Origin of the sequence: Enterococcus sp. AZ067 (assembly GCF_051715005.1) — a bacterium.
GTDB lineage: Bacteria > Bacillota > Bacilli > Lactobacillales > Enterococcaceae > Enterococcus_D > Enterococcus_D casseliflavus.
Genome location: NZ_JBIOSY010000001.1, coordinates 3,126,372 through 3,184,042, shown reverse-complemented (window position 1 = coordinate 3,184,042; position 57,671 = coordinate 3,126,372). Strand labels below are relative to the sequence as shown.

General features: G+C 43.5%; 51 protein-coding genes and 1 other annotated feature (2 of these 52 cut by a window edge). Of the genes, 41 read left to right on the top strand and 10 right to left on the bottom strand.

Going from position 1 to position 57,671, the window contains the following annotated elements; translation table 11 throughout:
* A protein-coding gene (gene trhO, locus IGI82_RS15080; protein WP_005228186.1) for an oxygen-dependent tRNA uridine(34) hydroxylase TrhO crosses the window boundary here: on the top strand, positions 1-827 show its 3' portion. 136 nt of this gene lie to the left of the window's left edge; 827 of the gene's 963 nt are visible here — the last part of the coding sequence; its start codon lies beyond the left edge, outside the window; it ends in the stop codon at positions 825-827.
* 266 nt (positions 828-1,093) lie between these two features.
* Entirely contained in the window at positions 1,094-2,032 is a 939-nt protein-coding gene (locus IGI82_RS15075) for a 2-dehydropantoate 2-reductase (RefSeq protein ID WP_005228196.1), read from the top strand.
* 111 nt (positions 2,033-2,143) lie between these two features.
* On the opposite strand, the gene IGI82_RS15070 is transcribed toward IGI82_RS15075, so the two are convergent.
* A complete protein-coding gene (locus IGI82_RS15070; RefSeq protein ID WP_438842430.1) occupies positions 2,144-2,932 on the bottom strand; it encodes a PHP domain-containing protein in 789 nt (262 codons plus the stop codon).
* Positions 2,933-3,064: 132 nt separating this feature from the next.
* Here IGI82_RS15070 and IGI82_RS15065 point away from each other — a divergent pair, with 132 nt between their 5' ends.
* The 10 genes from IGI82_RS15065 to IGI82_RS15020 all read left to right on the top strand — a co-directional run bounded on the left by IGI82_RS15065 (position 3,065) and on the right by IGI82_RS15020 (position 13,808).
* The gene (locus IGI82_RS15065; RefSeq protein WP_005228201.1) at positions 3,065-3,931 is read left to right on the top strand and encodes an AraC family transcriptional regulator; all 867 of its coding nucleotides are present in this window, start codon (positions 3,065-3,067) and stop codon (positions 3,929-3,931) included.
* 234 nt (positions 3,932-4,165) lie between these two features.
* A complete protein-coding gene (locus tag IGI82_RS15060) occupies positions 4,166-5,239 on the top strand; it encodes a Gfo/Idh/MocA family protein (protein ID WP_005228203.1) in 1,074 nt (357 codons plus the stop codon).
* A gap of 30 nt (positions 5,240-5,269) precedes the next feature.
* On the top strand, positions 5,270-6,022 hold the full coding sequence (locus IGI82_RS15055) for a sugar phosphate isomerase/epimerase family protein (RefSeq protein ID WP_438842429.1): 753 nt from the start codon (positions 5,270-5,272) through the stop codon (positions 6,020-6,022).
* Positions 6,019-6,738: a ThuA domain-containing protein gene (locus IGI82_RS15050; RefSeq protein WP_438842428.1), complete on the top strand. Its 720-nt coding sequence runs from the start codon at positions 6,019-6,021 to the stop codon at positions 6,736-6,738. Before IGI82_RS15055 ends, IGI82_RS15050 begins: the two co-directional genes overlap by 4 nt.
* Positions 6,735-7,703: a sugar phosphate isomerase/epimerase family protein gene (locus tag IGI82_RS15045; RefSeq protein ID WP_005233928.1), complete on the top strand. Its 969-nt coding sequence runs from the start codon at positions 6,735-6,737 to the stop codon at positions 7,701-7,703. Before IGI82_RS15050 ends, IGI82_RS15045 begins: the two co-directional genes overlap by 4 nt.
* Positions 7,704-7,727: 24 nt before the next feature.
* Complete coding sequence (locus IGI82_RS15040; RefSeq protein WP_438842427.1) at positions 7,728-8,756, top strand: Gfo/Idh/MocA family protein; 1,029 nt, start codon at positions 7,728-7,730, stop codon at positions 8,754-8,756.
* Between the two features lie 512 nt (positions 8,757-9,268).
* On the top strand, positions 9,269-10,195 hold the full coding sequence (locus IGI82_RS15035; RefSeq protein WP_086337885.1) for an alpha/beta fold hydrolase: 927 nt from the start codon (positions 9,269-9,271) through the stop codon (positions 10,193-10,195).
* 125 nt (positions 10,196-10,320) lie between these two features.
* A complete protein-coding gene (gene serC, locus IGI82_RS15030) occupies positions 10,321-11,400 on the top strand; it encodes a 3-phosphoserine/phosphohydroxythreonine transaminase (RefSeq protein WP_438842426.1) in 1,080 nt (359 codons plus the stop codon).
* Positions 11,401-12,585: a phosphoglycerate dehydrogenase gene (locus IGI82_RS15025; RefSeq protein ID WP_016609459.1), complete on the top strand. Its 1,185-nt coding sequence runs from the start codon at positions 11,401-11,403 to the stop codon at positions 12,583-12,585.
* Positions 12,585-13,808 (top strand): DUF1015 domain-containing protein, encoded by a 1,224-nt coding sequence (locus IGI82_RS15020; protein ID WP_438842425.1) that lies wholly within the window; start codon positions 12,585-12,587, stop codon positions 13,806-13,808. The genes IGI82_RS15025 and IGI82_RS15020 overlap by 1 nt, the downstream gene beginning before the upstream one ends.
* A 42-nt stretch (positions 13,809-13,850) precedes the next feature.
* On the opposite strand, the gene IGI82_RS15015 is transcribed toward IGI82_RS15020, so the two are convergent.
* The gene (locus IGI82_RS15015) at positions 13,851-15,200 is read right to left on the bottom strand and encodes an Nramp family divalent metal transporter (RefSeq protein WP_034857503.1); all 1,350 of its coding nucleotides are present in this window, start codon (positions 15,198-15,200) and stop codon (positions 13,851-13,853) included.
* 156 nt (positions 15,201-15,356) lie between these two features.
* On the bottom strand, positions 15,357-17,699 hold the full coding sequence (locus tag IGI82_RS15010) for an ABC transporter ATP-binding protein/permease (RefSeq protein WP_438842424.1): 2,343 nt from the start codon (positions 17,697-17,699) through the stop codon (positions 15,357-15,359).
* A gap of 138 nt (positions 17,700-17,837) precedes the next feature.
* On the opposite strand from IGI82_RS15010, the gene IGI82_RS15005 reads away from it, so the two are divergent.
* The 8 genes from IGI82_RS15005 (at position 17,838) to IGI82_RS14970 (ending at position 28,373) form a co-directional block, all read left to right on the top strand.
* Positions 17,838-18,323, top strand: a complete 486-nt coding sequence (locus tag IGI82_RS15005; RefSeq protein ID WP_061053279.1) for a MarR family winged helix-turn-helix transcriptional regulator — start codon at positions 17,838-17,840, stop codon at positions 18,321-18,323.
* 160 nt (positions 18,324-18,483) lie between these two features.
* Complete coding sequence (locus tag IGI82_RS15000) at positions 18,484-20,271, top strand: glycoside hydrolase family 13 protein (RefSeq protein ID WP_115232782.1); 1,788 nt, start codon at positions 18,484-18,486, stop codon at positions 20,269-20,271.
* 304 nt (positions 20,272-20,575) lie between these two features.
* Positions 20,576-21,628 (top strand): aspartate-semialdehyde dehydrogenase, encoded by a 1,053-nt coding sequence (locus tag IGI82_RS14995; RefSeq protein ID WP_438842423.1) that lies wholly within the window; start codon positions 20,576-20,578, stop codon positions 21,626-21,628.
* Positions 21,629-21,750: 122 nt separating this feature from the next.
* On the top strand, positions 21,751-23,433 hold the full coding sequence (locus IGI82_RS14990; protein WP_005228243.1) for a ribonuclease J: 1,683 nt from the start codon (positions 21,751-21,753) through the stop codon (positions 23,431-23,433).
* A 241-nt stretch (positions 23,434-23,674) separates the two neighbouring features.
* A complete protein-coding gene (locus IGI82_RS14985; protein WP_438842422.1) occupies positions 23,675-25,114 on the top strand; it encodes an MFS transporter in 1,440 nt (479 codons plus the stop codon).
* Between the two features lie 198 nt (positions 25,115-25,312).
* Complete coding sequence (locus tag IGI82_RS14980; protein ID WP_438842421.1) at positions 25,313-25,996, top strand: metal-dependent hydrolase; 684 nt, start codon at positions 25,313-25,315, stop codon at positions 25,994-25,996.
* A gap of 37 nt (positions 25,997-26,033) precedes the next feature.
* A complete protein-coding gene (locus tag IGI82_RS14975) occupies positions 26,034-27,365 on the top strand; it encodes a DRTGG domain-containing protein (protein ID WP_005228249.1) in 1,332 nt (443 codons plus the stop codon).
* Between the two features lie 54 nt (positions 27,366-27,419).
* Positions 27,420-28,373, top strand: coding sequence for a DHH family phosphoesterase (locus IGI82_RS14970; protein ID WP_438842420.1), 954 nt, complete (start codon positions 27,420-27,422; stop codon positions 28,371-28,373).
* A 140-nt stretch (positions 28,374-28,513) separates the two neighbouring features.
* Here the strand turns inward: IGI82_RS14970 and dapD are convergent, their stop codons facing one another.
* Genes dapD through dapA form a run of 3 tightly spaced genes read right to left on the bottom strand, consistent with a single transcriptional unit; the run spans position 28,514 to position 30,890 of the window.
* Complete coding sequence (gene dapD, locus IGI82_RS14965) at positions 28,514-29,227, bottom strand: 2,3,4,5-tetrahydropyridine-2,6-dicarboxylate N-acetyltransferase (RefSeq protein ID WP_005228253.1); 714 nt, start codon at positions 29,225-29,227, stop codon at positions 28,514-28,516.
* 12 nt (positions 29,228-29,239) lie between these two features.
* Entirely contained in the window at positions 29,240-29,995 is a 756-nt protein-coding gene (gene dapB / locus IGI82_RS14960; RefSeq protein WP_005233953.1) for a 4-hydroxy-tetrahydrodipicolinate reductase, read from the bottom strand.
* Positions 29,996-30,008: 13 nt separating this feature from the next.
* The gene (gene dapA, locus IGI82_RS14955) at positions 30,009-30,890 is read right to left on the bottom strand and encodes a 4-hydroxy-tetrahydrodipicolinate synthase (protein ID WP_008380503.1); all 882 of its coding nucleotides are present in this window, start codon (positions 30,888-30,890) and stop codon (positions 30,009-30,011) included.
* A 222-nt stretch (positions 30,891-31,112) separates the two neighbouring features.
* Between dapA and IGI82_RS14950 the strand changes: the two genes are divergently transcribed.
* The 8 genes from IGI82_RS14950 (at position 31,113) to IGI82_RS14915 (ending at position 38,701) form a co-directional block, all read left to right on the top strand.
* On the top strand, positions 31,113-32,282 hold the full coding sequence (locus IGI82_RS14950; protein ID WP_142968544.1) for a M20 metallopeptidase family protein: 1,170 nt from the start codon (positions 31,113-31,115) through the stop codon (positions 32,280-32,282).
* 4 nt (positions 32,283-32,286) lie between these two features.
* A complete protein-coding gene (lysA, locus tag IGI82_RS14945) occupies positions 32,287-33,603 on the top strand; it encodes a diaminopimelate decarboxylase (protein ID WP_005228260.1) in 1,317 nt (438 codons plus the stop codon).
* Between the two features lie 23 nt (positions 33,604-33,626).
* Positions 33,627-34,460: a diaminopimelate epimerase gene (gene dapF / locus IGI82_RS14940; protein ID WP_438842419.1), complete on the top strand. Its 834-nt coding sequence runs from the start codon at positions 33,627-33,629 to the stop codon at positions 34,458-34,460.
* Positions 34,461-34,552: 92 nt separating this feature from the next.
* Positions 34,553-34,787, top strand: a binding site (T-box leader).
* A gap of 49 nt (positions 34,788-34,836) precedes the next feature.
* Positions 34,837-35,691: a MetQ/NlpA family ABC transporter substrate-binding protein gene (locus IGI82_RS14935; protein ID WP_438842418.1), complete on the top strand. Its 855-nt coding sequence runs from the start codon at positions 34,837-34,839 to the stop codon at positions 35,689-35,691.
* 14 nt (positions 35,692-35,705) lie between these two features.
* Entirely contained in the window at positions 35,706-36,731 is a 1,026-nt protein-coding gene (locus tag IGI82_RS14930; protein ID WP_060791469.1) for a methionine ABC transporter ATP-binding protein, read from the top strand.
* A complete protein-coding gene (locus IGI82_RS14925) occupies positions 36,724-37,383 on the top strand; it encodes a methionine ABC transporter permease (RefSeq protein ID WP_016609383.1) in 660 nt (219 codons plus the stop codon). The genes IGI82_RS14930 and IGI82_RS14925 overlap by 8 nt, the downstream gene beginning before the upstream one ends.
* 183 nt (positions 37,384-37,566) lie before the next feature.
* A complete protein-coding gene (locus IGI82_RS14920) occupies positions 37,567-37,899 on the top strand; it encodes a zinc ribbon domain-containing protein YjdM (RefSeq protein WP_005228268.1) in 333 nt (110 codons plus the stop codon).
* Positions 37,900-37,993: 94 nt separating this feature from the next.
* Positions 37,994-38,701 (top strand): zinc metallopeptidase, encoded by a 708-nt coding sequence (locus tag IGI82_RS14915; RefSeq protein WP_005228270.1) that lies wholly within the window; start codon positions 37,994-37,996, stop codon positions 38,699-38,701.
* Between the two features lie 56 nt (positions 38,702-38,757).
* Here IGI82_RS14915 and IGI82_RS14910 read toward each other — a convergent pair whose 3' ends face one another.
* Positions 38,758-39,447, bottom strand: a complete 690-nt coding sequence (locus tag IGI82_RS14910; protein ID WP_438842417.1) for a hypothetical protein — start codon at positions 39,445-39,447, stop codon at positions 38,758-38,760.
* Positions 39,437-39,922 (bottom strand): RNA polymerase sigma factor, encoded by a 486-nt coding sequence (locus tag IGI82_RS14905; protein ID WP_438842416.1) that lies wholly within the window; start codon positions 39,920-39,922, stop codon positions 39,437-39,439. Before IGI82_RS14905 ends, IGI82_RS14910 begins: the two co-directional genes overlap by 11 nt.
* Positions 39,923-40,642: 720 nt before the next feature.
* Between IGI82_RS14905 and IGI82_RS14900 the strand changes: the two genes are divergently transcribed.
* On the top strand, positions 40,643-42,250 hold the full coding sequence (locus tag IGI82_RS14900) for a CTP synthase (protein ID WP_005228290.1): 1,608 nt from the start codon (positions 40,643-40,645) through the stop codon (positions 42,248-42,250).
* Between the two features lie 263 nt (positions 42,251-42,513).
* Here IGI82_RS14900 and IGI82_RS14895 read toward each other — a convergent pair whose 3' ends face one another.
* Positions 42,514-42,969, bottom strand: a complete 456-nt coding sequence (locus IGI82_RS14895) for a YehR family lipoprotein (protein WP_005228292.1) — start codon at positions 42,967-42,969, stop codon at positions 42,514-42,516.
* 368 nt (positions 42,970-43,337) lie between these two features.
* Here IGI82_RS14895 and IGI82_RS14890 point away from each other — a divergent pair, with 368 nt between their 5' ends.
* The 5 genes from IGI82_RS14890 (at position 43,338) to IGI82_RS14870 (ending at position 48,420) form a co-directional block, all read left to right on the top strand.
* On the top strand, positions 43,338-44,207 hold the full coding sequence (locus tag IGI82_RS14890; protein ID WP_005228297.1) for a class II fructose-bisphosphate aldolase: 870 nt from the start codon (positions 43,338-43,340) through the stop codon (positions 44,205-44,207).
* A gap of 173 nt (positions 44,208-44,380) precedes the next feature.
* A complete protein-coding gene (locus tag IGI82_RS14885; protein WP_005228299.1) occupies positions 44,381-45,640 on the top strand; it encodes a UDP-N-acetylglucosamine 1-carboxyvinyltransferase in 1,260 nt (419 codons plus the stop codon).
* A 2-nt stretch (positions 45,641-45,642) separates the two neighbouring features.
* On the top strand, positions 45,643-46,938 hold the full coding sequence (rho, locus tag IGI82_RS14880) for a transcription termination factor Rho (protein ID WP_005228301.1): 1,296 nt from the start codon (positions 45,643-45,645) through the stop codon (positions 46,936-46,938).
* Between the two features lie 99 nt (positions 46,939-47,037).
* On the top strand, positions 47,038-47,301 hold the full coding sequence (locus tag IGI82_RS14875; RefSeq protein WP_005233979.1) for a type B 50S ribosomal protein L31: 264 nt from the start codon (positions 47,038-47,040) through the stop codon (positions 47,299-47,301).
* A gap of 492 nt (positions 47,302-47,793) precedes the next feature.
* On the top strand, positions 47,794-48,420 hold the full coding sequence (locus tag IGI82_RS14870; protein ID WP_438842415.1) for a restriction endonuclease: 627 nt from the start codon (positions 47,794-47,796) through the stop codon (positions 48,418-48,420).
* Between the two features lie 145 nt (positions 48,421-48,565).
* On the opposite strand, the gene IGI82_RS14865 is transcribed toward IGI82_RS14870, so the two are convergent.
* Complete coding sequence (locus IGI82_RS14865; RefSeq protein WP_438842414.1) at positions 48,566-49,465, bottom strand: LysR family transcriptional regulator; 900 nt, start codon at positions 49,463-49,465, stop codon at positions 48,566-48,568.
* A gap of 236 nt (positions 49,466-49,701) precedes the next feature.
* On the opposite strand from IGI82_RS14865, the gene IGI82_RS14860 reads away from it, so the two are divergent.
* The 7 genes from IGI82_RS14860 to IGI82_RS14830 all read left to right on the top strand — a co-directional run.
* Positions 49,702-50,553, top strand: a complete 852-nt coding sequence (locus IGI82_RS14860; RefSeq protein ID WP_005234024.1) for a sugar phosphate isomerase/epimerase family protein — start codon at positions 49,702-49,704, stop codon at positions 50,551-50,553.
* Between the two features lie 30 nt (positions 50,554-50,583).
* Positions 50,584-51,432 carry a shikimate dehydrogenase gene (aroE, locus tag IGI82_RS14855; protein ID WP_142968670.1) on the top strand — a complete coding sequence of 283 codons (849 nt, stop codon included), beginning with the start codon at positions 50,584-50,586 and terminating at the stop codon, positions 51,430-51,432.
* A gap of 87 nt (positions 51,433-51,519) precedes the next feature.
* The gene (locus tag IGI82_RS14850) at positions 51,520-52,803 is read left to right on the top strand and encodes an MFS transporter (RefSeq protein WP_438842413.1); all 1,284 of its coding nucleotides are present in this window, start codon (positions 51,520-51,522) and stop codon (positions 52,801-52,803) included.
* Positions 52,804-52,918: 115 nt separating this feature from the next.
* Entirely contained in the window at positions 52,919-54,247 is a 1,329-nt protein-coding gene (locus IGI82_RS14845) for a citrate transporter (protein WP_438842412.1), read from the top strand.
* 17 nt (positions 54,248-54,264) lie between these two features.
* Entirely contained in the window at positions 54,265-56,385 is a 2,121-nt protein-coding gene (locus IGI82_RS14840; RefSeq protein ID WP_115232767.1) for a hydantoinase/oxoprolinase family protein, read from the top strand.
* A gap of 12 nt (positions 56,386-56,397) precedes the next feature.
* Positions 56,398-57,066, top strand: coding sequence for a hypothetical protein (locus tag IGI82_RS14835; RefSeq protein ID WP_438842411.1), 669 nt, complete (start codon positions 56,398-56,400; stop codon positions 57,064-57,066).
* An 87-nt stretch (positions 57,067-57,153) separates the two neighbouring features.
* A protein-coding gene (locus IGI82_RS14830) for an SDR family NAD(P)-dependent oxidoreductase (protein WP_181409200.1) crosses the window boundary here: on the top strand, positions 57,154-57,671 show its 5' portion. Its footprint extends 322 nt past the window's final position; 518 of the gene's 840 nt are visible here — the first part of the coding sequence; it begins with the start codon at positions 57,154-57,156; the stop codon falls past the right edge of the window.

Sequence of the window (57,671 nt, the reverse complement as noted above, 5' to 3'; positions counted from 1 at the left end):
GCACACTTTCTGGAACGGTTGAAGCAACGGATCGCTATATGGAAAAAATGGAAGCTGATCCCCGTTTTAAAGGGATTTTTTATAAGATTGACGAAGTAGAAGAACATGCGTTTAAAAAGCTATTCGTTCGTCCGCGTAAAGAATTGGTTTCATTGAACCTTGAAGACGACATCGATCCATTAGAAATGACTGGAAAATATTTAGATCCTAAAGCGTTCAAAGAAGCGTTGTTAGATGAAGATACCGTGGTGATCGATGCCCGTAACGATTATGAATATGATTTAGGCCATTTCCGAGGAGCCGTTCGTCCCGATATCCGCAGCTTCCGTGAGTTGCCGCAATGGATCATCGATAATAAAGAAAAATTCATGGATAAAAAAGTCGTTACTTATTGTACTGGTGGTATCCGTTGTGAAAAATTCTCAGGCTGGCTGCTGCGAGAAGGCTTTGAAGATGTGGCCCAACTCCATGGCGGTATCTTTGCTTATGGGAATGACCCAGAAGTTCAAGGTGAGCTTTGGGATGGGAAAATGTACGTCTTTGATGAACGCATCAGTGTGGAAATCAATCATGTAGATAAAAAAGTCATCGGCCGCGACTGGTTTGATGGGACACCTTGCGAGCGCTATGTAAACTGTGCCAACCCAGAATGCAATCGCCAATTCTTAACTTCTGAGGAAAATCAGGCTGCCCATTTAGGTGCCTGCAGCTATGATTGTGCCATCCACGAACACAACCGATACGTGGAGCAACATGGGATCACAGAAACAGAAAAAGCTGAACGGTTAAAAAACTTTGCAACAAAAAATGAAACAGTCACTGCTTAAACCGACAACTGTTTCACAGGAAATGAATGATTAAAAAAGTCGCGCGTGAGTCCGAAAACTGGCTTAGCTCAGTCAGTTTTTACACCTTCCGTGCGGCTTTTTTGAATGGACAGAATTGGAAACGATTGTTTTTTAATTATCTGAAAAATCTAACTATTCCAATTATTCTTTTTTCTTTCCTATCGAGAAAAAACGCAAGGCTCTCGCATATTTCACGATTTTAGAGTAAACTATACCTAATTGTGGAAGAGGAAAGAGGAATTCAGATGAAAATTGTTATTGCTGGTGCAGGTGCTATGGGCAGCCGTTTTGCTATTATGCTAAAAAGAGGCGGAAATGACGTCACGTTGATCGACGGCTGGCCTGCGCATATCGAAGCGATCCGTGAACACGGATTACGAGCAAACTTAAACGGTGAAGAGATCGCAGTCCCTTTTTCGATCTATTCGCAAAATGAGATCCCAACGACTGTACAAGCAGACTTGATCCTGGTCTTTACTAAAGCGATGCAACTGGATCAAATGATGCAAACGATCAAACCGATGATCGGAGAGCAAACGAAAGTCTTATGCTTATTAAACGGGATCGGTCATGAGGACACGATTGAAAAATATGTCAGCACGGATAAAATCTTTTTAGGAAATACCATTTGGACGGCGGACTTGATTGGTCCTGGTAATGTTCGCTTGTTTGGGGATGGTTCTGTAGAACTGCAAAATATCGAACCGGGGAAAGAAGAAGATGCCCGTCAATTGGCGGCAGTCTTGGCTGATGCTGGGTTGAATGCGTCTTATTCTGAGAACATCCGTTACTCCATCTATCGCAAAGCCTGTGTCAACGGCACCCTAAATGGCTTGTGCTCGATTTTAAATGTGAATATTGCCCAATTCGGACAAACCTCAACGGCGCGTGCGATGGTCCAAACGATCGTGGAAGAATTTGCGGCAGTTGCTGCTCATGAATCTGTTGAACTGGATGTATCCGAAGTAGTCCACCATATTGAAGAAACCTATGATCCAGAAGGCATCGGAATGCACTATCCATCCATGTATCAAGATTTGATCAATAATCATCGCAAAACCGAGATCGATTATATCAATGGCGCAATCTCACGAAAAGGCCGCAAGTACCAAGTGCCAACGCCTTATTGCGACTTTTTGACTCAAATGATCCATGCTAAGGAAGATATTTTAGCAGCAGAATAACCTAAGTAAATCTATTCTAAAAATGCAAAAACGGCGTATCCTTTTAGGGTTCGCCGTTTTTTTGTCCATTTATTGCAAATGTGTTGTTGTAGAGTGCATTCAAAGGTGACGCTATTGAGCAGGCAGATCCGCCATAAACCGTTCGCTACCTTGAAAGACCGCTAATTGATTGACACCAAAGGAACGCAATAGATCGCTCATCGCTGCAAAATCTAACCGATAGTCACTGGCTTTATGGGCATCAGAGCCGAGGGTGAACAATTTACCACCGACACTTTGATACAGCGGGATAGCATATTGATAAAGGTGGGCATTTTGATAGGGGCCAAAGCTCTTCGCGTTGATTTCCATCGCTAAGTCACGGGCAACGATTTTTTTGAAGATCGTCGTTAACTCTGTTTCGAAATGGGCGGCCAATTCCTCAGCTGTAAATTGGAAACGACGCAAGCCATAATCAAAGTGGGTCACGATATGCCCGTCAGAAAACGAGTCCAACACTTGGGCCATTTGGTCAAAGTATTGTTTGGCGACTGCAAATTTGTCCTTGTTCAACACGGCATCGTCCATATAATCAAAGGTACCGTTTTGATGGATACTGATCAATTTCAAGTCATAAGGATGGCTTTCAAGATAGCGCAAGATTTCTTGTTCTTGACCAGGCACGACACCAATCTCGATGCCTTTTAAGAGTTTCGTCGCTGTGGTCTCTTGCAGCTTCTGGTGGGTATTTACTAGTAATTCATAGTCAGGAATATCATCACGGAATCCCGAATAGGGGTTCTTCAAATCGAAATGATCTGTCGCAACGAAGTAGGCAGGCTGGTAAGCAAGATAATTCTCAAACTGTTCATCTGAATCAAAAGACAAAAATGTATGCAGATGTTGATCATAATAATTCATAAACAAGACTCCTTTTCTTGAATACGATACCACAAAAAAGCAGAAGAAACTATGATTGGCTGAGAAAAGGTTTTCTCTTGGACAATTTTTCGCTTATAATAAATAAGAATAGAGCGAAGGAGTCGGTCAGCCATGAGTATGTACCTTGAAATTCCTGAATTTGAAAGTGAATTTCGTTTTCGAACGTTTCTAAATGATGGTTTGACCATCGTTTACCCCCATGTCCATAAAGAAATCGAGATCATTTACGCTAAGCGCGGCACGGTCAATATTGGTGTTGACGATACGATCATTGAGTTGGAGGAAGGGGATCTGTATCTTTTTTCCAGCGGGCAACCCCACTATTTTCTAGCATCGCCTGAGAGTGAACGCTATGTCTATCAATTTGATATGAAGCTTTTTGAAGAGCCGTTGCTTCGAGAAAATGAAGTATCCTTGATGACACTCTTTGAAGAAGGGGAGCCCCACAGCAAAAATTGGCCAACGAGTTTTACGGAAAAAATAACAGGTCTCTTGATCGAGTTGTATCAGTTGGAAGAGGAAAATGTTGTTGGGAAGCGTTATTTGACTCTCGGGCTGCTTTACCAGTTGATTGGGGAGTGCTATCAAGGTTTGCCTAAGCGCAAACAAGCCGTCAATCCGCTAAAACGAACGGCCGCACAATACAAAGAAACCTTGCAGCGTCTGAATGATGTCTTTGAGTACATCGAATCTCATTACCAAGAAGTCTTGACGATGGAGGACACCGCAAGACATGTAGGGTTTAGTCCCCATTATTTCACGCGTTTCTTTAAAACCAATACTGGCAAGACCTTCATGCAGTTTTTGACGGAATACCGCATCAATCAAGCCAAATTTATCTTGGCCAATGAAAAGATCCCCATGGCAGAAGTCGCTGAAAAAGCAGGTTTTGCCAGTGTCAAAACATTTCACCATGTCTTTAAGGAAGCCGTTGGTCAATCACCGTTGCAGTACCAGAAACAACTGAATCAAAATTGATAGAAACAGCCGAGGAGCCTTTGCTTGTCGACTGTTTTTTTGTCAATTTGGCACTTTTTTTTTCTCGATAGTGTTTTTTTAAGCGCTTTTCATAAATTGTGGAGTGGTTCTTTTTGTTAAAGTTTCATAAGATAATTTTCGGGAATTTTTTCAATGGAAACTGGGAAGAACTGCTTTCGATGTTTCGCTATAATGAGGAGGTAGAAAATAATAAGCGTTTTCAGGAGGAAAGATATGACAGTTAAAGTTGGAATCATTGGGTGCGGTGGGATCGCAAACGGCAAGCACATGCCTGCCTTGTCTCAAGTAGAAGAAGTAGAAATGGTTGCCTTTTGTGATCTGCTGGTTGAACGTGCAGTTGAAGCGAAATCAGCATTTGGGACCGAAGATGCCCAAGTATTCAGCGATTATCAAGAAATGTTGGCACAAGCTGATCTAGATGTGATCCATGTGTGTACACCAAACGCCTCACATGCTGAGTTGACGATTGCCGCACTAGAAGCGGATTGTCATGTCATGTGTGAAAAACCAATGGCAAAAACAGCGGCAGAAGCCAAAGCAATGATCGAAGCAGCTAACCGAACAGGGAAAAAACTCACGATCGGCTACCAAAACCGTTTTAGAAAAGATTCTCGTTATCTTCATGAAGTGTGCGCCGAAGGACAGTTAGGAAACATTTATTTTGGGAAAGCTCATGCGATTCGACGTCGGGCTGTGCCAACTTGGGGTGTTTTCCTTGATGAAGAAGCGCAAGGCGGCGGTCCGTTGATCGATATTGGTACCCACGCATTGGATCTGACCTTATGGATGATGAACAATTACAAACCAAAATTTGTTGTCGGAAAAGCGTATCATGAGTTGTCGCAAACCAAAAATGCCGCAAATGCTTGGGGTCCTTGGGATCCAGAGAAATTCTCAGTAGAAGATTCGGCCTTTGGTTTTGTGGTCATGGAAGATGGCGCAACGATTTTCTTAGAAGCTAGCTGGGCGCTCAACAGCTTGGATGTGAAAGAAGCCAAAACGACACTGATGGGCAGCAAAGCGGGTGCGGATATGAACAACGGTTTGACCATCAACGGAGAAGACCACAGCTTGCTGTATGAAAAAAATATCGAACTTGAAACAGGCGGCGTTGATTTTTATGAAGGAAACGGCGAAACGCCAGAAATTTTAGAAGCACAATCGTGGATCCATGCGATCATCAACGATACCGAACCAGTGGTCAAACCTGAAGAAGCAATGGTCGTGACGGAGATTTTAGAAGCGATCTACAAATCATCGCAAACCGGTGAGCCAGTCTACCTATAAGAACTGCTGGAAGAAAAGGAGCGAGCATAAATGACAAAACCGAAAATCGCTTTACAGCTTTGGAGTATTCAAGAGGACTGCAAGACAGATCTTTTTGAAGCGTTGAAAACAGTTAAACAAAACGGCTATGACGGTGTTGAATTTGCCGGTTATCATGGACACAGTGCTGCCCAGATCAAAGAAATGCTGGAGCAATTGGATTTGGCGGTCGCGGCTTCCCATATCCCGTTTGAAGCATTGCGAGATCGTTTTGAAGAAACCGTCGCTTTTGAAAAAACGATTGGCAATCAACGGATCGTCATTCCGTATGCCAGTTTTGATTCTTTGGAAAAATGGCAAGCCTTTGCTGCGGAGCTGACCCAGATCACCCAAAAGTTGCAAGCAGAAGGGCTGACTGGCTACTACCACAACCATGCCCATGAATTTACTGAAGTTGCTGGAGAATCTATGATCGATGAACTGATCAAAGACAATCCGCAACTGCGTTTGGAAGCCGACCTTTACTGGTTAGCCTTTGCAAACGTGGCTGTTTTACCTTGGCTAAAGGAACGCGAAACGAAGGTTGGCTTGGTTCATATCAAAGATATGCAAGAGCAGCCGCAGGAAAGCACCGAGATCGGCAATGGGATTTTACCAATCAAGTCGTATGTAGAAACAGCTAAAGCATTAGAACTACCATGGTTGATCGTCGAGCAGGAAGCGTTTCAAAAATTCGCTCCTTTAGAAGCCAGCGGGATTGATTATCTGCAATTAAAAAACATCGTAGAGGAGGTCTACCAATGATCCACGTTACGGTATGGAACGAGTTTCGTCATGAAAAAACGAATGAGATCGTCCAAAAAATGTATCCAGAAGGAATCCATGGTCAAATTGCCAAGTTTTTAGAAGAGGATGATTTCCAAGTGCGAACGGCGACCCTTGATGAACCAGAACACGGGTTGACGGAGCAAGTATTGGCTGACACGGATGTGTTGGTTTGGTGGGGCCATATGGCGCATGAAGAAGTCGATGATGCTATCGTTGCTCGTGTGCAGCAGCGTGTATGGGAAGGAATGGGAATGATCGTCTTGCATTCTGGCCACTTTTCGAAAATCTTTAAAACGTTGATGGGAACGTCGTGCGATTTAAAATGGCGAGTAGACGATCAGCATGCGCGGATCTGGAATGTCAATCCAAGCCACCCAATTGTTGAAGGAGTCGGCGAATGGATCGAACTAGAGCAAGAGGAAATGTATGGCGAGCACTTTGATATTCCAGCGCCGGATGAATTGATCTTTGTCAGCTGGTTCCCTGGTGGTGAAGTTTTCCGTAGCGGCTGTACATTCCGCCGTGGGAATGGCAAGATCTTCTATTTCCAGCCTGGTCATGAGACATTCCCAAGCTATTACAATCCCAAAGTGCAAAAAGTGATCCAAAATGCGGCTCGCTGGTGTGCACCAACAGAAAATCGTTACCCAACATATGGGCATTTTCAAGCAATTGAGGAGGAAAGAAAATGAAATTAGGTGTTTTTACCCCGTTATTCAATCAACTTAGCTTTGAAGAAATGATCGATGAAGTAGCGAAAAAAGGGCTGCAAACCGTCGAGATCGGTACCGGTGGTTCTCCAGGCAATGCCCACTTAGACATTGACCGTTTACTAGCAAGTGAAGCAGAGCGAAAAGAATACTTAGCGAAATTAGCTGATAAAGGATTGGAAATCTCAGCTTTGAGCTGTCACAACAACCCAATCTCTCCATTAAAAGCAGAAGCGCAAGAAGCCGATGAACTTTTGCGCAAAACCATCAAATTAGCCAGCTTAATGAATGTACCTGTTGTGAACGGATTTTCAGGCGTTTCAGGCGGAAATGCAACAGATACACAAGTCAACTGGCCAGTATTGCCATGGCCAACGGAATACGATGACAATTATAATTATCAATGGGAACAAAAACTGATTCCTTATTGGAAAGGCATCAACACGGAAGCGGAAGCGGCTGGTGTTAAAATTGGGATCGAACTTCATGGTGGCTTTTTGGCACATACCCCTTATACGATGTTGAAACTGCGGGATGCTGCGGGGAAAGCCATCGGCTGTAACTTGGATCCAAGTCATTTATGGTGGCAAGGGATCGACCCAGTGGCAGCGGTCAAAATCTTAGGGGAAGCCGATGCGATCCATCACTTCCATGCCAAAGATACGTATTTGGACCAAGACAATATCAACATGCATGGCTTGACGGACATGCAGCCATATAGCAATGTCAAAACCCGAGCTTGGACCTTCCGTTCAGTCGGTTGCGGCCACAGCTTACAAGTCTGGTCAGATATTATTTCTGCACTTAGAATTTATGGGTATGATTATGTCTTGAGTATTGAGCATGAAGATCCAATCATGTCCATAGATGAAGGACTGAATCGTGCCATCAGCAACTTGAAGACGATTATGATCCGTGAAGAAGCTTCATCCATGTGGTGGGCATAAGAAGAAAACCGAGGAGTGTCAGACATGAGTGCAATCAATTTTGCAGTAATCGGATATGGCGGCATGGGTGCGTACCATGTCCACAATATCTTACCAAATGAAAACGAACGAATCCACATCGTAGGAACTTACGATATCAATGAAGAACGTCAAGCGATCTCGCAAGAAAAAGGCCATAAGATCTTTAAAAGCTATGATGAAGTCTTAGCCGATGAGACGATCGAAGCAGTATTGATCGCCACACCTAATGACTTGCACAAAGAGTTATCGATCGCTGCGTTGAAAGCCGGCAAACATGTTGTTTGCGAGAAGCCTGTTGCGCTGAATACTGCGGAACTAGATGAGATCGTGGCGGTTGCCCAAGAAACTGGCAATACCTTTATGGTTCACCAAAACCGCCGTTGGGATCCTGATTTTCTACTTGTACGCGAACTGTACCGTAATGGACAGATCGGTGATTTGTTCCAATTAGAGTCACGGGTCCAAGGGGCAAACGGCATCCCAGGAGACTGGCGCCATGTGAAAAAACAAGGTGGGGGAATGCTTTTAGACTGGGGCGTTCACTTGCTGGATCAAATGTTATGGTTGATCGACAGCCCAGTGAAAGATGTCAAAGCGGATCTTAGCTTTGTGTTGGGGGAAGAAGTCGATGATGGGTTCTTCGCTTTGATTACCTTTGGAAATGGGGTCAAAGCAATCGTGGAAGTTGGAACCTCCAATTACACGCAATTGCCTCGCTGGTACATCAAAGGAACAGAAGGAACAGCCACCATCACCGATTGGGATTTAAATGGGGAAATGGTGCAAGCAACAGGTCGCGAAGATGTGGCAGCACCAAAACCAGTCCAAGCAGGCGTCGGCTTGACGAAAACGATGGCACCCCCATCGGAATTGGCAGCCAAAGAAATTCCTTTCCCGAAAGCCGAAGCGGATTTTGAACCTTTCTACAAGAATTTTTACAACGTTGTACGCAACGGTGCCGAACCTATCGTTAAAAACGAAGAAGTCCGAGCAGTGATGCAGTTGATCGAACGCATTTTTGCCACAGCGTAAGAGATAGAGGAAGCAGCTCTTTATCCATGTAACCGAACGAGTGCGAGAAGCAAAAACTGGGAGAGAATGATGTTCATTCTGTCCCAGTTTTTTTATTTCTTGACATCATAAGTGACCCATAATCATGTGAAGGGGAAACAATTTTCAAAAAGAAGCTTTGGTTAAGGTACTTGATGTTCAGTTAAAGAATACTGTTTTGAATGGTTTGGGTTAGTAGGATCACTCGAGGTACCTCGATCTATACGCTTATTGGTTAGATAAGCGAGGCGATAGCTAGGCAAGTTGTCGCTAACCCACACGCTTGGAGTTGCAACAAGCGCACAATAGTCACTCTTACCGCAAATAGGGGTGGCTATTGTGCTACATATGTTTGAACTCCTCACGTTTTGCGTGGTTTTTTATCCTTGAAAATTCCCAACTCCTACCGCCATAGCCTAAAATTCCATGTATAATAAAGAAAACGACCGTTTTATTTGGCGAAGGGAAAAGAAAAAGCAAAAGAGGTGCGAACTATGAGGATGAATCAAGAAAAGCTGACTTCATCAAATGGGAAGGATCAGCTTTTTGTCAAAACGTGGCTGCCAGAAGAACAGCCGAAAGCAGTCGTGCAAATCGTTCACGGAATGATCGAACACATTGAACGTTACCACGAGTTTGCGGAATGTTTGACTGCGCAAGGCTATGCGGTGGTCGGTCATGATCACTTAGGGCATGGGCAATCCGTGAAAGAAACACAGGCCTATGGGCATTTTGGTGAAAAAGAGGGCGCCAACTATTTAGTGGCAGATGTGGGAGTGGTCCATCAGTACGCAGCTGCTTGCTACCCAGACCGACCATACTTTATCTTAGGGCACAGTATGGGGTCGCTGGTGTTGCGGAATTATTTGTTTAGTCAGCCACATCCATTGTCAGGAGCGATCATCATGGGCACCACGATGGAAAAAGCCGTGCTGATGCAAGGAGGCAAACTCGTTACGAGCTTGTTGCGCCCGTTTGCCGCTCAGCAATGGCCTTATCACGTAATGGAACAGCTGGTTTTTGGCCAGCACAACCGGCGTTTTCGTCCCAATCGGACCGCTAAGGATTGGTTGACCAGTGATCCGCAACAAGTGGATCGCTACTTGAAGGACCCTTACACGCAATTTCATTTTTCCTTAGCGGCTTACAAGGATCTCTTTACATTGACGCAAGCTGCCAGTGATCCGGACCAACTTCGCAGGATTGATCCAGAATTGCCGCTGCTCTTGATTTCAGGTGCAGATGATCCTGTGGGGCACTATGGCAAAAGCGTCCGCCAATTGGCTCAGCAGCTGAAGCAAAATGCTGACGTGACGATGTATTTGCTTGAACAGGGCCGGCATGAGATTTTGAATGAGCGCAACCGCGAGATCGTTTACAATGAAATTTCTCGCTGGCTGTTTGAAAAAATGCCGAAATGACGAACGTTAAGAAATTGGTAGTCTTTTCTGAAAATTCAAAATTATTTTCTCTTTTAAGGCTTTTTTCATTTTCGGCTATCTGTTATAATGATTTTCACATCTAACATAAAGGAGAGATTTTTTGTATGACAGTTTATAACTTTTCAGCTGGTCCTGCCGTATTGCCCCGTCCCGTATTGGAGAAAGCACAATCCGAACTTTTGAATTACCGCGGAAGTGGGATGTCCGTTATGGAGCTGAGTCATCGGTCCTCCTTGTTTGAAGCGATCATTAAAGATGCAGAAGCACTTTTACGAAAATTGATGGGAATTCCTGAAAACTATCAGGTACTGTTTTTACAAGGCGGCGCGAGTCTCCAATTCAGTATGATCCCTTTAAATCTTGCGCAAAACAAAAAAGCCTTATACGTAAATACCGGTTCTTGGTCGAAGAAAGCTATTGAAGCAGCAAAAGCGCTTGGAAACGTGACGGTGGAAGTTGTTGCCTCTAGTGAGGATCAAAACTTTACCTATATTCCAGAAATTTCAGAAGATGCGATCGATCAAGAAGCGGCTTATTTGCATATCACCACGAACAATACCATTGAAGGGACGGCCTTTCAAACGATTCCGCTGGCTGGCAACGTGCCGATTGTAGCGGATATGTCCTCAAATATTTTAGCCAATGACTATCGCGTAGAAGACTTCGGTGTGATTTATGCTGGGGCCCAAAAGAATATTGGTCCTGCAGGGTTGACGGTAGTGATCATCCGAGAAGATTTACTCAATGATGATGCTGTCTTCGCTCCAATGCTGGATTATCGTCTACAGGCTAAAAATGACTCATTGTACAATACACCACCAACGTATGCTATCTATATTGCTAAATTGGTGTTTGAATGGTTGGAAGAATCAGGCGGCATTCCTGCAATTTTAGAACAAGACCGCCAAAAAGCGGCGCTTTTATACGAAACGATCGAAGCCTCTGCTCTTTACAGTAGTCCTGTGGCTGTTGACAGCCGCTCACTAACGAATATTCCTTTTGTGACAGGGGATAAAGCACTGGATCAGCGCTTCAATGAAGAAGTTCTCAAAGCTGGTTTTGAGAACTTGAAAGGGCATCGTTCCGTCGGAGGAATGCGAGCAAGCTTGTACAATGCCTTTCCATTAGCTGGCGTTCAAGCGTTAGTCGACTTTATGAAATCATTTGAAGCGGAGGTCAAATAAATGTTCCAAATCAAAACATTCAATGCGATCGCACCAGAAGGATTACAGCGTTTAGAAAAAGAAAAGTATGCCATCAACGAAAGCGACCAACCGCAAGGGATTTTGCTGCGCAGCCAGAAATTGCACGATTACGCTTTTCCTGAAAGTGTCTTAGGTATTGCCCGTGCAGGGGCTGGGACCAACAACATTCCCGTCAAAGCATGTACTGAAAAAGGGATCGTCGTCTTTAATACGCCAGGCGCCAATGCCAATGCGGTCAAAGAATTAGTGATCGCTAGTCTGCTCTTAAGTGTCCGTCCGATTTTACGAGGTGCCCAATGGGTCCAAACCTTGAGCGGTGATAATGTGGAAGAACAAGCAGAAGCGCAAAAAAGTCAATTTGCTGGAACAGAGTTAGAAGGCAAAAAGTTAGGAATCATCGGCCTTGGTTCTATTGGAGCGATGGTCGCCAACGATGCTTATCGTCTAGGGATGGAAGTAGTCGGTTATGATCCTTACGTGTCAGTGGATACTGCTTGGACGATCTCTCGTCGGGTCAAGCGTGCCAATGATATTGCGGAAGTCTTTTCAACCTGTGATTTTATTACGGTTCATGTGCCGCTAATGGAAAACACGCATCATCTCGTCGGGGAAGCCGAACTTGCGAAAATGAAACCAACAACGAAGCTATTCAACTTTTCTCGTAAAGAAATCGTCGATACAGATGCCGTTTTACGTGCGTTAAAAGCTGACCGTCTAGCGGGCTATACGACTGATTTTGCGGATGAACAATTGCTGCACAATGAAAAAGTCCTCGTCTTGCCGCATTTAGGTGCATCAACAGAAGAAGCCGAAGTCAACTGTGCCAAAATGGCAGCCCGAACATTGAAAAAATTCTTGGAATTTGGAACCATCAAGCGCTCAGTGAATTTTCCAACTGTTGAGATGGCTTTTCATTCGCCTTATCGTCTGACGATCATCAATCGCAATGTACCGAATATGTTAGGTCAGATTTCATCGATCATTGCGGAATCTGGAATCAATATCGACAATATGCTGAATCGTGGACGGGAAGACTTTGCTTACACCCTAGCCGATGTCGCTTCTGAAGATGAAGCCTTATTGAATCAATTAGCCGATAAACTGCGGGAGAACGAAAATATCGTTCGTGTACGGGTCATCAAGAATCAGGAGGTTGGGTATTAATGGTTCAAGTATTTCCGTTTAAAGCCATTCGTCCAGAAGCCTCATTGGCAGAAAAAGTGGCCGAGCTACCGTATGACGTGGTCAATTCACAAGAAGCCGCAGCGTTTGCGCAAGGCAATCCTTACAGCTATTTCCACATCGACCGTTCGGAGATTGACTTGCCAGGAATCGATCCTTATGATCCACAGGTGTATCAAAAAGCGGCAGAAAATCTTGCATCTTTTCAAGAAGCAGGCTGGTTGATTCAAGAAACGGCGCCCGCATATTATTTGTATGAATTGACGATGGCTGGTAGAAGCCAAACGGGGCTTGTCGCCTGTACCTCGATCGATGATTATGTCGCTGGGAAAATCAAGAAACACGAGTTTACCCGTCCAGAAAAAGAAATCGATCGGATCAATCATATTCTGACATGTGATGCCAATACAAGTCCGATTTTCTTGAGCTATCGCCAACCAGCAGCAGTCAAAGAAGCGATCGATGCGTGGCAAGCAGAGCATGCGCCAATCTATGATTTTGTCAGCTATCATGAGGTGCAACATCGTGTTTGGCTGATCGATGATCCAGCGCTAGTCGCCTCTTTTGCCCAGCAGTTTCAAGCTGTAGATGCCCTTTATATTGCGGATGGGCATCACCGCACAGAGTCAGCAGTCAAAGTCGGCTTGCAAAAGCGAGCCGATGGTCAAAACAGCCAAGAAAGCGACCGCTTTTTAGCGATCTTATTCCCAGAAAATGAATTGGCGATTTGGGAATACAATCGGGTTTTGCGGGTACCAGTGCCAGATACCTTTTTTGAGCAGGCAGCCCAGCATTTTACGATTCGAGAAACTACAAGGAAGAAACCAGCGCAACGTGGTTCGATTCATCTGTACCTAAACCATGCGTGGTGGGAGTTGACCATCAAACCGGAAGCTGTGCCGCAAGATGCGGTAGGACAGCTGGATGTGTCGCTTTTACAACAATACGTGCTGGCTGATATTTTCGCGATCCAAGATGTGCGGACAGACAAACGCATTGATTTTGTCGGCGGAATTCGTGGTCCAGAAGAATTGGAACGTTTGGTAGATAGCGGAGAATGGACATTGGCCTTTTCCATGTATCCAACGCAAATGGCCGATCTTTTGGCAGTCGCCGATGCGGGAGAAATTATGCCGCCAAAATCAACTTGGTTTGAACCAAAACTGTTGAGCGGTCTGTTTTTACATGATTTAGAAACGAATTAACCAAAAAAAGCTTACGAGCTAACCTCGTAAGCTTTTTTTCTATTAGAAGTTGCCGAGTGTTTCGATGATCAAGCGGACATTCAAGACCGTCAGTGCAATGGCACAGATCCAGCCTAAGGTAGAGACCCATAGCGGATTCTTGAAGCGTTCCCCCATGATTTTTTTTGAGCTGGTAAAAAGAACCAACGGAATCATCGAAACGGGTAAGGCGATGCTTAAAAAGACTTGCGAATAAATCAGCAGATCGTCCAAGGCTTGTTCGTTGCCGCCAAAGTAAATCGTACAAAGCAAGACGGGGATCACCGATAAGCCACGGGTGATCAGACGTCGCGCCCAAGTAGGGATCTTCATATGGATAAATCCTTCCATCACGACTTGCCCCGTCAGTGTCCCAGTGATCGTTGAATTTTGACCAGATGCCAAGAGCGCCACGGCAAACAGAACGCTCAAGACTGGACTGGCGACAGCACCAGCAATGGAGGAATCTTGCAAAGCATCAAACAGCGCGGAGAAGGTGCCGACTTCTTCACTATGACCAAAGAACAAGGCGCTTCCTAAGATCAAAAGCAGGCAATTGACCAAAAACGCAGCGGATAATTGGATATTGGAATCCCAAGTAGCAAACCGCACGGCCGTTGCCACTTCTTGGGTATCGCTGCGATCGATTTTTCGTGATTGGGAGATCGAAGAATGCAGATAGAGATTATGCGGCATCACAGTCGCACCAACGATCCCCAACGCCATTGTCAGCTGTCCATGGTTCAAGACTTGCTTTTGGGGAATAAAGCCTTGCAAGACAGCAGGCAAATTTGGTTGAGCAATAATGACTTCGTAACAAAAGACCAGCATAATGACCAAAATCAGTGTCATGACGATCGCTTCGATTTTTCGGAAACCCAATTTCATTAAAAAGAGCAGAAGCAGTACATCGAAAATCGTTAAGATGACCCCAACTAATAAAGGTAAGCCAAATAGTAGATTGAGAGCGATCGCTCCTCCGATCACTTCCGCGATATCCGTTGCCATGATAGCCAATTCGGTGACGATCCACAAAACAAAGCCTAAGCCTTTGCTGGTGTGTTTACGAGTTGCTTGCGCAAGGTCCATCTGGGTCACAATCCCTAGCTTGGCTGCCATGTATTGCAGCAGCATAGCAATCAAACTGGAAATCAAGATCACAGAAAGTAAGAGATAGCCATATTCAGCACCGCCTCCGATCGAGGTGATCCAGTTTCCTGGGTCCATATAGCCCACGGCTACCAATGCCCCAGGACCAGAGAACGCTAAGAGATTGCGCCAAAAGCTGCCGTTTTTTGGAATGGCAACTGTATTATTTATTTCTTCCAAGCTAGGACCGTTGGCCGCTTGGATCAATTTTTTTTCTTCATTCATCGTTTCACGTCCTATCTTTTTAGGTACACCTAAAAACAAATCTATTGTATTCCTCATTTATGAATTTTTCAAGAGAAACCTTTTGGAAGTCAGAAGGAAGGACAAAAAAACAGCAACCAAAGGAATGGCTGCTGTCTGTTGGGTTTTCTTAAAAAATTAGTCGGCGCGTAAAGCGATCGCTGCATCTTTTTTCGCTGCCATTCGAGCTGGAATGTGGCCGCCGATCATCGTTAGGACGGTGCTGACAGCAATCAAGATCAGGCCGTGGACCGGATTTAATTGAGCAACATTTTCGAGATCAGTCATACTATATAAGATTGCGTTGATCGGGAATGTGGCTAACCAAGCAATCAGGACACCTAAAGCTCCTGAAGCGATCCCTAAAATACAGGTTTCGGCATCAAAGACGCGGGTGATGTCTTTCTTGCGAGCACCTAATGCTTTTAAGACCCCAATTTCTTTCGTACGTTCAAGTACAGAGGTATAAGTGATGATACCGATCATGATCATGCTAGTTACCAAGGAGATCCCTGCAAAAGCGATCAAGACGTAAGTGATGGCATCCATCAAGCCACCAGTCAATTGAGTCATCGTACCCGCTAAATCGGAATAAACGATTTGGTCTTCTTTGTCTTTGCCTTTGTTGAAGTCATCCAAGTAATCAAGGATTTTTTCTTTGGCACTGAAATCATTCGGATAGATCATAATGCTGTTTGGTAAATCACTGCCGCCAAGATAAGCGATCAATGAATCTTTAGCACTTTCGTCAACGGGTTCATTCGTCATCACGTTGGTGTCGCTGTCTTTTTGGGCTTGGACGATCGCTGAGTCTTGGTTTTCTTTGATGACTTCTTGCGCGAGGGCATCACTGTAGGCAATGCCAGTTGACAGCAAGTTCATCGTAGAGTTTTGCTTGATACGTAAGATTCCGCTGATCGTTAATTCTTTGTTGTTACTGTTATCGAAAACGTCATTTAAATCTTGATTTGGAATGAAGTTTCCAGTTGGTAATTCGGTGTAAAAGGCATCATTAGACGCCAATGTGATTTTTGTTCCCACGATATCGTCGAAGGACACCTTGTCGCCATCTTCAATGTCAAAACCGAGATTGATCAATGCATTGACATTCGTTACGTTGTTTTCATCGACGATCAAAACGACATCTGTGCTAGCACTTGGGTAGCTGCCTTCTAAAAGGTCGTAGTTGTCTTTTAAGAAATTGCCGTTATCCTCTGATAACTGCTCGGGGAAAGTCGAAACCCCAATCCCGGTGGAGGCACTCATGGCAGACATCATGGCATTAGTCTGTTCATTGTCAGGTGATGCATTGGAGAAGCTGACTTGTTCCACAGTATCATCGATCTTACGGAAAAGGTTCAAGGAAGTGGAACGAGTGTAGCCGATATTGTTGCTTAATTCAGGATCAATGTCGTTGATGTAATCGAGAAACTCTTGATCGATTTTATTGATATGGGTTGCACGATCCGCATCACTTAATTTGGCAGTGACCTCTTTATCTGAAGGGAAATCTTCCGATTTCTCCCGCGTTCCCATGGCTGATGGATCTTGTTCAGTGGCTACTTGCGAGATCGTGATCGGAAAACGAGCTAATGTTTCTGACTGGGTATTGTCGATTTGTTTTTGGAATCCCGTTGACAGTGACAAAACAATGGCGATTCCGATGATCCCGATACTAGAAGCAAAGGCTGTCAAGAAGGTGCGCCCTTTTTTGGTGCGGATATTGTTAAACGACAAACGTAAGGCAGTCATGAAACTCATTTTTGTGTGCTTTAATTCGAATTGGTCTTTCTTTTGTCCTTCGACATGAGGGTTCGAATCTTTAATGATTCGTCCGTCTTTGAACTCAATGATCCGTCCAGCGTATTTGTGCGCCAATTCAGGATTATGAGTAACCATGATGACCAATTTTTCTTTTGATAGTTCTTGGATCAGTTCCATGATTTGGACACTGGTCTCTGAATCCAAGGCACCTGTTGGTTCATCACAAAGAAGGATATCAGGATCATTTGCTAAGGCACGAGCGATCGCTACCCGCTGCATTTGACCACCAGAAAGCTGATTTGGTTTTTTGTGCATATGCTCAGCTAAGCCCACACGCGTCAAAGCATCGGTTGCTTTGGCGCGTTTTTCTTCTTTTGACACACCGCTCAAGGTCATCCCAAGCTCGACGTTATCGATGATGCCTAAATGACTGATCAAATTGTAGCTTTGGAAGACAAAGCCGATCGAATTGTTCCGATACGCATCCCAGTCACGATCTTTAAAGGATTTCGTTGATTTGCCGTTGATGATCATATCACCAGAATCGTAATTATCTAAGCCGCCGATCACGTTCAACATGGTTGTTTTCCCAGAGCCGCTTGGCCCTAAAATGGCAACAAACTCTTGTTTACGAAAGGCGACGGTGACGCCGTCGAGGGCTTTCGTAGTACTGGAGCCAACTGTATAATACTTCTTGATATCTTTTAATTCTAACATGGGGTCACTCTTTTCTTGCCGTTTTCACGATTATTTTCATTATGTAACCACGCTATCATAATGGTTAACAAAAATCAACGATTATCATTGTTTAAATAAATAATTTATACTAAACTAAAGACAGAAAAGAGGGAGAGTATGGAAAAAGCGTTAGGAACATTCAATATGGCAGTGTTTGCGGAGATATTTTCGCTGATGGGAAACATATTGTTTGAAGAAATCGGTCTGGAAGATTTAAAATTGACCAAAATGGAAATCTTGGAACTCGTGGTGATCTCTAGTAATGAAGGAATTACGATGTCCGAGTTGGCCCAGCAAATCGGTACGTCAAAAGTCCAAATCAGTCGTTCGATCTCGGGGTTGGAAAAGGCTGGCTTTGTGGTACGCAAAACCAACGGCGTCAATCGTCGCAACGTCAATGTTTATTTGGAAGAAGCTGGGAAGCAGTTGTTTGTCCAAAAGAAAAAACAAGTGGAAGACCGCTTGAATGCCAAAACCGCTCAAATGGCTGCGGAAGATATCCAGCAGTTGAGTCAGTCGTTGACGGAGGCAGTGGGGATCTTGCGGAAATATGACATTTTACGGACTGGCAATCAATGTGAGAAGAAGACACCGTTTGATTAAAAAAGGGTGAAGCAATCGTTTGCTTTTTAATTGCTGAATTAATTTCATATTAACTTATATTATCGATTTATTAGATAAAGCAACCGATTGCGTTTTTCTCTTGTTTTGACTTCTGATTTGTGCGACAATGGGTATATCAAACAAGTCAAAGGAGTCTGCTATGAATACTACTGCCATCTATCATCGTCCCGAAAGTGAATTTGCGTATTTGTACGAGAAGGATAAAATGCATATCCGTTTGCGTACCGCCCGTCAAGACGTCCGCCATGTCCAGCTGCTTTGCGGTGATCCTTACACACTGTATAAAGAAGCTTGGTACCAACAAAGAATTGAAATGCAAAAAATTCTTTCCACGGACTTGCATGATTATTGGCAAGTATCGGTCGGAGCAGAATTCCGCCGTTTGTCTTACGGCTTTTCCATCGAAAGTTACGATGGGTTGCATGTCTTCTATGGAGACCACGGGGTCTATCCTTTTGAGCAGCAATATTTAGAAATGAACAACAATTATTTTCGGATGCCTTACTTCCAAGAAGCCGATCGTTTCAAAATTCCCGAGTGGGCAAAAGAAACCGTTTGGTATCAAATCTTCCCTGAACGCTTTGCAAATGGGGACCCATCAAATGATCCAGAAGGTGTATTGCCTTGGGGTTCAAAAAATCCCGATCGCCAAGACTTTTTCGGCGGGGATCTGCAAGGGGTCATCGATCATTTGGATTACCTCGTCGATCTAGGCATCAATGGAATCTACTTCTGTCCGATTTTTGAGGCCTATTCGAATCACAAGTATGATACCATCGATTATTTAGCCATCGATCCAGCGTTTGGAGATAACGATACCTTTAAACGCTTAGTGGAGGAATGCCACAAACGCGGTATCAAAGTCATGCTAGATGCTGTGTTCAATCATATGGGGGATACTTCGCATCAATGGCTAGATGTCATCAAAAACGGCAAAGATTCGCCCTTTGCTGATTGGTTCCACATCAATGAGTTTCCTGTCAACTACAAAGAAGGGGAAAACTTTGAAGATGCTTATGACATCACCTATGATGTGTTTGCCTTTACGCCGCATATGCCAAAACTCAATACAGAAAATCCCGACGTGCAAGATTATTTGTTGAAGATCGCTCGTTATTGGATCGAAGAGTTTGATATCGATGCTTGGCGCTTGGACGTTGCCAATGAAGTCAGTCACCACTTCTGGAAAAAATTCCGCCAAGTGTGTGATGATGCCAAAGATGATTTTTATATCCTTGGGGAAATTTGGCACTCTTCTCAACGGTGGTTACAAGGCGACGAGTTTCATGCAGTAATGAATTACGCCTTTACGGATGCAATCATTGAATATTTTGTCAAAGACGAGATCTCTATGACGAAAATGGTCTCGGAATTAAATAACCAGCTGATGTTGTATCGGGAGCAAACCAACCAAGTACAGTTCAATATCTTGGATTCTCATGATACCCCGCGTTTGTTAACTTTGGCTCGAGGAGACAAAGACTTGATGCGCCAAGTGATGGCCTTTACGTATCTGCAACAAGGCGTTCCTTGCCTGTATTACGGTGATGAGATCGGTTTGACCGGCGATATGGACCCGGATTGCCGCAAATGTATGATTTGGGAAGAAGAAAAGCAAGATCGTGATTTGCTGCATTTCACCCAGTCATTGATCAAACTACGCAAAGACAACCAAAAAGTCTTATCTGAAGGTTCCTTGAGTTGGAACTGGGTTTCGGAAGAAGATGGCCTGATCATTTTCGAACGAGAGTTGGGGGCACAGCGGATCATCGGTATTTTCAACACTGGCGAGGATCAACTTACACTCTCTCGTCCTGATTCAATTTTGATGGAACAGTTTGTCCAACTGGAAGATGAGACGATGATCATCGATAACAAAGGCTTTGCTATCGTGAAAGTAAATAACGAAGAATCGAATGAAGCATAAAAATGAGGCAAGAATTGCATATGCAATTCTTGCCTCATTCAATGTTTTGGGTATTTTTAATTTCCCCATGCACGTTGGAAAGAATCTTCCCCAAAATTCCTTCTGTCGGTATTATATCCTATAACACCTGAATGTGACAAATGATAACCCTTAAATATAGGTAGATTTTTTCTGCAAAGGGGAAAAAGATTGAAAATTTAGACAGTATTGCCATCTTTTTGCGCTTCTTTCCACGAAAGGTCTTTTCTTTTTTACAAGATATGATAAACTAGTAAAAATGTATTTTTATTCGAGGAGTGATTTGATGAGTACAGGGTATCACGTAGCAGTTGTCGGAGCTACCGGCGCAGTAGGAACAAAAATGATTGAGATGTTGGAGAAGACCACGTTGCCGATCAAAAAAATAACGTTGTTGGCATCCAAACGTTCTGCTGGGAAGACCCTTGTGTTCAAAAATGAACCACTCGTTATTCAAGAGCTGACCGCAGATTCCTTTGCAGGCGTCGATATTGCATTGTTCAGTGCCGGTGGCGGCATTTCAAAACAATTTGCTCCAGAAGCAGTCAAACACGGTGCAGTCGTGATCGACAATACCAGTCATTTTCGGATGGACCCGAATGTTCCTCTAGTCGTTCCTGAGGTGAATCCTCATGCGTTAGCGCAACATAAAGGAATCATTGCCAATCCGAATTGTTCAACGATTCAAATGATGGTGGCGTTAGAACCGATTCGTCAAAAAGTCGGTTTATCGAGGGTGCTGGTTTCAACGTATCAAGCAGTTTCAGGTGCTGGCGCACAAGCCTTGGCTGAATTGACTCGTGAATCTCAAGAATTATTAGCTGGCAAAGCCGCTGATGAACTAAACCCTGAGATTTTACCAGCAGGCAGCGATAAAAAGCACTACCCAATCGCGTTTAACGCCTTGCCACAAATCGATGTCTTTGCTGAAGACGATTATACTTACGAAGAGTGGAAAATGATCAATGAAACGAAGAAGATCATGGAAGATACGCAGATCAAAGTAGCAGCTACGTGTGTGCGGATCCCTGTGTTTAGCGGTCATTCGGAGTCGATTTATATCGAAACCAAAGACCATGCCAGTGTTGAGGAAGTCAGACAGTGGATCAGCGAAGCGCCAGGAGCTGTCTTGCAAGATGATCCGAGTCAACAAGTGTACCCGCAAGCTTTGACCAGTGTGGACAAAACGGAAACCTTTGTTGGTCGGATTCGCAAAGATTTGGATGTCGAAAACGGCTTGCATTTATGGGTCGTTTCTGATAATTTGCTGAAAGGTGCGGCATGGAACTCTGTTCAAATCGCCGAAAGCATGCATCAGCAAGGATTAGTTCATGTGTAAACCATAAGTTTTTCAGAAAAGTGTGGTGAATGCCACGCTTTTCTTTTTTTTGTTGTATAATAATAGGGACGGCTTATGCTTGGGAAATAATACAGTAAAAAAAAATTAAGAGGTGAATAAAAGTGGAAACGATAAAAATCATTCCTCTTGGCGGTGTACGCGAAAACGGAAAGAACATGTACATTGCTGAAGTTGGCGAGGATATATTTGTGCTGGATTGCGGTGTCCGTTATCCAGAAAATGAATTATTAGGGATCGATACAGTGATTCCAGACTTCACATATTTAGAAGAAAATGCCGACCGTGTGGCGGGTGTCTTCTTGACCCATGGGCATGCAGATGCGATTGGTGCATTGCCTTATTTCTTGGAGAATATCCAAGTACCGGTCTTTGGGACCGAGTTAACGATCGAACTAGCAAAATTGACCGTGAATAAAAATGAAGCTACCAAGCGCTTCAAAGATTTTCATGTGATCGATGAACATTCGGAGATCGACTTTGGTCATGCGACCATCAGCTTTTTCCGTACGACCCATTCTATCCCTGATTCTGTTGGGATCAGCGTCAAAACAGAAGCTGGCAATATCGTTTATACAGGAGATTTCAAGTTTGACCAAACAGCGATCCCTATGTATCAAACCGATTTTGGCCGCTTAGCGGAAATTGGAAAAGAAGGCGTCTTAGCATTGCTAAGCACGTCTTCAAATGCCGAAAATCCAACGCCGATCGCTTCTGAATTGACGATCCAAGATGAAGTTTACGACAATATCCGTTATTGGGAAGGTCGGATCATCGTCGCTAGTGTTGCCAGCAATTTGCAACGGGTGCAACAAGTATTAGATGCGGCGTTTCGTTCTGATCGCAAAGTCGTTTTGACCGGGCAAGATTTTGGTCGGATCATCAAAACGGCCATGAAGTTAGGGAAATTAAAATTACCTGCCGAAGACTTGCTGATCACCCAAAAAGAAATGAAAAAATACTCAGACGAACAGTTGCTGATTTTAGAAACAGGTCGTATGGGTGAACCAATCAAAGCGTTGCAAAAAATGGCCAACGGCTCTCACCGGACGCTGCGCATCAAAGAAGGAGATCTTGTTTATATCACAACAACGCCGACAACTGCAATGGAAACTGTGGTTGCGAAAACGGAAGATATCATCTATCGCGCTGGCGGTACCGTAAAACAGATCTCGGATAATTTCCGTGTTTCTGGTCATGCCAACCCGAATGATCTGCAGCTGATGTTGAATATGATGAAACCGAAGTATTTTATCCCTATTCAAGGCGAGTACCGCCAATTAGCCGCCCATGTGGACTTGGCGCAAGAAGTCGGGATTCCGATGAAAAATATCTTCATTACTGCACGTGGAGATGTGTTAGAGTACAAAAAAGGCGAAATGATCGCCGCAGGTGCGGTCCCAGCTGAAAACGTCATGATCGATGGAATCGGTGTCGGTGACATTGGGAATATCGTCCTGCGAGACCGCAAAGTCTTATCTGAAGACGGAATCTTCGTTGCGGTAGTGACGATCAATCGTCGCGAAAAGAAAATTATTTCTGCACCACAAATCACTTCTCGCGGGTTTGTCTATGTGAAAGCCAGCCGCGATCTGATTCGTGAAAGTGGCGAGATCGTGGAAGAAATCGTAGAAAAACACCTTCATGATGAAGAGTTTGAATGGAGCAAATTGAAACAAGATATCCGTGATCGTTTGAGTCGTTTCTTGTTTGAACAAACCAAACGCCGTCCAGTCATCTTGCCGGTCATCATGGAATCAAGCCAAAGAAATCGCAACCGTAAATAATTCGTTTTGACCTACTGACAAAAGCAGGTGAAAGAATAGCCGTTTGACGGCCGATTTCTTTTCACCGAAGCTTTTGTCTTTTTTTATGAAAGAAACAGGCGGCGGTTTTTTTACAAAATGCCCCTTGTTTTGGTCGTGATGAGCAGATAAGGATTGACGGCGAATGGATTTCGATCAATAATACAAAGTTGTCCCCCTAAGACTAGAGGAACAAAACAAGCAAAGAGAGGATGGTCGATTTGTGAATAGTTATCAAGAAAATCCCGTAGTACAACAGAGAAAGTGGTGGATTCTCATTGCTGTTTCGATGTTTACCTTTATGTCAACACTGGATGGGAGTATCGTAAATATCGCTTTGCCGACGATCTCGGCAGATATGGGTGTCCCTATGAATCAAGCGGAGTGGGTCGTATCCGTCTACTTGATGATCGTTTGTGCCTGCCTTTTGTTATTCGGTAAGGTAGGCGATAGTTGGGGTAAGATCAAAGTATTCCGCTTGGGGATGCTGATCTTTATTATCGGTTCGCTGTTATGCGGGTTTAATCATTCCTTAGCATTTCTGCTATTTGCCCGAGTCGTGCAAGCGATCGGAGCCAGCATGACGATGGCGACGAATACCGGAATCATTACTGAAGTCTTTCCTATGAGTGAACGAGGACGCGCCTTAGGGATGATTGGTGCCTTTGTTTCGTTAGGCTCCATCGCCGGTCCTGGATTGGGCGGAGTGATTTTGGCGCATTTTTCTTGGCCGTTTATTTTTTGGATCAATGTTCCAGTCGGTATTCTGACAATGATTGCTGGAGAAAAGGTGTTGCCAAAAGATATCACCATGAGTCATGATTCCATCGATAAAACCGGGTTTGTGCTGTTTTCAATTGCAATTATCAGCTTCTTCGGCGGCATTTTTCTTGGACAAGAGCGTGGCTTTCTAACGTGGCTGCCGCTGCTGTTGGTGGGGATCGCCTTAGTGGCATTCATCGTCTTTTTGCGAGTAGAAGCGCGTGTGAGCAAACCGCTGATTACCTTTGGGATCTTTCGTAATAAAATTTTCACCATGAGCCTGATCACGGCGTTGCTGATCTTTTCTGCAAACTTTTTTGTCAATGTCGTGATTCCCTTTTACTTGCAAAGTGCCCGAGGCTTAACGCCGAGTGTGGCAGGAATGCTGATGATGGTCTTTCCTTTGATGATGGTCATCGGTTCACCACTTAGCGGCTATTTGACGGACCGTGTAGGACCGGAGATCTTGGTCTTAGCTGGCTTAGCGTTGCTGTCCATCACTCAGCTGATGTATATGTTTATGAATCAGCATACGCCGATTTGGTACTATGTCGTCGCTACTGCCATCATGGGGTTAGGCAATTCGTTGTTCCAATCCCGCAACAATACGATGGTGATGAGCAGCGTCACCAAAGAAAATCTTGGGGTGGCAGGTAGTCTAAATTCCTTTGCCCGTAACTTGGGCATGGTCTTAGGGATATCCTTAGCAACGACGATTCTTTATGCCGCAATGAGTCAAGCCTATGGGAAGCATGTGACGACCTATATCGCAGGTCGGGCAGATATTTTTGCCTATGGCATGAAAATCACCTTCTTTGGGGCGTTCCTTCTTTGTATCACGGCGTTATTCTTAACAGTCTGGCGCATCTATAAACAAGGCGGACGTAAGAAAACGCTATGATCGCTTGAAGTCATCAGGTCGAACTGTTCTATTCCTTATTCAGAAAGGGTAGAACAGTTTTTTTATTTTTCTTGACAAGAACCAGAAAAAGGACGGATGTAATAAAGCTGCCAGAATTTGTGCTTTTGGATTTCTGGCGTTATCTGTTATAATGAAAAATATTAGACTGTATTACTTAGATGGAAAGGGGAATGTTGTATGAAACTTACGTATCACGGACACTCGGTGCTTGCTATCCAATTAGCGGATGGCCAAAAATTGTTGTTTGACCCTTTTATTACTGGAAATGCTCTGACTGATTTGGATGCAGACACAGTGGAAACCGATTGGCTTTTGATCACGCATGGTCATAGCGATCATATTGGGGACATGGTGCCGATCGCCAAAAGAAATGAAGCACCAGTGATTAGTGTCGTTGAAATTTGCCGCTATGCAGCCCGCAAAGGCGTTGCTGAGACGCATGGCATGAATATGGGAGGCTCTTTTGAGTTCCCGTTTGGCAAAATCTCAATGGTGGAAGCGAAACACAGCTCTGGTCTTGAAGAAGACGGAACGATGATCTATATGGGCAATCCAGTGGGGATCATTTTAGAAGCAGAAGGCAAAACCATCTACCACGCTGGCGATACTGCCCTCTTTAGCGATATGGCGATGATCGGTGAACGTTTCGACATCGATGTGGCGTTTTTACCGATCGGGGATAATTTTACGATGGGCGTTCAAGATGCTGTAACAGCAGCGGCGCTTTTAAACGCGAGCAAAGTAGTACCGATCCATTACAATACGTTTCCAATGATCAAGCAAGATCCGCAAACCTTCGTGAATTTATTGCCGGCAGGTGTGGGCCAGATCCTTGCAGTCGGTGAGACATTAGAAGTTTAAGCAACAGGAAGATTCGTAGTAGGAATAGGGGATAATTATGGCGACAAAACACGACTTGATTTTAGCGCATATCGAGAATCTGCCTGTAGGCGATCGCATCTCGGTGCGGGGAATCGCAAAAGACTTGAATGTCAGTGAAGGAACAGCCTATCGGGCGATCAAAGATGCGGAAAATATCGGCTTGGTTTCAACGATCCAACGTGTGGGAACCATTCGGATTGAACGGAAACTAAAGAAACACATTGAAAAACTAACTTTCGGCGAAGTCGTCCAAATCATTGAAGGCGATGTTTTGGGCGGCGCAGCCGGTTTAGACAAAGACTTGAACAAATTTGTTATCGGCGCCATGAAGGAATCGGCAATGGAACGCTACATCACGCCTGGTTCCTTAGTGATCGTCGGAAACCGTAACGAAGTCCACAAGTTGGCACTGGAAGATGGCGCAGCCGTCTTGATCACGGGGGGCTTTGAAACCTCAGAGGAAATCTGTCGCTTAGCAGACGAATTGGAGCTGCCGATTTTACAAACGACCTATGACACCTTTACCGTGGCAACGATGATCAACCGAGCCTTGAGCGACCAGCTGATCAAAAAGGACATCATGCTGGTGAGTGACATTTATATGCCATTGGAAAAAACCAAGTATCTGCACACCTTTGATACGGTCAAGGATTACAAACTGCTTTCGGAGTCTACCAATCACTCCCGCTATCCAGTTGTCAACAAGAATATGCGGGTCGTTGGGATCATCACAGCCAAAGATGTCCTAGAAAAGCCTGACACGCAGATCATCGAACGAATCATGACCCGGGAACCACGGGTCGTAAAAAAAGAGATGAGTGTGGCCTCTGCCAGCCATCAGATGATTTGGGATGGCTTAGAAGTGATGCCCGTCGTAGCAGATGACCTTTCTTTGATTGGGATCGTCACACGCCAAGACATCATGAAAGCGATGCAGATGGTCCAACGACAAACACAAATTTCAGATACGATTTCAGACCAAATCTCGGGACAGATGCAAGTCATCGAACAAGATTTTGAAGGGAACAAATTGCCGCAGCCGCATTTCAGCTTTGCGGTGACGCCTCAAATGGTCAATGAAGTCGGAACGATCTCTTTTGGTGTCTTGAGTGAAGTGATCGCGAATACGGCAAAACGTACCATGCAGTTGAATCAACGGCGCAATAGTTGGATCGAGCAAGTCAATCTGCATTACTTCCGTTTGATCCAATTAGAAAGCGAGATCATCATTCAACCGAAGATTCTAGAACTGGGGCGACGTTCGGCGAAAATCGATATCGAAGTATCGATCGAAAATTCCTTAGTGGCAAAAGCGATCGTGGTATGCCAAGTAATGGAACGCCCATAAATCATCGAAAACGGCACTTATGGAAAAATTTTAGAGAGAAAGTTGAGACCATTCATGAAGGTACAAGAAGAAATACTTGCAACAATCAAAGCATTCGACAGAATCATTATCCATCGGCACCAACGCCCTGATCCAGATGCATTAGGATCACAAGTGGGCTTGGCAGAAATTTTACGAGCTAGTTTTCCCGAAAAAGAAATCTATCAAGTCGGCGGACCTGTTGAAGGATTGGATTACTTGGCGCTGATGCAGACGATCCCTGATGATTTTTATAAAGGAGCGTTGGTGATCGTTACAGATACGGCCAATGCACCACGGGTCAGTGACCAACGCTATGATCAAGGGGCGAAATTGATCAAAATCGATCATCACCCTAATGATGAGCCTTACGGAGAGCTGGTCTGGGTCAATACGAATGCCAGCAGCTGTAGTGAGATGATCGTTTCGTTTTGGCAAATGTTTCAAAACGAGCTGACGATGACGCAAGAAGCGGCTCGTCTGCTGTATGCGGGCATCGTTGGTGATACTGGACGGTTTTTATATCCGGCAACGACAGCGACAACGCTGCGCTTAGCGGCTGAACTATTGGATTATGGCTTTGATGCACCGAAGATCAATCGGCAATTGGATCAAGTCTCTCGCAGTGTTGCTCGCCTTTCAGGGTATGTCTACGAAAACATCGAGATCGATGAGATTGGTGCTGGCAAAGTGATCCTACCACAAGAATTGCAGCAGCGTTTTGGCGTAGTGGATTCGGAAACCTCAGCAGTCGTTTCCTTACCAGGGAAAATCGACGAAGTGATGGCTTGGGCGATCTTTGTCGAACAACCAGAAGGCTATTATCGGGTGAGGATGCGTTCGAAAGGTCCAGTGATCAATCAGATCGCCAAACGCCATCATGGCGGCGGACATCCCCTTGCCAGTGGAGCAAACGCAAAAGACCTTGAAGAAGTTGCCGTGATCTATCAAGAGATCCAAGCAGCGATCAAAGAATTTCAAGCAGAATAAACACTTTTACAAGAACATTTACCAATAGAAAAAGGGCGTGCCAAAAACTTTCGGCACGCCCTTTTTTAGACAAAACGCAGCGCAGGCTCATCACTGAACCCGCACTGCGTTTTTTTGCTTATTTTTGAGAAAAGCGCGGCTTAGCCCCGTAGATCGTCTAAAAATTCGGTTTTGCTTTTCGTTTTCTCGTCTTTCATTTTGATGACTTTGGCTGGTGAGCCAGCAACGACTGCGCCAGCAGGGACATCTTCCGTCACCACAGAACCTGCAGCGACGACTGCACCTTCGCCGACACGGACGCCTTCAAGGACGACGGCATTTGCACCGATTAAAACATTGTCTTCAATGATGACTGGGCTTGCTGAAGGTGGCTCAAGAACGCCAGCCAAGACAGCACCAGCGCCAATATGGGCTTTTTTCCCAACGGTTGCTCGGGCGCCTAAAATCGCACCCATGTCGATCATGGTTTCTTCACCAACGACGGCACCAATGTTGATCACGGCCCCCATCATGATAACGGCATTTTTTTCAATGATGGCTTGGTCACGGATAAAGGCACCTGGTTCGATACGGGCATCGACTTTCGTCAAGTCCAATAAAGGGATCGCTGAGTTGCGGCGATCATTTTCCAGATAGTGATCGGTGATTTTGTCTTGGTGCGCGGTTAAAAACTCAGCCACTTTTTGACTGTCACCAACCACGAAATAGAAGGTGCCGTTACCAAACAATTGGATGCCATCTGCTTGGACGTTACTAAGATCTCCATTGATATAGACTTTTACAGGTGTTTGTTTATTTGCTTCTTTGATGTATTTTGCTAATTGATAAGGATCGGAAAATTGTAATTCTGTCATGAGAGACCACCTTTACTTGTCGATTAGATTTTGCATGGAATAAAAACCAGCTGGTTGGTCGGCTAAAAATTCCGCTGCTTTTAGCGCACCATTGGCGAAGATTTCGCGGGAGAGCGCTGTGTGTTTCAATTCAATGATTTCATCCTGCCCAGCGTAGATGACAATGTGTTCTCCAGGAATCGTTCCGCCGCGAACGGCATGGATGCCCATCTGCTTGCGGTCATTTACTAGATCACTGCCTTCACGCCCGTAGAGATACTCTTTTTTCGTTTCGCAGCTGTCATTGATACTATCTGCCAACAGCAAAGCTGTACCGCTTGGTGCATCGAGTTTTTGATTATGATGCTTTTCGATGATCTCAATGTCAAAGTCAGCTTCTAATGCGGGGGTGATACTTTGTAGTGCTTTGATCAGTACATTGATCCCCAACGACATATTGGCAGAATAGAAAACTGGGATCACTTTAGCAGCCAACGGCAGCATCATCTGCGTGTCTTCCGTCAAACCAGTTGTAGCAACCACGATAGGCAGCTGCTGTTCGACACAATAGTTCAATAAGGCAGGGACATTGCTATAATGAGAAAAATCAATCACCAAATCGATCGGCTGCGTGATTTTTTCTGGACGATCATAGATCGGAAAGGGACCATCTAATTGCTCGGTACGATCCAAGCCGGCGGCCACTTCTAACTGAGGGTGCTTTGCGATCAGGCTTTGCAACACTTTGCCCATACGACCGTTTGCACCGCTTAATAAAATCTGTTTCACCAAAAACTCCTCCTTACAGCAATCCGTAATTGGTCATTTCTTCTTCTAAATGAACGAGGGTCGCATCTTCTGGGACACCCAAAGGCAAACGATAATGCAATTCGCATTTGCCTAGCAAGGAGACCGCTGCTTTGATCGGCACAGGATTTACTTCACTGAAAATCGCATCGATCAACGGTTTTTGTCGCAATTGCTCTTTGATGGCGGCTTTTACATCACCATTTAAGAAATCAGCAACGAGTTGTGCCGTTTGTTTCGGAGCGATATTGCCGATCGTTGAAATCACGCCAGAGCCACCTAAAGCTAGAATTGGGGTTACTTGATCGTCATTTCCTGAGTAGATCGCAAAGTCATCATCCGCAAGACGAGCGATTTCTGCGATTTGCGAAATGTCGCCGCTGGCTTCTTTGATGCCTTTGATATTAGGGATTTTTTTCAGTTCTGCCACAGCTTCAGGTGTTAAATTTAAGCCGGTTCTTGAGCTGACGGAGTATAAGATCACTGGTAGCTCAACGCTTTGACAGATTGCTTCATAGTGAGCGACTAAACTTTTCTTTGTCGCTTTGTTGTAGTAGGGTGTTACAACCAATAATGCGTCAGCACCAACGCGCTGTGCTTCTTTTGAAAGATGGATCCCATGTTGGGTGTTGTTGGAGCCTGTTCCGCCGATGACGGGGATTCGACCAGCAACTTGTTTTACCACCGCTTCGATCACCGCGATATGTTCTTCATCGTCTAACGTGGATGCTTCACCGGTCGTACCGCATGCAATGATTGCATTCGTTCCTTGCTGCACATGCCACTCCGCTAACTCCTTCAGCTTATCGAAATCCACCGAACCATCTTGAAGCATAGGGGTGATCAACGCAACGCCAGAACCTTTGAATATTGTCAAACTACGACACATCCTTTCAACCAATTTATTTTTCGTAACTCTACGTATAAGTGTACCAAAACGAGGGGTAAATTTTTCAATAAAAATCGAAACATTTCGACAATTTATACTATAGATTATTCGAATTATATACTATAATATTAAACAATATCAATGAAAAACTGAATATTCGTTGGTTTTTATGGATATTTTTAAAAGGAATGAATAGAAAGGTGTTTTAACATGCAAGTATCGCAAGCAGTCAAAGAATTAACCGAAGACGTGGTTCGTTTTCGTCGTGAATTACATACAATCCCTGAATTAGGGTTAACTGAGTTCAAAACAAAGGAATACTTGCTGCGTCAGTTGCAATCCTTTGGGATCAAAGAAATCTATCCAGTGATTGAAACTGGCTTGATTGCGGTCTTTCGCAGCGATCGCCCAGGAAAGACACTGGCCTTTCGAACGGATATCGATGCACTGCCGATCAAAGAAGAGACCGGTGTTTCCTTTGTTTCCAAACATGAAGGGAAAATGCATGCCTGCGGTCATGACGGCCATATGGCAACGATGCTAGGGTTTGCTAAATATTTGGCAACACATCCTGAAGTGATTCGTGGAACGATCGTTTTGATTTTCCAACCAGCCGAGGAAAGCCCCGGTGGCGCTCAATTGATGATCGATGAAGGCATCTTACGAGATTTTGGCGTGGAAAAAATCGTGGGGCTGCATGTCTTCCCAGACTTTCCCGAAGGAATCATTGCGAGTCGGAAAGGTCCGATGATGGCCCGTAACGGCGAGATCAATCTAACGATCAACGGCACGAGTGCCCATGGTGCCCAGCCTCATCAAGGACATGATGCCATTTTAGCCGCGGCTGCGATTATTCAAGGATTGCATTCGATCATTTCACGCAATATCAGCCCGCTTTCTGCTGGGGTCATCACTTTTGGGAAGATCCATGGGGGAGATGCGGAAAATATCATTCCCGGCAAGGTCGTTTTAAAAGGAACGATGCGGGCGTTTGAAGATGAAGTCTATGAAACGATGACACGCAGAATCACCACCGTCGCACAAGAAATCGCCAAAGGATATGATTGCACGGCGGATGTCGAATTCGAGCATCTTTATCGTGTCGTGGACAATGATCCTGAGATGGTGGAAGTATTGGAAAAAGTGGTCGGGGAGAGCTACCGAGAAACACCGCCATATATGTTGGCAGAGGATTTTTCGATGTACCAAAAGGAAATCCCAGGTGTCTTTTTCTTTGTGGGTACCCGAAATGAAGAAAAAGGCTATGTCCACCCTTTACACAGCAGCAAAATGAATTTTGACGAAAAAAATCTATTGCAAGGCATCGAATGCTACGTTCGTTTGATCGAGGCATTGAACGAGCCGACAGACAAGGAGTAAAGCGATGGCAAAAGAAATCAAGAACAATCACTTATACATTGACGGTTGTGATACCGTTGAGCTGGCAAAAACCTTCGGAACCCCCCTTTACGTGTATTCCGTTTCGGAGATTCGCGAAGAATGCCAAAAGATTCAGGCGCAGTTTTTGACGCGCTACAGCAAGACACGGGCAGCCTATGCCGCTAAAGCTTTCTGCACCACAGCAATGCTGCAAGTGATCAAGTCAGAAGGACTCTCATTAGACGTGGTTAGCGGTGGAGAGCTGTATACAGCGATCCAAGCTGATTTTCCAGCAGAACACATCGAGTTTAATGGCAATAATAAATCGATTGAAGAATTAGCAGCCGCCCTTGATTATGGCGTAGGACGGATCATCGTTGATGGCATTCAAGAAGTCGGCTTGATCCGCGCGTTATGTCAAGAAAAGCAAGTCGTTGCTAAAATTTTGTTGCGCATCACACCTGAGGTTTCGGTCAGCACCCATCAATTTATCTCGACCGGACAAAAAGATTCGAAATTCGGGATTCCTTTAGATGAAGAAATCTTATTTCCGTTAGTGGAAGAAGTGATTCAAGCACCTGAATTGGATTTCTATGGCCTGCATTTTCATGTCGGCAGTCAATTGTCGGACAATCGCTCACATCTAGCGGCAGTTGATGCGGCTTTGGCCCTTGTCCAAACCATTCATGAACGCTTTGATTATTGGATCAAAGAACTAAATGTTGGCGGCGGCTTTGGCGTTCGATACACAGATGCTGATATTCGCCAACCCTACAGCTACTTTTTAGATCCTGTGATGGAAAAAATCGACGCCTTTTATGCGCAGCACCAGAGCGAACGTCCGACCATCGTTATTGAACCTGGGCGCAGTATCGTCGCAGAAGCAGGTATCAGTTTGCACACCATCGGCAGTATCAAGACATTGCCGGGAATCAGAACATACGCCAGCATTGACGGTGGCATGACAGACAATATTCGTCCTGGTCTTTATCAGGCAACTTACACTGGGATCTTAGCCAACCGCGCTTCCGAAGCTGCGACACAAAAGGTCACCATTTCTGGCAAAGCTTGTGAGAGCACGGACATCTTAGTAAAAGATCTTGCATTACCGCCCGTTGAAACTGGGGATCTGTTTGCTACGTTCGCAACAGGAGCTTATGGCTATTCGATGGCCAGCAGCTACAATAATTTACAGATTCCTGCAGTCGTCTTTGTGGAAAACGGCCAAGCGGAATTAGCCGTTAAACGCCAGTCCTACGAGCAAATGCTGCAAAATGAAGTGGTTCCTTCGTTTCTAAAAGAGGGAGCTTCCAGCAAGTAAAATTTTGAAAAGCAGGTGACAACATGACGATTCCTTATACAAAAATGCAAGGTGCAGGAAATGATTTTATCGTAATCGATAACCGCACATTGAAATTCTCCCATGAACAACTGTCGCAATTTGCTGCTCAGGTTTGCCATCGGAAATTTTCTGTTGGCGCGGATGCAGTCATGGCAGTGGATTTTCCCACAGGAACCGCTGATTTTCGGATGCGGTTTTACAATGCTGATGGGACCGAAGCAGAAATGTGCGGCAACGGCGCTCGCTGTATTGCCCGTTATGCCTTTGAGAAGGGAATTGCTGGCGAGCAGATGACCATCGAAACAGTTGCTGGCGATGTCCCCGCATGGCGCTTGTCGGCAAAACACTACAAAGTAACCTTGAATCCACCCACCGTGACTACATTTGATCAAGCGTACCCGAATCCAATGGTTTCTTTCGTGGACTATGTGGAATTGGGTGATCCAGGAATCCCTCATGCGGTGGTTCACTATCCTGGTCTGGCAGAAACTGAGTTGGAACAGCTGGCTGAACTTGCCAAAGAGATACGCTATTGGGAGGTTTTCCCCAAAGGGGCGAATGTCAATTTCTATGAAGAAGATGACAAGGGTGATCTGATCGTTCGCACGTATGAACGAGGGGTGGAAGGTTTTACCTATGCGTGCGGCACAGGTTCTGGTGCCACTGCGTATGTCGTGACCAAACGTCACCAGCAAGCGGCAGCGAATGTCTTGCTGCACGTGTTAGGTGGCGAGTTAACGGTAGAAGTTGATGTTGATCAGGGCGCATTAGAATTGATCGGCGATGCGGTTATGGTATCTGAAGGCTTGATTTTAGATGGGAATTTGACTGTGTAAACGCTGTGAAAATCATTGTAAAAAGATGGTGTTTTCGTGAAAAAAAGAATTGACATTCATTTGAGGCTATCGTATAGTTAAACACAACTTAAAAACACGCGATGATAAGAAGAGTAAGTCAGTTTCGATTGGATCAGAGAGCTCGGATTGGTGAGAAAGAGCACAGCCGTTTGACTGAAGATGGCCTTGGAGCGTTTGGACGTGAGCAAAAGCAAGCGTGCAGCGGGATTGCCCGTTACAGCAAAGCAGTTGATAAACTGATAAGGTTGGCAGCTTGTGCCAATGAATTAAAGGTGGTACCACGAACATGGTTGTTTCGTCCTTTCTCTATGATGGAGAAAGGACGTTTTTTTATTATAAAAAGGGGGAACTAAAAATGAAACAGTTGAAAAAGGGAATCGTTGGGTTAGTTGCTGCTGTCTTAATTACATTGGCAGCTTGTGGCAATACTAGCAGCACAGAGGATACACAGTCTGGTGAAAACAGTGTAGATGCAGTGGAAGAAAAAGTCGTTGGAGTGGCACCAGGACCATATGGGGATATGGTGACAGAGGTGATCTCTCCATTACTGGAAGAAAAAGGGTATCAACTAACGACCAAAGTGTTTAATGATTATATTCAGCCGAACAATGCCTTGGCGAATGGCCAAATCGATGCCAATTTGTTTCAGCATACGGCCTATCTAGAAAAATTTTCGGCAGATAACCAGTTATCTCTTACGGCATTACAAAAAGTGCCAACATTGGGAATGGGCATCTATTCGAAGCAACTGTCCAGCTTGGATGAGTTAGCAGACGGGGCGACTGTTTCGATTGCCAATGATGCCTCAAATTTAGCTCGGACCTTGCAACTGTTAGCTGCCAATGAGTTGATCACCATCGCAGACAATATCGACGAAACGAAGGCAACGGTGAATGATATCGAAGAAAATCCGAAGAATCTGACATTTAAAGAATTAGACGCAGCCCAATTGGCTCGTTCGTTAGATACAGTCGATTTAGCTTTAGTACCAGGAAACTTCGCTTGGGCGGCTTCTCTTGATCCTGCAGATGCTTTGGCGTTGGAGTCGTTGAAAGAAGAATATAAAAATGTCTTTGTGGTGTCCACCGAAGAAGAAGACAGTGATTTTGCTAAGGCAGTTACGGAAGTATTAGAAAGTGATGCATTTAAAGGAGCGATTGCCGAATCACCGTTCAGCAACTTTGATCAACCGAAATTTTGGACTGAGTAAGAAGGGCATATCTTATGGCAAAAATAGAAGTAAAACAAGTATCAGTGACATTCACTCATAAAAAACAAATCAAAAAAGCAGTGGATTCCGTTGATTTTTCCGTTCAAGCTGGAGAAGTATACGGGATCGTCGGATTGAGCGGGGCTGGGAAAAGTACCTTGGTTCGTACGTTGAATCTACTGCAGGTGCCCTCTAGCGGTCAAATTCTGATTGATGGTCAAGACATCACGCAAGCCAAAGGCAAACACTTGCGTGAAGTACGACAAAAAATCGGGATGATCTTTCAGCATTTCAATCTGATCCATAATCGAACCATCAAGGAAAATTTAGCCTTTGCTTTGCGCGCTGGTGATTATCCGAAAGATCAGCAAGAAGCGAGGATCAAGGAACTGTTGGAAATGGTGGATCTGCCTCACAAAATTCACGAGTATCCGAATAATTTGTCTGGGGGAGAAAAGCAACGGATCGGCATTGCACGAGCGATTGCCAACGAGCCTGAGATTTTATTGTGTGACGAAGCTACCAGTGCGTTAGATGTTGAAACGACCGAAGAAATTTTGAAGTTGTTGATCCGAATCAAGGAACAGACAGGCATCACCATCGTCTTTATCACTCATGAATTGGATGTTGCCCGTAAGTTTTTTGATCGGGTGGCAGTGATGGAAAAGGGGCGCATCGTTGAAGAACAAACGACCTATGGCTTGTTCAGTCAGCCTAAACAGCCTATTACGAAAAAACTGGTAGGCCGCTACTTGGATCTGACGCTTCCTGAAGAGATTCTAGCATCTTTCACGCAAGGCGACTTGCTGGAATTGCGCTACCAAGGTGAGTATACGTTAGAACCGCTGATTTCGACTGTAGCGAAAGCCTACGATGTGTCGATCAATATCATCCATGGGAAAATTGAGTATATCAAAAAAGATGTGATCGGTATTTTGTATATCTATTTGACGGGACCCGACGAAGAAGCAGCAAAAGCCCGAGAACACTTAGCTGCGAACGTCTTTTCTCTAAGAAAGATAGGTGAGAAAAATGGCTGAAACGATTGAGATTTTAAAAACAAACCTGCCTCAAGCACTATGGGAAACATTCTTTATGGTGGGGACCTCAGCAATTATAGGAGTAGTTTTCGGCTTATTGATTGGATTAGTCCTATTTTTAGTCGGCAGTAACCTTTTTCATAAAAATATTTTCTTGCATCATCTGGCGGATTTTGTCGTCAATGCAATCCGTTCGCTGCCATTTTTGATCTTATTGATTACGCTGATTCCGTTATCAGCGATGCTGATCGGTGATCCTTATACCCCAGCGGGTGGTGCGATTGCATTATCGATTGCCGCGATTCCTTTTTACGCCCGAATCGCTGAATCCGCATTTGCCGAAATCGACTATGGCGTCCTTGAAGCCAGCGTCGCTTCTGGAGCATCGACGAGACAGATCGTTCGCGAAGTGATTTTACCAGAAAGTCTGCCAGCTTTGATTCGCGGATTTGTGCTAACTTTGATCAGTCTTTTAGGCTACTCAGCGATGGTGGGAACAATTGGCGCAGGCGGCATTGGCGATTTAGCAATTCAGTATGGTTATTATCGCTATGAAACGGCGATTTTGATTGTGGTGATTCTCCTGCTGATTCTTCTGGTACAAATCATCCAGTGGGTCGGCGATGCTTGTGCGAATCATTTCTCAAAATAATACCCAACGCTTTGTAGTTCCTTTTCGAATACACTTGAGTTATCGCTTCTGTTATTACTCTACAGAAGCGATTTTTTTTACTTACAGGTCACTGATTTTTGGTTGCACCTCTAATGGTTTTTCGGTATGCTGATGGTGAGTTGTTTTTTTACAGCGAAAATTATATTTTAAAGGAGCAACACTATGACTCAAATTCCTAACTGTCCAAATTGCCAATCTGAATACGCTTATGAAGACCGCGGGCTGTTTGTTTGTCCTGAATGCGGAAACGAATGGCAAGAGCAACAAGCGGCGGAAGAAGCACCCGTATATAAAGATGCCAACGGCAATATTTTAGTCGATGGTGATACAGTAACGGTCATCAAAGACTTGAAAGTCAAAGGCGCATCTGGCGCCATCAAACAAGGAACGAAAGTGAAAAACATCAAATTAGTCGAAGGCGACCACAACATTGATTGCAAGATCGATGGCTTCGGCGCAATGAAACTAAAATCAGAATTTGTAAAAAAAGGTTAAAAACAAAATCTTCCAGTCATCTTCATAATTTTTTCACCACTTTAATGGTAAAATAAGGTCAAAGGTTAAAAGGGGGAATTTTATCGTGTATGGTATGGGCGGATACGGGTTCGGCTTTTTTTATGACCCGACTTTCATTCTTGTAATTATCGGTATGGTGATTTCACTAGCAGCGTCAGCGTACGTCAAAAGTACCTTTAACAAATATGACAAAGTCAGAAGTAAAAATAATATTACCGGCACAAAAGCGGCGCAGTACATCTTGCAAAGCCAAGGAATCAATAATGTGGGTGTGCAAGCGATCGCTGGTGATTTGACGGATAATTACAATTCTGGCAACAAAATGCTGAGTTTATCGCAATCCACTGCACAATCAACTTCGGTAGCAGCAATCGGTGTTGCGGCACATGAGTGTGGACACGCAGTCCAAGATGCCAAAGGTTATTTTCCTTTGCGTTTGCGTCATGCGATCGTACCGATCGCTAATATCGGAACCAGCATCTCGATCCCATTGATTTTGATTGGGGTCCTATTACGAGGATCGTTTCTGATCAACTTAGGCTTGTTGGCTTTCTCATTGGCGTTTATTTTCCAATTAGTGACCTTGCCAGTCGAGTTCGATGCCTCAAAACGGGCGATCCGTATTTTGGCAGATGGTGGCTTGTTAACAGAAGATGAAGTACCACAAGCAAGAAGAGTGCTCTTTGCCGCAGCGTTGACGTATGTCGCAGCTGCCGTAGCAACCTTATTGCAGCTCTTACGTTTGATTATTTTATTTGGTAATAACAACCGTCGGAATTAATCGACAGTGTGACAGAAAAAAGACCAGCTCAGGCATCCTGAACTGGTCTTTTTTCGTTATTCTACTATTAAGTAAATGTAATAGACGTTTTCAATGCTTTTTAAATTTTCTTCGGACAAGTTATTTTCCATCACATCATATAATTTTAAGTCGCCACCTTGTGCAATATAAATCAAAGGAATCTCAACATTTTTTTTGATTTCTAGGGGATCTTCTTCAATGTGGTAGATTGCTCCCCCGGGAAGATCTTTGTCTTCTCCAAGAGAAATATACTGATATTCCGTAAGATCTGTCGTTGTTTCTGATGCTCCGCCATTGGAAGATAAGTTTACGAGCAGCTTTTTTTCCCCTTTAGAAATGCCAATCGTTAAATAACCGTTATAATTGCTTTTGGTATCCGTCATTAAGGAAGCAATCAACTTGTGGGTTGTTTTCTCACCTTTGCGATAGTGATCAAAGTAAACCGTCATCGCTTGAGCTTGGGTATTAAATTTTAGCTGCGAACCAAAATCAAATAACAGTCTGGAAAGATCCATTTGATTTTCGACTTGAACTAGATGATTATCTGGAACACCCGCTATTTTTTCTCCTCGAAAAGGACCGTAATTGTAATAGTTTAAATAGAGCCCCCCTGGTAGACCAATCAATACGAACAAAGACAGTACAGCAATAACAATTGTCCTACGTGTGTTTTTTAGCCGAGCTTTTTTCACGATTTTTTTAAAATCTTGCTCTTCAATAGCCATGTTTCTTTTCCTCCATTCGTTTTTTCAGTTGTTTTCTTCCTCGATATAATGCTGTTTTGATACTATCTTCCGAGCGATTCAGTAAGAAGCTTATTTCTTTTAAGCTCAAATTTTCTGCATACTTCATGATCAAAAGGGTGGAGGTAGAAACGGGTAATTCTTGAAGTGCCTCATAAAGATCATCATCAGTTTCTTGCCAGTTGATACTAGAAGCAGTCACTGGCAAATACTGCCTGACGATTTCTCGCCGTCGCTTTGTTTGTTTATACAACGTAAAGTAACCATTGATACCCACACGAAACAGCCACGGACGAATCGCTTCTGCGGATAAGACCGAATCGATTTCAAGGATTTTAACAATTGCTTCTTGAGCAATATCTTCGGCATCCTGTTGTGAAGCGCCGAGGGACTGCAGGTAATGAACCAAGTCATTCGTTAACTGCAGTAAATAATGTTCGTAAGCATCCAAACGCATTTTTCCCCCTCCTTAACAATACAACAACTGAAAGTAAAAAAAGTGAACATCTTTCAACTAAAAAAATCGAAAAAAATCGAGAAAATGTTAAATTGATCGATTGAGTTGTGCTTATTTTCTCAAAGGAATCGGAAAAAAACAATCAGCTTTTGAAGGGAATTACATGCTTTTCAGAAGACAGTGACGATCTATAACAAAAAAATAGCAGGATAGCTGCCTCTATCCTGCAAAAGAAAAATTATACTAGCGTAGAAGGCAGGAATCGAACCTGCACCTCGTCTTTGCCAAAAATAACCAGAAATCCGTTCCGATCATTTTTACCAAAACGAGTAAAGCGCCAGACTTCATCTACACTTTGTATTATGCCAAAGAGAGTTCAACGATTTCGTAAGAAGCAATGAAAAATTTGCAAAAAGTTGTGCAGAAAACATGAAGGTTGTTTAAGAAAGAATAACCATAGAACTTAGTCGTGAAAAAGAAGGAACCAGCTGTATCGATAAGTAAAGCGCTTTGTCTGGAAACCTCGTTTTCTTTCTGAAAAAATCAGATAAAGTTTTCTTGACATTTGCTAGGTGAGAATGTATCATTCTGTTTGGGCACTCTTTACAAGAGTCAGAAAGTGATTTAGAATTTTCGCTCCCTATTCATTTATGGATAGGGAGCTTTTATTATTTTCTAAATGCTTTTCCTGTAAAATAGATTAAAGGAGTTTTTCAGTTTATGACAAAATATATTTTTGTAACCGGCGGTGTGGTTTCTTCTATTGGTAAAGGGATCGTAGCAGCATCATTAGGACGTCTGTTGAAAAATCGCGGCTTGAAAGTAACGATTCAAAAATTCGATCCGTACATCAACGTCGATCCAGGAACGATGAGCCCATACCAACATGGTGAAGTATTCGTAACCGATGATGGAGCAGAGACCGACTTAGACTTAGGTCACTATGAACGCTTTATTGATATCAATTTGAACAAATACTCAAATGTAACAACTGGAAAAATCTATTCAGAAGTTTTGCGGAAAGAGCGTAAAGGAGAATACTTAGGCGCAACTGTTCAAGTGATCCCGCATATCACCAATGAGATCAAAGAAAAAATCATGCGGGCAGCCAAAATGACTGATTCAGATGTGATCATTACAGAAGTCGGCGGTACAGTAGGGGATATTGAGTCATTGCCATTTCTAGAAGCTTTGCGTCAAATGAAAGCAGACGTAGGTTCAGACAATGTGATGTACATCCACACCACACTGATTCCTTATTTGAAAGCAGCGGGCGAAATGAAAACCAAACCGACCCAACACAGTGTGAAGGAACTGCGCGGCTTGGGGATTCAACCAAATATCTTGGTCGTTCGTACAGAACAACCCGTAGGACAATCAACGAAAAACAAATTGGCCCAATTCTGTGACGTGGCACCAGAAGCCGTGATCGAATCTCGTGACGTTGAGACCCTTTATTCGATCCCATTGGCACTGCAAGCGCAAGGCATGGATCAAATCGTGTGTGATCATTTGAAACTGACTGCACCAGCTGCTGACATGACTGAATGGCAAGCATTGGAAGAAAAGGTACTGAATTTGAAGAAAAAAGTACGCATCGCATTAGTTGGAAAATATGTGGAATTGCCAGATGCTTATCTATCAGTTGTTGAAGCCTTGAAACATTCTGGCTTTGCCTTTGATGCAGATATCGAGATCGATTGGATCAAAGCCCAAGAAATCACACGAGAAAACGTGGATTCTTACTTAGGTGAAGTAGACGGTATTCTCGTTCCTGGTGGATTCGGTGATCGCGGGATTGAAGGAAAAATCGAAGCGATCCGATATGCTCGGGAAAACGATGTACCATTCTTAGGGATTTGTCTAGGGATGCAAATGGCTTGTGTGGAATATGCCCGCAATGTCGTTGGCTTGGAAAATGCCAATTCCGCAGAAACCGATCCTGAAACAGCCAACAACATCATTGATTTGATGGCTGACCAAGAAAACATCGAAAACTTAGGTGGGACATTGCGCTTAGGCTTGTACCCATGTAAAGTGAAGAAAGGCACCAAAACAGCTGCAGCTTATGACGGAGAAGAGGTTGTTCAAGAACGTCACCGTCATCGTTATGAATTCAACAACAAATACCGTGAAATCTTTGAAGCAAACGGGATGGTTTTCTCAGGTGTATCACCAGACAATCGTTTGGTTGAGATCGTTGAGATCCCAGAAAACAAATTCTTCGTGGGTTGCCAATTCCACCCAGAATTGATTTCTCGTCCAACTCGCCCACAACGCTTGATCAAAGCCTTTGTTGGAGCTTCATTAGACAACCGCCAAGCATAATAATCGCTAGCGGCAAACCAAGGAATGAATGTGCGAAACTCCTCATCTCAAGATGGGGAGTTTTTTTGAGTTGCGCCATCCCAATAATCCGTAAAAGGTTGAAACTTGCGAGAGCGTTGGTAGAAGGTATCTGTTTCTGCACACAAAAAACTTCCGTCAAAACGACCGGAAGTTTCTGGCTGATGCATTATTTTTTTCGCTAACAGTTCAAATGAAATCCGCCAGCGGGAAACTCAGGTTGATTTGCTGGTGCCTAGAGAGGATTATTCTTTTAGCTTATACCCTTGGTCTAAGAGCATTTCCTCTGTACGTTCCATGCTGATCCCATTTTCAGTGTTTCCTTCGAAACTAACCCCAGGCAATTGTTTCGCTGAATCATAATCCAACTCATCATAATTGATGGTCAAGGATTCAGTCGCTTCACTATCTGTATAGTCGAGGGAATAGTCCAACCCTTTGACTTGCTGATACTTCTTAGCGATCGGATCAAGCACGGTTTGTGCTTCTTCTTTAGTCGTTACCCCGATCGCTGAATAAGGCATGACATTGTTCGCAGTCTGAGTTTTTACTTTATCGCCTTCATAAGTGAAGACCAGTTCCATCGAAACTCCATTTTGATCCATTGTGAATGTTTTGGTTTCTTCCTTGGCCCCCGAGCTACAGCTTGCCAAGAAAAGAACTCCGATGACTGCCAAAAATCCAATAAGCGCTTTTTTCATTTTATCCCTCCTTTTTTACATAATAATATAGCCGCTTTCACAAGGCTATTCTTATGCTCAAAAGAGAAGAGGAAAGGATTTGCTGGAAGATTATGATAAAATAACGAAAAAATATGTGAAATTTTTCTCGAATTTTCACATGCCGATTTGTTATCTAACGACCGCAGACAGAAGAGCAAAACCTTACAGAATCCTAGACTTTCAGAAAAGATGATGAAAATGCTGGATTTTTATATTTGTGCAATCTTTTTTTGAAAAGAGAAATTCCTCTTTTTAGTAGCAAATACCGCAAATCTTTGCTAAAATAGCATTGTCGGTTAAGCATTGCTTAACAAATAAAGTTTTTCAAAACTTAGGAGGAATTTTTTATGCCAGTAGTATCAGGAGCTGAATTCTTAAAAGCTGCTCGTCAAGGCGGATATGCAGTCGGCGGATTCAACACAAACAACTTAGAATGGACACAAGCGATTTTAAAAGCTGCTGAAGCGAAAAAAGCGCCAGTTCTAATCCAAACTTCAATGGGTGCTGCCAAATATATGGGCGGATACAAAGTTGCTAAAGACATCGTTACAAACTTGGTTGATTCAATGAACATCACTGTTCCCGTTGCAATCCACTTAGACCACGGTGATTATGATGCAGCAATGGAATGTATCGAAGTTGGTTACACTTCTGTTATGTTTGATGGCTCTCACTTACCATTTGAAGAAAACTTGAAATTGGCTAAAGAAGTTGTCGAAAAAGCACACGCAAAAGGCGTTTCTGTTGAGTGTGAAGTTGGTTCAATCGGCGGAGAAGAAGATGGAATCATCGGTTCTGGCGAATTAGCTGACATCGAAGAATGTAAACAAATGGTTGCAACTGGTATTGATTACCTAGCTTGCGGAATTGGTAACATTCACGGTCAATACCCTGAAAACTGGAAAGGCCTTGCTTTTGACCACTTACAAGCAATCGCTGATGCAGTAGGTTCTGATGTACCATTAGTATTACACGGTGGTTCTGGTATTCCTCAAGACCAAATCGAAAAAGCAATCTCAATGGGTGTTTCTAAAGTAAACGTAAATACTGAATTCCAATTATCATTTGCTAAAGCAACTCGTGAATACATCGAAGCTGGCAAAGATAAAGAAGGTAAAGGATTCGACCCTCGTAAATTATTAGCACCAGGTGTTGCTGCAATCGTTAAAGATGCAGAAGAACACATCGACTGGTTCGGTTCAGCTGGTAAAGCTTAATCTTAATCAAAGATCAAAACTCTTAGAATCACTGATTCTAAGAGTTTTTTTGCTTTCCAAGAAAATATTCTTGATGTGGGGATCAAAAATATCCTGCATCTTTTTTCTTTGAGTGATCTGTGCTAAAATTGGAATGATACACATAAATTAAAAAAGAGTATAGGTGGAATTCCATGAAAAAAATTGTCATCAACGGCAATCGTCCCTTAAAAGGTGAAGTCACCATTAGCGGCGCAAAAAACAGTGCAGTCGCATTGATCCCGGCAGCGATCTTAGCTGATTCACCGGTCATTTTAGAAGGAGTGCCTGACATCCAAGATGTGCACTCATTAATTGAGATTATCGAAATCATGGGTGTGAAGACCCATTTTGAAAACAATACGCTAGAGATCGATCCGACAAACATCGTTTCGATCCCGATGCCTAACGGAAAAATCAACAGTCTACGAGCTTCTTACTATTTCATGGGGGCCTTGTTGGCGAAGTTTGGTGAAGGCGTCGTTGGATTGCCTGGCGGCTGCTTCTTAGGCCCGCGACCAATCGATTTGCATATTAAAGGCTTCGAAGCACTTGGTGCAAAAGTCACCAACGAACATGGTGCCATGTATTTGCGTACCGAAGAAGAAGGCTTGACTGGCGAACGAATCTTCCTAGATATGGTCTCCATCGGAGCAACCATCAATGTGATGCTGGCAGCAGTAAAAGCCAAAGGCAAAACGATCATTGAAAATGCCGCACGAGAACCTGAGATCATTGATGTTGCGACCCTTTTAAATAATATGGGGGCGAAAATCAGAGGTGCAGGTACCAATGAAATTCGTATCGAAGGCGTGGAAGAATTGCACGGTTGTCGTCATTCCATCATTCCAGACCGGATCGAAGCAGGAACCTACCTTTCTTTAGCCGCAGCAGCGGGGGAAGGCATTACTGTCAAAAATGTGATTTATGAGCATTTAGAAAGCTACATTGCGAAATTGGAAGAAATTGGCGTACGAATGGATATCAGCGAAGATGAAATCTATGTGCATCCCTCAAAAGACTTGAAACCAGCGACTGTGAAAACCTATCCTTATCCAGGATTTGCCACAGACCTGCAACAGCCGATCACACCATTATTGCTAAAAGCAAACGGAACATCGGAGATTATGGACACGATTTACGCCAAACGGGTCAACCATATTCCTGAATTAGCACGAATGGGCGCACAAGCAACGACAGAAGGCAACATGATTTTTGTTAGCGGACCGAGCCAATTGCACGGAGCAGAAGTTGTCGCTTCTGATTTGCGAGCAGGAGCTTGTCTTGTCATTGCCGGATTGATGGCGACTGGCACGACCAGCGTCTTTAATGTCGAGTATATTTTGCGCGGCTATGATCATATCATCGAAAAACTAACGGCTCTTGGAGCTGATATTCAAATGATAGAGGAGTAATTATGAGCGATTATCTTACGATGGCAGAGTTGGAAAACAAAACCTTAAAAGAGATCTACACCTTTGCCAAAGAGTTTCGAATTCCTTATTACAGCCAGATGAATAAAAAAGAATTGTCATTGGCTGTGATACGGGCGCAGGCGGAAAAACAAGGCTTCTTTTATATGGAAGGAATCTTGGATATCGTAGGCCAAGAAGGCTACGGTTTTTTACGCCCAATCAACTACGGACCGAGTGCAGAAGATATCTATATTTCTTCGTCACAGATTCGTCGGTTTAGTTTGCGTAATGGTGATAAAGTCGCCGGTAAGGCGCGCCCGCCCAAGGAATCTGAGCGCTATTATGGATTGATGCACGTTGAGTCTGTTAATGGCAAAGATCCAGAAGATGCCAAAGAGCGTCCGCATTTTCCAGCGCTGACGCCGCTTTATCCGAATCGTCATTTAAAATTAGAAACAACGTCAGGACGCCTTTCTACGCGGATGATCGACATGCTGTCGCCAGTGGGTTTTGGACAACGGGGACTGATCGTTGCTCCGCCTAAAGCTGGGAAAACCAGTATCTTGAAAGAAATTGCCAATGGGATCACTGACAACTATCCTGAGGTGGAGTTGATCGTTCTTTTGATCGACGAGCGCCCAGAAGAAGTGACTGATCTGGAACGCAGTGTCAAAGGCGATGTTGTTTCTTCAACCTTTGACCTACAGCCTAGCAATCATACCCGTGTTTCTGAATTGGTACTAGAACGGGCGATGCGTTTGGTGGAAGACAAGCGTGATGTCGTGATTTTGATGGATAGTATCACTCGTTTGGCAAGAGCCTACAACTTAGTGGTACCTCCAAGCGGACGCACACTAAGCGGCGGGATCGATCCAGCTGCTTTGTACAAACCAAAGAAATTTTTTGGTGCTGCCCGTAATATTGAAGAAGGCGGCAGTTTGACGATTCTTGCCACAGCACTGGTGGATACCGGCAGCCGCATGGATGATGTCATCTATGAAGAGTTTAAAGGAACCGGCAATATGGAGCTGCAGCTTTCTCGCAGCTTAGCAGAACGTCGGATCTTCCCAGCGATCGACATCAAGAAATCTGGTACCCGTAAAGAGGAATTGCTGATGAGCAGCGAGCAATTGGAAGAAACCTGGCGCTTACGCAACAACATGTTGGGGGATTCCTTGGAGTTCACAGAACAATTCATTCAATTCTTGCGTAAAACGAAGAACAATGAAGAGTTTTTAGCGGCTTTTCATGATGTCCATTTCGGAGACAAACGGCAAAAAAGAAATATAAAAAGATAATTGCATCTAAAAACCAAACATGGTAAGATAGTCATGTTGTAAAATCGACAAATCAACTCTGGTGAAGCAAATGAGCCAGGGCAAAGGAGAGAAGAAGAAATGAAACAAGATATCCATCCAGATTATCATCCAGTTGTATTCATGGACTCAACTACTGGTTTCAAATTCTTATCAGGTTCTACAAAGAATTCTCAAGAAACTGTTGAGTGGGAAGACGGCAACACGTATCCATTGATCCGTGTCGAAGTAACTTCTGATTCACATCCATTCTACACTGGACGTCAAAAATTCACACAAGCAGACGGACGTGTGGACCGTTTCAACAAAAAATACGGTCTCAAAGACACAAACGCTGCAGAATAAGACAAATAACTGCAAATGTTGTTTCGGCAACATTTCTGAGGTTTCCCTTTTACGAGGGAAACCTTTTTTTATTTTTATAGGTAATAGACACGCAACTGCTAAAGCGAAAGAAACCATTCAGAATCTGTTACAAGTAAAGTAAGAGGACTCAATAGATCAGTGAGACAAGAATGTGGAAATTAGCACTATAACGAATCCTATCTAGAAATTTTCTTAAATGAAGCAGTGATCAAGAGTGATTTGATTTAACCTTCGATTGTTATTGAATATTCAAGCTTCAATTGACTTTTAGCTTAAATAAAATTATCATTAAATTAATAATATCCTTTTATAAGTTTCTTATTTTGACTTATTTTACCGAATTCAAACGTTTATTTGAGAAAAGTAGTTATTTCCTCTCTTTAAAAACCAGTTTTACTCTACATAATTAAAGACCACTTACTAGCTAAGCTTTAACTAATCACATCCAAAACAATCAAGAAAGGAAGAGACATGTTTTCATTTAAGAAAAAGAAAGAAGTTATTAATTTACCAGAACTAAGCAACTTTAATGAACGTACATACCCGAAAAAATTGAAAAAGATTGTGGCTCAATTAGAAACCTGTAAATCGGAGGATTTGAATTATATTGCTGAATGTATTTTACAAAAGATGGGATATACCGTCCAAAACATCGATGGTTACAAAGATGGTGGTATTGATGTGTATGCTTTTTCTAATAATAAAAAGGCAATAGCGGTCCAATGTAAAGCCTGGAATCCGCAAAAGACAACGGAGCGGATCAGTAAGCCACTCGTTGCCGCATTTAAAGGGATTTTTCCAGACAAAGGGTTTCCCAATGGGCTTTTTATCACAACACATTTTTTTACAGATCAAGCTTTAGAAATAGCCGGTGATAATCTACTGTTGGTTGACAGAAAAAAGCTGATTGAGCTGCTTGCGCATTTTTATCCAGAAATGATCAGTGAGTTATTTTATTATAAAACCTTGACTGAATTAGAAGAATGCAAGAGTTGTAAAAATGGGAAGAAGTTGAAACTTTACAATAAGAAGAAACGCAACTATTACTATATCTGTGAAACGTGCGGTGAGTATAGCTCCTTTAATTATTCGCCATGAGAAAAAAGAACAAGAGAATAAGCAATAAAAAACAGACATTCCATTAATGAATGTCTGTTTTTTATTAAGTGAAAACGCCAAAAGAAGGTGGGAACATAGTTTTATTCCTATTTTCTAAAGCTTTGTTTTTCACCCACCCAGCCACTCAATAAACGATCTGTTTCGGATCTGCATGGGCCAAAATAAAGTCTTTGAAATTGCTAACAACAGGCGGCAGGTAGGTTTCTTTGTTATAGGCTAAATAAAAGTATCGTTCCCAACTGATGTCTTTGAGTTTGATACGTTTGAGGGGCAAAGAGTCGAGCATCGTCATATTCGGAATGATAGCGATTCCTAAATTTTGGCTGACTAGACCTGCGATCACTTGATCGATCTTGACCTCATAGGCAACTTGATAGCTGACGTTGTTGCGCTGATAAAGGTCATCGATGATTTCACGTAAGGCACTTTTTTTGCTGAAAATAATCTGGGGATATTCTGCTAAGTCGTCCAAAGAGACTTCATCAAATTGTGCGAGAGGATGATCCAACGCGGTGATCACGACAAGTTCTTGACTTGCAATCGGGACGAATTCAATGGTTGGTTCATTGGTGATGTAGGAACAAATACCGAGATCATAGCGCAAGGTTTTTAGTCCTTGGACTGTTTCGGTACTGACGCTATCAGAGTGAAATTCAAATTGAATCTTTTTTTCAGGATTTGCTTCAAGAAATTGTTTAGTGATTTTTGGTACGTAAGATGTACCGAGGACTTGCAAAAAAGCAAAGCTGATATGCCCAAAGCCTTTGCTGATTTTTGTTACTGTATCGATACCCGAATCTAAGTTTTCTAACGTTCGTATAACATGTTCATGGAAAATTTTTCCAGGCTTGGTTAGGATCACATTTCGTCCGTTTTTTTCAAAGAGTTGTACACCTAGCTCATCTTCTAAAAGTGAAATGGCATTACTGAGACTTGGTTGTGTGATGTTGAGCAATTTACTCGAACGTGTATAGTGTTCTTCTCTAGCAAGGATATCAAAATATTTTAAATGCTGAAGATTCATTGAAACCTCCTCTAAAATCCTTCTTTTTTTATCAGTATATCACAAGACTTATATCTTTTATCTATAGATCCATAAAGAAAAAACAATTAGAAGTACGGAGAGGGAAAAGCTATAATAACGGTAATAAACATTGTGAATAAAAACACAATTACTGCGGCCGCTTTTTAGTTCGTGTTTTTATTTCCAGCTGTAAACCAAGTAGTAGTTGTTTACAGACTTTTAAAGGGGGAAATAACATGAGAAACATTCCATTGACGATTAGTTCTTACACGTTAGGGACAGAGATTAATTTTGAAGACAGAGTGAAGATCGCGAAAGAGGCAGGATACGACGGGATCGGTTTACGTGCGGAGACCTATATGCTTGCGGTGAAGCAAGGCTATTCTGATGAGCGGATGCTTGAAATTCTTGCAGAACATGACATGAAAGTAACCGAGGTCGAATATATCACCTTGTGGGCTGATCCAAATAAAACGATGGAAACACCGGAAACACTGCTGCAACAATTTAAAGAGCAAACGATCTATCATATGGCACGTTTGTTTGGTGTTGGGCACATCAATTGTGGCTTAATGGAAAAATACCCAGCAGAGGTTCATATCCAAGCCTTTAAAGAACTATGTACACGAGCAAAAGAATTAGTCATTGGGTTAGAATTCATGCCTTATAGCGGTGTTCCTGATCTAGCTAGTGCATGGAATATTGTCAAAGAGGCAGATTGTGAAAATGGGATGCTGATCCTAGATACATGGCACTGGGCGAGAGCCAACATGACAGCAGCTGACTTGGAAGGGGTCCCAGCGGAGAAAGTTGTTTCGATCCAAATTTGTGATGTTTTAGAAAGACGATATCCTGATACGATCTTACGGGATGAGTCGATGCACGATCGCTTATGTCCAGGAACAGGATGGGGTGATACCGAAGGCTTCTTACGGGCACTAAAAGCACACGGCATCAAGCCTCGTGTTGTAGGCACGGAAGTGATTTCTGATCCGATTTTAAGTCAAGGCTATCAAAAAGCAGCAGAGCAAAATTACAAAACGAGTATTGAAGTGATCCAAAACGCATGGCCAGAATTGCTTGCGTAAAAAAAAATCAAATAGAAAAGAGGAAATACGATGAGCGAAAAAATTTCGGGAAAAACGAAGCTCTTAGGATTGATCGGTACACCTGTTGGGCATTCTGGTTCGCCAGCCATGTATAATTATGGCTTTGACCAGCTTGATATCGATGCAGTTTATTTAGCTTTTGACATTAAAGAAGACCAAGTCGCCCAGGCGATCGAGGCATTTCGAACCTTCAAAATGAGTGGAAATGTCACGATGCCTTGCAAAACGGCAGCCGCAGAATATATGGATGAATTAACACCTGCTGCAAAAATGGTGGGTGCGATCAATACCATCGTCAATGATGAAGGTAAGCTCGTCGGTCACATTACCGATGGTGTCGGCTTTGTTGATAATCTGCAAGCCCACGATGTAAAAATGAAGGATCAAAAATTTGTTGTAATTGGAGCTGGAGGAGCTGCCACGGCGATTCAAGTCCAGTTGGCGATCGAAGGCGCAGCCTCTATTGCGATTTTTAACATCAAAGATGCTTTTTATGAAAAAGGCAAAGAGACCGTTGCTCGCATCAAAGAGTATTACCCTGACCTAGCAATTGAGATCTATGATTTGGCGGACCAAGCGTTATTAGCTGAAAAAATCAACGAAGCCGATTGTCTGGTGAATGCAACGACTGTTGGAATGGGTGAAGGAAATACTGCGACACCGATTGCAGACACCGATTTACTGCATGCAGATTTGACGGTGGCTGATGCGATCTATAACCCACCAATGACCCAGTTATTGAAAGATGCTAGCGCGAAGGGATGTAAGACTGTAGGTGGAAAAGGCATGCTTATCGGACAAGGAAAAGCCGCCTTTAAACTATTTACTGGAAAAGAATTGCCTGTCAAAGCAAACTAACTAGGGACCGAGTATCCGTTTCCTACGAAATACCTTGAGGGGAACTTTCGTAGGAAAGTTGGATGTTCTTTTATAAGGAGCGTACAAATGAGAGCAAAAAAGTATATTTTGTCACTGGCAACTGTCTATATGTGTTATTTCACTCATGGAATTCAAGCCATTATTTTAAGCCAAAATGCGACTTATTTTTCGGATAAATGGGGTTATACCGATGCTTCTGCAGGAGCCGCTGCGGTATCGTTGGCCATCACTGCGACCGGATTAGGAAAATTTTTGACCGTCTGGATCGGTGGAGAAATTTCGGATAAAGTGGGACGCAAAAAAATGGCGGTCATGGGGGCTGTTTTGTATACGCTATGCTTTTTAGGTCTGTTACTGACGACGAATATGGTGATCGCGTCTGTCTGTGCCTTTATCGCAGGGGTGGCGACTTCTGGTTTCTGGGATGCTGCATTGTATCCCGCTTCTCAAGAAGCAGCACCGAAATATGCGGCTTCAGCAATGATTGGGATCAAGTTTTTTGTTTCTTTGTCAGGGGTTATCTATCCCTTACTTGTGGTAAATTTCATCGGGTCTGGGAATCAGTCGATGGGGATTATTATTCCATTAGTCCTATCGATCGTCTGCACGATTTTAGCAGCTATCGCGCCATTCGCCTATGATGACATGATGAAAGAAAAAGCGGCAACCGTCGATGGAAAAGAAACGAATGCGGTTCAAGAAGAAATTGCGGCAATGAAGGCCAGAATGCTTGTTAAGCCGAATATGGTCGTTAACTTCTTCACAATGTTCTTTGGTTTCATCTGTATGTTCATCATGTACGGCGCCCAACAGTATACCAAAGCGTTTGGTTTGACGAATGCTGGTTTGACTGAGATGCAGTCAGCAGGGCTAACATCGATCTATACTTTTGGCTCAATGGTGGCAGTTTTGTTTTGGGCAGTAATGATGGGGAAATTGCGTTGGAATCCCTTAAAAGTCTTGTTTATTGATACGGTATTCATCGCTCTTGCGTTAGGGATGGTATTAGTGATCCAACATGTCGTAGTGATTTATATCAGTATCGCCTTCTTGGGTTTCTTTGCTGCCGGAGGGGCGTTGCAAACTGGGCTAGGGGTACGACAAATGTTTTGCCCTGGACCAAAAGGTCGAAATACCGGGATCTACTATACTTGGATGGGCTTAGCAAGTACCTTTTTACCTTACATCGTTGCTTCCATGACTCGGTCTGTAGGAGAAACGCAAGCGATTTTTCTGATGATGGGCTTATTGCTTGCAGCTGCTGTATTAGCGATCATCATGATGGTTTATTTGTTACTGCAACACAAAAGAGTTTTTGGCTATAGCGCATTTGATAAGTTAAAGGACTAAACGTCCTGGAGGATAGTGGCCAACCACTTCCTCCTTTTTCGCTTTTGTTAAACAGGTGACTTAGCGTATCTGGTTGCAGGTTTAAACGGCGTAAATTGTATGGAGGAGAAGAAGTATGGATAGCTTGATTGGCTTTTTACTAGTAGTGTCATTTGGTGGCATGGTTTTTTATTGTATCAAAGGGTATAACCTGATGATTGGTTTTATTGTTATGGCAACGTTATGGGTGTTGTTGCCGCTTATAGGGAATGTTATTTCACCCAATCCGGCATTTGAAAACCTACCATTTACCGAGATGCTGGCACAGGTTTATCAACAGGCACCAGAACGCTGGGGGGCTTCACAAATGAATATTTTTGTAGGAGCCTTCTTTGGTCGGATATTGTTGGAAACTGGAATTGCGACAACCATCATTCGCAAGAGTGTGGAACTTGGCGGGGATAGTCCAGCGATTATTCTAGTAATTGTCAATTTGATTACCGGCTTTATCTTTTCGTCAATGTCAGGTGCCGGATCTGTCATCGCGATCGCCGTGATCGTATTACCGATTTTGTTTTCGATTGGTATTCCTAAAGTCGTGGCATTCTTTAGTTTTTCGGCTTCCGTTGCAGCAGGTGTTTTCTTAAATCCAATCAATTTCACACAGTATCAAGCCTTTTTTGGCAATGTGAATGGTGGGGTTGATTACACCTATAATGATTATTTTTCGTTTGGATTATTGGCTTTCTTTGTGATGATTCTGGTTTCTTCGATTTTTGCTATTGGGTATTTGAGAGTAGAAAGTTTGACCTATGCTTGGGCGGTTGGAGAAGAACCTAAAGTCCATGACGTGCCTAGTTTGGCGTTACTTACCCCTTTTATACCGGTCGTAGGAGTCATCATCTTTCAATTTCCAGTGATCTTTTGTTTTATTGGTGCGAGTCTGTATGCCTTGTGGATTTGTGGTGTTTTAAAGGATGGGTTCAGAAAAGATTCTCAGATTTTGACCCGTATTTTTGCAGATGGGGTCAAAGATACTGCGACCTTAGTTGCCTTTTGGATGACTCTTGCAATGTTCAATGCAGCTGCTACGTTTGCAGCACCGTATTTTGAATCATTGCTAGGAGGAATCATTCCGACGCATCCCTTAGCGCTTTGTCTGCTTTTTGGTTTTTTAGCTCCCTTGACTTGGTTTCGCGGACCCCTTTCTTTGATTGGTTGTGGCGCAGCATTGCTGGCAGTAATCAGCAATCAAACCAATTATCCAGTGACTTTTTTGTATCCGTTATTCATTTCCAACATGATCGGCATGGGACATTTTGATTTGACCATTTCTTGGAATGCTTGGGGATTAGGCTTCAATAATATCAACACGAGAGACTATATGAAAGTCGCTTTTTTACCAGGAATCGTTATTTCGCTTATTCTTGAGGTTGCGACGTTTCTGTTATATAGCCCGATTTAAAAAAGTAGGTGAAGAAAATGAGAAGAAGTGTCCGAATTGGCATAGATGTAGGCGGGACCCATACGAAAGCTGTCGCAATCAACAATGACACCCAAGAGGTGATTGGAAAATCATCTGTAAAAACGACCCACAAAAGTGAACAAGGGGTGGCAGAAGGCGTGGTTGCCTCATTTATCAAGTGTTTAGCCGAAAATCAGATCCAGCCTGAGGAAGTAGTCTTTGTCGCTCATAGTACTACTCAAGCCACCAATGCACTCTTAGAAGGCGATGTAGCAAAGGTCGGTATTATCAGTACGGCGAAAGGAGGCGTCGAAGGATGGCTAGCAAAGTGGCAAACGGCATTAAAAGATATTGATTTAGGTACGGGAAGAAGTATTGAAGTCGTGGCGCGGTTTATTCCTCAAAAAGAGCTTTCAAAGGCAACGATCGAAACGGCGTTAGCAGAACTGCAACAAGCACAGGCGCAAGTCATTGTGACTTCAGCAGCTTTTGGTGTAGATGATTTAAAAACAGAAGAAAGAATCGCTGAAGTGGCGAAACAAAAGGGTATCGAAGTGACCTTGGCGTCGGAAATGACCAAACTATATGGGTTATCCCGTAGAACCCGTACTGCTGCAATCAATGCATCGATCTTGCCAACGATGCTGGAAACGGCAAATTCAACAGAAAATAGTGTTCGCCAAGCAGGTGTAGATGTACCACTGATGATCATGCGTGGCGATGGCGGATTGATGGACATCGTTGAAATGAAAAAACGTCCGGTACTGACCATGCTTTCTGGACCAGCAGCTAGTGTGATGGGGGCATTGATGTATCTGCGAACATCAAATGGGATCTATTTTGAAGTAGGGGGAACTTCTACGAATCTTGGCGTGATCAAAAATGGTCGGCCAGTCATTGATTACTCAGAGATTGCAGGACATAAGACGTATGTCAATTCATTAGATGTTCGCGTCTTAGGTGTGGCTGGCGGCAGTATGGTTCGAGTGAACAAAAAAGGCGTGGTAGACGTCGGACCAAGAAGTGCTCATATCGCTGGTTTAGAATATAGCACGTATCTTCCAGAAGAAGAGATCGTTGCACCAGAACTGGAGCTTTATGCGCCCAAAGCAGGTGACCCAGCGGATTATGTCGCAATCAAGCTCGCTAACGGAAAACGAATCACGATCACGAATTCATGCGCTGCGAATGTCTTAGGGTATGTGACAAAGGATGATTTTTCTTATGGCAATGCCCATTCAGCCAGAAAAGCTATGCAACCTTTAGCGGAATACTTAGAAACGACAGTGGAGGATGTTGCACAACAAATTTTGGATCAAGCAGTTCAAAAAATAGCACCGGTGATTCACTCATTTGCCCGCAAGTATCAATTAGAACCAAATCAAATGACCTTAGTAGGAGTTGGAGGTGGTGTTTCTTCTCTGATCAAACATGCGGCGAAACAATTGTCATTAAATTATAAAATACCTGAAAACGCCGAAGTGATTTCATCAATTGGGGTGGCATTATCGGTGGTTCAAGATGTGGTGGAACGAATCGTTCCCAATCCAACAAAAGCCGATATTGCAGCAATCAAGCAAGAAGCCGCTACTTTAGCGATCGAGAGTGGGGCAACACCCGATAGTATTGAAGTCCATATTGAGATCGATCCTCAGACGCAAAAAATCACTGCGCGAGCTTCCGGTGCCACAGCTGCTCAGGCTGCTGAGCGTCAGAATCAAATCACTCGTGAAGAAGCGCAAGAGATTGCTGTTACTGAGCTGCAAGTTGCTAGAGAAAACGTGGTTACTTGTGCTGCAAGTGAACATTTTTATGTCTATGGCGCAGCGACAAAAAAAGGCGATCGTGTTTGTGTCATTGATCATCGAGGGTTTATTCGCGTGCAAAGAGACCATGCAGCCGTCGTGAAAACGACGATCCAAAGTTATAGTGAACAAATCGCGCGTCTTTGGGAAAGTATGGCGAACTACCAAAGTGATCTAGTCATCCGGCCAGATTTTTATATTTGTGCTGGACCGCGTCTCTTTGATTTTAGTTCGACAGATTATACCCAATTGATGATGTTGATCGATATTGAATTAAGTCAGTTGATTGGTACAGAAGAGATTATTATTATTGCTGCGAACCGCTTGCAGTAGGCCAAGGAAGGAATGAGATCCGTGAAAGTAGAAGAATTTTGCCAACAATTTTTACACCTATGGTCTCAAGCAACCAATCCTCATTTGCAATTGCTAAAGCAAGACCCGCTGTATGCCAAAATCGATCCTGTACAGGTAGAGTACTTTATTGAAACTGCCGAAAGCATAGGCAAGAACGAAGCCTGCTGGTATCGAGAGCATCCTCAAGAATTGCAAGAAATCATTGATTCATTACAGATCAACACGCTACCTGAAGCGCAAGCACAGCAGGAACGCTATACCTTTGCTTTGTATAAAAAAGTGGATCAAATCATGATCGATCACACGTTCTTGGCACAAGCACAGCAGTTTATCGAAGCGCAACAATTAAGTCGACTCCTGCCAACGACTACACTAACGGAAGTGGTATTGATGCATGAAATATTCCATGTGCTCGAATACCACAAAAATTTGTGGACGGTCAAAAAGCAACTGCACTATCATATTGGATTTTTGAAAAAACAAGCACGTCTTTATTCGCTGAGTGAGATTGCAGCTGCATCCTTTGTACAAGAATTTTATCAACTTGAAAATTCGCCGATGCTGCTGGCAAGCTGCATGATTTACTGTAAAAATCCTGTGTTGGCACAAGCAATCGTCACTGCCTCTATAGAGAATCAAACCATTCACAGAAGCTATTAATCAATGGAAAAAAAGAATTAGTTTCTCTATCAATATCAAGGTATATTGTTAGTGAAGAATATAACAATATTAGAGGTGGGACAAATAATGGAGCAATCTTGGTTGAATCTTAAGAATGAGGTCGTAGTTATTACTGGTGCTTTAGGTGGTATGGGGAAAAAAATCGCACAGGACTTTGCTGAGCAAGGCGCGCAACTTGCATTAGTTGATTTGCACGAAGAAAACCTTGCCAACTACGCAGTGAAACTAGCGGATGAGTTCGGTGTGAAAGTAAACAGTTATGTCTGCAATTCGACGATCGAAGCACAGGTAGATGCATTGGCAGAAAAGGTCAAAGAAGATTTTGGCCGCATTGATGTTTTGGTAAACACAGCTGCTATTTTGAAATTTTCATTGCTTGAGGATCTACCATTTGAAGAATGGAAACAAGTGATCGACGTCAACTTAAATGGTTACTTCTTGGTTTCTCAAAGAATCGGACGAGTAATGATCGCACAAAAATCTGGGCGGATGGTTCATGTATCAACGATCGCTTCAATCAGCCCTGAAACATATTCTGGTGCATATAGCCCAAGTAAAGCAGGAGTCAACATGATGTCGAAACA

Bases quoted from the DNA above. Each gene is read 5' to 3' on its own strand.
- IGI82_RS15075 (WP_005228196.1), top strand. From the start codon at position 1,094: ATGAAAATTGTTATTGCTGGTGCAGGTGCTATGGGCAGCCGTTTTGCT.
- IGI82_RS15070 (WP_438842430.1), bottom strand. From the start codon at position 2,932: ATGAATTATTATGATCAACATCTGCATACATTTTTGTCTTTTGATTCA.
- IGI82_RS15065 (WP_005228201.1), top strand. From the start codon at position 3,065: ATGAGTATGTACCTTGAAATTCCTGAATTTGAAAGTGAATTTCGTTTT.
- IGI82_RS15060 (WP_005228203.1), top strand. From the start codon at position 4,166: ATGACAGTTAAAGTTGGAATCATTGGGTGCGGTGGGATCGCAAACGGC.
- IGI82_RS15055 (WP_438842429.1), top strand. From the start codon at position 5,270: ATGACAAAACCGAAAATCGCTTTACAGCTTTGGAGTATTCAAGAGGAC.
- IGI82_RS15050 (WP_438842428.1), top strand. From the start codon at position 6,019: ATGATCCACGTTACGGTATGGAACGAGTTTCGTCATGAAAAAACGAAT.
- IGI82_RS15045 (WP_005233928.1), top strand. From the start codon at position 6,735: ATGAAATTAGGTGTTTTTACCCCGTTATTCAATCAACTTAGCTTTGAA.
- IGI82_RS15040 (WP_438842427.1), top strand. From the start codon at position 7,728: ATGAGTGCAATCAATTTTGCAGTAATCGGATATGGCGGCATGGGTGCG.
- IGI82_RS15035 (WP_086337885.1), top strand. From the start codon at position 9,269: ATGAGGATGAATCAAGAAAAGCTGACTTCATCAAATGGGAAGGATCAG.
- serC (WP_438842426.1), top strand. From the start codon at position 10,321: ATGACAGTTTATAACTTTTCAGCTGGTCCTGCCGTATTGCCCCGTCCC.
- IGI82_RS15025 (WP_016609459.1), top strand. From the start codon at position 11,401: ATGTTCCAAATCAAAACATTCAATGCGATCGCACCAGAAGGATTACAG.
- IGI82_RS15020 (WP_438842425.1), top strand. From the start codon at position 12,585: ATGGTTCAAGTATTTCCGTTTAAAGCCATTCGTCCAGAAGCCTCATTG.
- IGI82_RS15015 (WP_034857503.1), bottom strand. From the start codon at position 15,200: ATGAATGAAGAAAAAAAATTGATCCAAGCGGCCAACGGTCCTAGCTTG.
- IGI82_RS15010 (WP_438842424.1), bottom strand. From the start codon at position 17,699: ATGTTAGAATTAAAAGATATCAAGAAGTATTATACAGTTGGCTCCAGT.
- IGI82_RS15005 (WP_061053279.1), top strand. From the start codon at position 17,838: ATGGAAAAAGCGTTAGGAACATTCAATATGGCAGTGTTTGCGGAGATA.
- IGI82_RS15000 (WP_115232782.1), top strand. From the start codon at position 18,484: ATGAATACTACTGCCATCTATCATCGTCCCGAAAGTGAATTTGCGTAT.
- IGI82_RS14995 (WP_438842423.1), top strand. From the start codon at position 20,576: ATGAGTACAGGGTATCACGTAGCAGTTGTCGGAGCTACCGGCGCAGTA.
- IGI82_RS14980 (WP_438842421.1), top strand. From the start codon at position 25,313: ATGAAACTTACGTATCACGGACACTCGGTGCTTGCTATCCAATTAGCG.
- IGI82_RS14975 (WP_005228249.1), top strand. From the start codon at position 26,034: ATGGCGACAAAACACGACTTGATTTTAGCGCATATCGAGAATCTGCCT.
- IGI82_RS14970 (WP_438842420.1), top strand. From the start codon at position 27,420: ATGAAGGTACAAGAAGAAATACTTGCAACAATCAAAGCATTCGACAGA.
- dapD (WP_005228253.1), bottom strand. From the start codon at position 29,227: ATGACAGAATTACAATTTTCCGATCCTTATCAATTAGCAAAATACATC.
- IGI82_RS14950 (WP_142968544.1), top strand. From the start codon at position 31,113: ATGCAAGTATCGCAAGCAGTCAAAGAATTAACCGAAGACGTGGTTCGT.
- lysA (WP_005228260.1), top strand. From the start codon at position 32,287: ATGGCAAAAGAAATCAAGAACAATCACTTATACATTGACGGTTGTGAT.
- dapF (WP_438842419.1), top strand. From the start codon at position 33,627: ATGACGATTCCTTATACAAAAATGCAAGGTGCAGGAAATGATTTTATC.
- IGI82_RS14935 (WP_438842418.1), top strand. From the start codon at position 34,837: ATGAAACAGTTGAAAAAGGGAATCGTTGGGTTAGTTGCTGCTGTCTTA.
- IGI82_RS14930 (WP_060791469.1), top strand. From the start codon at position 35,706: ATGGCAAAAATAGAAGTAAAACAAGTATCAGTGACATTCACTCATAAA.
- IGI82_RS14925 (WP_016609383.1), top strand. From the start codon at position 36,724: ATGGCTGAAACGATTGAGATTTTAAAAACAAACCTGCCTCAAGCACTA.
- IGI82_RS14920 (WP_005228268.1), top strand. From the start codon at position 37,567: ATGACTCAAATTCCTAACTGTCCAAATTGCCAATCTGAATACGCTTAT.
- IGI82_RS14915 (WP_005228270.1), top strand. From the start codon at position 37,994: ATGGGCGGATACGGGTTCGGCTTTTTTTATGACCCGACTTTCATTCTT.
- IGI82_RS14910 (WP_438842417.1), bottom strand. From the start codon at position 39,447: ATGGCTATTGAAGAGCAAGATTTTAAAAAAATCGTGAAAAAAGCTCGG.
- IGI82_RS14905 (WP_438842416.1), bottom strand. From the start codon at position 39,922: ATGCGTTTGGATGCTTACGAACATTATTTACTGCAGTTAACGAATGAC.
- IGI82_RS14900 (WP_005228290.1), top strand. From the start codon at position 40,643: ATGACAAAATATATTTTTGTAACCGGCGGTGTGGTTTCTTCTATTGGT.
- IGI82_RS14895 (WP_005228292.1), bottom strand. From the start codon at position 42,969: ATGAAAAAAGCGCTTATTGGATTTTTGGCAGTCATCGGAGTTCTTTTC.
- IGI82_RS14890 (WP_005228297.1), top strand. From the start codon at position 43,338: ATGCCAGTAGTATCAGGAGCTGAATTCTTAAAAGCTGCTCGTCAAGGC.
- IGI82_RS14885 (WP_005228299.1), top strand. From the start codon at position 44,381: ATGAAAAAAATTGTCATCAACGGCAATCGTCCCTTAAAAGGTGAAGTC.
- rho (WP_005228301.1), top strand. From the start codon at position 45,643: ATGAGCGATTATCTTACGATGGCAGAGTTGGAAAACAAAACCTTAAAA.
- IGI82_RS14875 (WP_005233979.1), top strand. From the start codon at position 47,038: ATGAAACAAGATATCCATCCAGATTATCATCCAGTTGTATTCATGGAC.
- IGI82_RS14870 (WP_438842415.1), top strand. From the start codon at position 47,794: ATGTTTTCATTTAAGAAAAAGAAAGAAGTTATTAATTTACCAGAACTA.
- IGI82_RS14865 (WP_438842414.1), bottom strand. From the start codon at position 49,465: ATGAATCTTCAGCATTTAAAATATTTTGATATCCTTGCTAGAGAAGAA.
- IGI82_RS14860 (WP_005234024.1), top strand. From the start codon at position 49,702: ATGAGAAACATTCCATTGACGATTAGTTCTTACACGTTAGGGACAGAG.
- aroE (WP_142968670.1), top strand. From the start codon at position 50,584: ATGAGCGAAAAAATTTCGGGAAAAACGAAGCTCTTAGGATTGATCGGT.
- IGI82_RS14850 (WP_438842413.1), top strand. From the start codon at position 51,520: ATGAGAGCAAAAAAGTATATTTTGTCACTGGCAACTGTCTATATGTGT.
- IGI82_RS14845 (WP_438842412.1), top strand. From the start codon at position 52,919: ATGGATAGCTTGATTGGCTTTTTACTAGTAGTGTCATTTGGTGGCATG.
- IGI82_RS14840 (WP_115232767.1), top strand. From the start codon at position 54,265: ATGAGAAGAAGTGTCCGAATTGGCATAGATGTAGGCGGGACCCATACG.
- IGI82_RS14835 (WP_438842411.1), top strand. From the start codon at position 56,398: ATGAGATCCGTGAAAGTAGAAGAATTTTGCCAACAATTTTTACACCTA.